This window comes from Labedella phragmitis (assembly GCF_004078635.1).
Lineage (GTDB): Bacteria > Actinomycetota > Actinomycetes > Actinomycetales > Microbacteriaceae > Labedella > Labedella phragmitis.
The window spans coordinates 55875-112072 of record NZ_RZNB01000005.1 but is presented as its reverse complement, the minus strand read 5'-3'; the positions used below and the strand labels follow the sequence as shown (position 1 = coordinate 112072).

56 protein-coding genes, 1 tRNA gene and 1 riboswitch (2 of these 58 cut by a window edge) are annotated in these 56198 nt (G+C 68.9%); of the genes, 16 read left to right on the top strand and 41 right to left on the bottom strand.

Annotated features, from left to right (window positions below; translation table 11 throughout):
• A protein-coding gene (glmU, locus tag ELQ90_RS12645; protein ID WP_279432139.1) for a bifunctional UDP-N-acetylglucosamine diphosphorylase/glucosamine-1-phosphate N-acetyltransferase GlmU crosses the window boundary here: on the bottom strand, positions 1-827 show its 5' portion. The gene continues 619 nt to the left of window position 1, outside the view; only the first 827 of its 1446 coding nucleotides appear in the window; it begins with the start codon at positions 825-827; its stop codon lies beyond the left edge, outside the window.
• Position 828: 1 nt separating this feature from the next.
• A tRNA-Gln gene (locus tag ELQ90_RS12640) sits at positions 829-900 on the bottom strand.
• A 109-nt stretch (positions 901-1009) separates the two neighbouring features.
• Between ELQ90_RS12640 and ELQ90_RS12635 the strand changes: the two genes are divergently transcribed.
• A complete protein-coding gene (locus ELQ90_RS12635) occupies positions 1010-1531 on the top strand; it encodes a MarR family winged helix-turn-helix transcriptional regulator (RefSeq protein ID WP_128495651.1) in 522 nt (173 codons plus the stop codon).
• A gap of 37 nt (positions 1532-1568) precedes the next feature.
• On the opposite strand, the gene ELQ90_RS12630 is transcribed toward ELQ90_RS12635, so the two are convergent.
• The 9 genes from ELQ90_RS12630 to rsmI all read right to left on the bottom strand — a co-directional run bounded on the left by ELQ90_RS12630 (position 1569) and on the right by rsmI (position 11570).
• The gene (locus tag ELQ90_RS12630; protein ID WP_128495650.1) at positions 1569-2228 is read right to left on the bottom strand and encodes a methionine ABC transporter permease; all 660 of its coding nucleotides are present in this window, start codon (positions 2226-2228) and stop codon (positions 1569-1571) included.
• Positions 2228-3256: a methionine ABC transporter ATP-binding protein gene (locus ELQ90_RS12625; RefSeq protein WP_128495649.1), complete on the bottom strand. Its 1029-nt coding sequence runs from the start codon at positions 3254-3256 to the stop codon at positions 2228-2230. Before ELQ90_RS12625 ends, ELQ90_RS12630 begins: the two co-directional genes overlap by 1 nt.
• A gap of 90 nt (positions 3257-3346) precedes the next feature.
• On the bottom strand, positions 3347-4264 hold the full coding sequence (locus ELQ90_RS12620) for a MetQ/NlpA family ABC transporter substrate-binding protein (RefSeq protein WP_128495648.1): 918 nt from the start codon (positions 4262-4264) through the stop codon (positions 3347-3349).
• 180 nt (positions 4265-4444) lie between these two features.
• Entirely contained in the window at positions 4445-6256 is a 1812-nt protein-coding gene (locus tag ELQ90_RS12615; RefSeq protein ID WP_128495647.1) for an ABC-F family ATP-binding cassette domain-containing protein, read from the bottom strand.
• Positions 6257-6346: 90 nt separating this feature from the next.
• Positions 6347-7282 carry a 4-(cytidine 5'-diphospho)-2-C-methyl-D-erythritol kinase gene (locus ELQ90_RS12610; protein WP_128495646.1) on the bottom strand — a complete coding sequence of 312 codons (936 nt, stop codon included), beginning with the start codon at positions 7280-7282 and terminating at the stop codon, positions 6347-6349.
• A 67-nt stretch (positions 7283-7349) separates the two neighbouring features.
• Positions 7350-8198, bottom strand: a complete 849-nt coding sequence (gene rsmA, locus ELQ90_RS12605) for a 16S rRNA (adenine(1518)-N(6)/adenine(1519)-N(6))-dimethyltransferase RsmA (protein ID WP_128495645.1) — start codon at positions 8196-8198, stop codon at positions 7350-7352.
• A complete protein-coding gene (locus ELQ90_RS12600) occupies positions 8191-9084 on the bottom strand; it encodes a TatD family hydrolase (protein ID WP_128495644.1) in 894 nt (297 codons plus the stop codon). The genes rsmA and ELQ90_RS12600 overlap by 8 nt, the downstream gene beginning before the upstream one ends.
• A 5-nt stretch (positions 9085-9089) precedes the next feature.
• A complete protein-coding gene (metG, locus tag ELQ90_RS12595) occupies positions 9090-10670 on the bottom strand; it encodes a methionine--tRNA ligase (RefSeq protein WP_128495643.1) in 1581 nt (526 codons plus the stop codon).
• Between the two features lie 75 nt (positions 10671-10745).
• Positions 10746-11570, bottom strand: coding sequence for a 16S rRNA (cytidine(1402)-2'-O)-methyltransferase (gene rsmI, locus ELQ90_RS12590; RefSeq protein ID WP_128495642.1), 825 nt, complete (start codon positions 11568-11570; stop codon positions 10746-10748).
• Positions 11571-11630: 60 nt separating this feature from the next.
• Between rsmI and ELQ90_RS12585 the strand changes: the two genes are divergently transcribed.
• The 3 genes from ELQ90_RS12585 (at position 11631) to ELQ90_RS12575 (ending at position 15271) form a co-directional block, all read left to right on the top strand.
• Positions 11631-13283: a dolichyl-phosphate-mannose--protein mannosyltransferase gene (locus tag ELQ90_RS12585; protein WP_243696168.1), complete on the top strand. Its 1653-nt coding sequence runs from the start codon at positions 11631-11633 to the stop codon at positions 13281-13283.
• Between the two features lie 182 nt (positions 13284-13465).
• Positions 13466-13708, top strand: coding sequence for a copper homeostasis protein CutC (locus tag ELQ90_RS12580; protein ID WP_128495640.1), 243 nt, complete (start codon positions 13466-13468; stop codon positions 13706-13708).
• Between the two features lie 105 nt (positions 13709-13813).
• A complete protein-coding gene (locus tag ELQ90_RS12575) occupies positions 13814-15271 on the top strand; it encodes an MFS transporter (RefSeq protein WP_128495639.1) in 1458 nt (485 codons plus the stop codon).
• A gap of 51 nt (positions 15272-15322) precedes the next feature.
• On the opposite strand, the gene ELQ90_RS12570 is transcribed toward ELQ90_RS12575, so the two are convergent.
• The gene (locus tag ELQ90_RS12570) at positions 15323-15646 is read right to left on the bottom strand and encodes a DMT family transporter (RefSeq protein ID WP_128495638.1); all 324 of its coding nucleotides are present in this window, start codon (positions 15644-15646) and stop codon (positions 15323-15325) included.
• A gap of 14 nt (positions 15647-15660) precedes the next feature.
• Positions 15661-15727, bottom strand: a riboswitch (guanidine-III (ykkC-III) riboswitch).
• 99 nt (positions 15728-15826) lie between these two features.
• Here ELQ90_RS12570 and ELQ90_RS12565 point away from each other — a divergent pair.
• From ELQ90_RS12565 to ELQ90_RS12555, 3 genes are read left to right on the top strand one after another with little or no spacing between them, the layout of a single operon-like run.
• Positions 15827-17116, top strand: a complete 1290-nt coding sequence (locus tag ELQ90_RS12565) for an O-acetylhomoserine aminocarboxypropyltransferase/cysteine synthase family protein (protein WP_128495637.1) — start codon at positions 15827-15829, stop codon at positions 17114-17116.
• A gap of 2 nt (positions 17117-17118) precedes the next feature.
• A complete protein-coding gene (locus ELQ90_RS12560; RefSeq protein WP_208020656.1) occupies positions 17119-17685 on the top strand; it encodes a CoA-binding protein in 567 nt (188 codons plus the stop codon).
• A 37-nt stretch (positions 17686-17722) separates the two neighbouring features.
• Entirely contained in the window at positions 17723-18163 is a 441-nt protein-coding gene (locus ELQ90_RS12555) for a YdeI/OmpD-associated family protein (protein WP_128495635.1), read from the top strand.
• Between the two features lie 56 nt (positions 18164-18219).
• On the opposite strand, the gene ELQ90_RS12550 is transcribed toward ELQ90_RS12555, so the two are convergent.
• The 9 genes from ELQ90_RS12550 to ELQ90_RS17040 all read right to left on the bottom strand — a co-directional run bounded on the left by ELQ90_RS12550 (position 18220) and on the right by ELQ90_RS17040 (position 26323).
• A complete protein-coding gene (locus tag ELQ90_RS12550; protein WP_128495634.1) occupies positions 18220-19074 on the bottom strand; it encodes an endo alpha-1,4 polygalactosaminidase in 855 nt (284 codons plus the stop codon).
• Positions 19071-19859, bottom strand: a complete 789-nt coding sequence (locus tag ELQ90_RS12545) for a LysR family transcriptional regulator substrate-binding protein (protein WP_128495633.1) — start codon at positions 19857-19859, stop codon at positions 19071-19073. The genes ELQ90_RS12550 and ELQ90_RS12545 overlap by 4 nt, the downstream gene beginning before the upstream one ends.
• Positions 19860-19936: 77 nt before the next feature.
• The gene (locus ELQ90_RS12540; protein ID WP_128495632.1) at positions 19937-21790 is read right to left on the bottom strand and encodes a thioredoxin domain-containing protein; all 1854 of its coding nucleotides are present in this window, start codon (positions 21788-21790) and stop codon (positions 19937-19939) included.
• 2 nt (positions 21791-21792) lie between these two features.
• Positions 21793-22674: a DUF1684 domain-containing protein gene (locus ELQ90_RS12535; protein ID WP_128495631.1), complete on the bottom strand. Its 882-nt coding sequence runs from the start codon at positions 22672-22674 to the stop codon at positions 21793-21795.
• Between the two features lie 46 nt (positions 22675-22720).
• Positions 22721-23548: an aldo/keto reductase gene (locus ELQ90_RS12530; protein WP_128495630.1), complete on the bottom strand. Its 828-nt coding sequence runs from the start codon at positions 23546-23548 to the stop codon at positions 22721-22723.
• Positions 23549-23611: 63 nt separating this feature from the next.
• Positions 23612-24406, bottom strand: a complete 795-nt coding sequence (locus tag ELQ90_RS12525) for an ABC transporter permease (RefSeq protein ID WP_243696167.1) — start codon at positions 24404-24406, stop codon at positions 23612-23614.
• The gene (locus tag ELQ90_RS12520; RefSeq protein WP_128495629.1) at positions 24403-25344 is read right to left on the bottom strand and encodes an ABC transporter ATP-binding protein; all 942 of its coding nucleotides are present in this window, start codon (positions 25342-25344) and stop codon (positions 24403-24405) included. The genes ELQ90_RS12525 and ELQ90_RS12520 overlap by 4 nt, the downstream gene beginning before the upstream one ends.
• Positions 25341-25634 (bottom strand): transcriptional regulator, encoded by a 294-nt coding sequence (locus tag ELQ90_RS12515; RefSeq protein WP_243696166.1) that lies wholly within the window; start codon positions 25632-25634, stop codon positions 25341-25343. Before ELQ90_RS12515 ends, ELQ90_RS12520 begins: the two co-directional genes overlap by 4 nt.
• Positions 25631-26323 carry a hypothetical protein gene (locus ELQ90_RS17040; RefSeq protein ID WP_243696165.1) on the bottom strand — a complete coding sequence of 231 codons (693 nt, stop codon included), beginning with the start codon at positions 26321-26323 and terminating at the stop codon, positions 25631-25633. Before ELQ90_RS17040 ends, ELQ90_RS12515 begins: the two co-directional genes overlap by 4 nt.
• A 113-nt stretch (positions 26324-26436) precedes the next feature.
• On the opposite strand from ELQ90_RS17040, the gene hrpA reads away from it, so the two are divergent.
• Positions 26437-30279, top strand: a complete 3843-nt coding sequence (gene hrpA, locus ELQ90_RS12510) for an ATP-dependent RNA helicase HrpA (RefSeq protein WP_243696182.1) — start codon at positions 26437-26439, stop codon at positions 30277-30279.
• A gap of 90 nt (positions 30280-30369) precedes the next feature.
• Here the strand turns inward: hrpA and ELQ90_RS12505 are convergent, their stop codons facing one another.
• Entirely contained in the window at positions 30370-31218 is an 849-nt protein-coding gene (locus ELQ90_RS12505) for a sulfurtransferase (RefSeq protein WP_208020655.1), read from the bottom strand.
• 139 nt (positions 31219-31357) lie between these two features.
• Between ELQ90_RS12505 and ELQ90_RS12500 the strand changes: the two genes are divergently transcribed.
• The 3 genes from ELQ90_RS12500 (at position 31358) to ELQ90_RS16670 (ending at position 33384) form a co-directional block, all read left to right on the top strand.
• A complete protein-coding gene (locus ELQ90_RS12500) occupies positions 31358-31936 on the top strand; it encodes a flavin reductase family protein (RefSeq protein WP_243696164.1) in 579 nt (192 codons plus the stop codon).
• Between the two features lie 144 nt (positions 31937-32080).
• The gene (locus ELQ90_RS16675) at positions 32081-32224 is read left to right on the top strand and encodes a hypothetical protein (RefSeq protein WP_166409048.1); all 144 of its coding nucleotides are present in this window, start codon (positions 32081-32083) and stop codon (positions 32222-32224) included.
• Between the two features lie 1019 nt (positions 32225-33243).
• Positions 33244-33384 (top strand): hypothetical protein, encoded by a 141-nt coding sequence (locus ELQ90_RS16670; RefSeq protein ID WP_166409046.1) that lies wholly within the window; start codon positions 33244-33246, stop codon positions 33382-33384.
• 386 nt (positions 33385-33770) lie between these two features.
• On the opposite strand, the gene ELQ90_RS12495 is transcribed toward ELQ90_RS16670, so the two are convergent.
• From ELQ90_RS12495 to nrdH, 6 genes are all read right to left on the bottom strand, one after another.
• Positions 33771-34901, bottom strand: coding sequence for an acyltransferase family protein (locus tag ELQ90_RS12495; RefSeq protein ID WP_128495625.1), 1131 nt, complete (start codon positions 34899-34901; stop codon positions 33771-33773).
• Between the two features lie 79 nt (positions 34902-34980).
• Positions 34981-35496, bottom strand: coding sequence for a hypothetical protein (locus ELQ90_RS12490; protein ID WP_128495624.1), 516 nt, complete (start codon positions 35494-35496; stop codon positions 34981-34983).
• 600 nt (positions 35497-36096) lie between these two features.
• On the bottom strand, positions 36097-37071 hold the full coding sequence (nrdF, locus tag ELQ90_RS12485) for a class 1b ribonucleoside-diphosphate reductase subunit beta (RefSeq protein ID WP_128495623.1): 975 nt from the start codon (positions 37069-37071) through the stop codon (positions 36097-36099).
• Positions 37072-37199: 128 nt separating this feature from the next.
• Complete coding sequence (gene nrdE, locus ELQ90_RS12480; protein ID WP_128495782.1) at positions 37200-39305, bottom strand: class 1b ribonucleoside-diphosphate reductase subunit alpha; 2106 nt, start codon at positions 39303-39305, stop codon at positions 37200-37202.
• Between the two features lie 23 nt (positions 39306-39328).
• The gene (nrdI, locus tag ELQ90_RS12475) at positions 39329-39787 is read right to left on the bottom strand and encodes a class Ib ribonucleoside-diphosphate reductase assembly flavoprotein NrdI (RefSeq protein WP_128495783.1); all 459 of its coding nucleotides are present in this window, start codon (positions 39785-39787) and stop codon (positions 39329-39331) included.
• A 159-nt stretch (positions 39788-39946) separates the two neighbouring features.
• Positions 39947-40180 carry a glutaredoxin-like protein NrdH gene (gene nrdH / locus ELQ90_RS12470; protein WP_128495622.1) on the bottom strand — a complete coding sequence of 78 codons (234 nt, stop codon included), beginning with the start codon at positions 40178-40180 and terminating at the stop codon, positions 39947-39949.
• A gap of 434 nt (positions 40181-40614) precedes the next feature.
• On the opposite strand from nrdH, the gene ELQ90_RS12465 reads away from it, so the two are divergent.
• A complete protein-coding gene (locus tag ELQ90_RS12465) occupies positions 40615-41823 on the top strand; it encodes an MFS transporter (protein ID WP_128495621.1) in 1209 nt (402 codons plus the stop codon).
• A gap of 95 nt (positions 41824-41918) precedes the next feature.
• Here the strand turns inward: ELQ90_RS12465 and ELQ90_RS12460 are convergent, their stop codons facing one another.
• Positions 41919-42530: an NADPH-dependent FMN reductase gene (locus ELQ90_RS12460; RefSeq protein ID WP_208020654.1), complete on the bottom strand. Its 612-nt coding sequence runs from the start codon at positions 42528-42530 to the stop codon at positions 41919-41921.
• 394 nt (positions 42531-42924) lie between these two features.
• Between ELQ90_RS12460 and ELQ90_RS12455 the strand changes: the two genes are divergently transcribed.
• Together ELQ90_RS12455 and ELQ90_RS12450 are read left to right on the top strand one after the other, a co-directional pair.
• A complete protein-coding gene (locus ELQ90_RS12455) occupies positions 42925-44295 on the top strand; it encodes a DUF4349 domain-containing protein (protein ID WP_166409044.1) in 1371 nt (456 codons plus the stop codon).
• Complete coding sequence (locus ELQ90_RS12450) at positions 44292-45449, top strand: acyl-CoA dehydrogenase family protein (RefSeq protein WP_128495619.1); 1158 nt, start codon at positions 44292-44294, stop codon at positions 45447-45449. The genes ELQ90_RS12455 and ELQ90_RS12450 overlap by 4 nt, the downstream gene beginning before the upstream one ends.
• On the opposite strand, the gene ELQ90_RS12445 is transcribed toward ELQ90_RS12450, so the two are convergent.
• Genes ELQ90_RS12445 through ELQ90_RS12440 form a run of 3 tightly spaced genes read right to left on the bottom strand, consistent with a single transcriptional unit; the run spans position 45444 to position 46410 of the window.
• Positions 45444-45725, bottom strand: coding sequence for a metal-sensitive transcriptional regulator (locus ELQ90_RS12445; RefSeq protein WP_128495618.1), 282 nt, complete (start codon positions 45723-45725; stop codon positions 45444-45446). The two genes, ELQ90_RS12450 and ELQ90_RS12445, sit on opposite strands and share 6 nt — an antisense overlap.
• A 58-nt stretch (positions 45726-45783) precedes the next feature.
• A complete protein-coding gene (locus ELQ90_RS16665) occupies positions 45784-45942 on the bottom strand; it encodes a hypothetical protein (RefSeq protein ID WP_166409042.1) in 159 nt (52 codons plus the stop codon).
• Positions 45943-45969: 27 nt separating this feature from the next.
• Positions 45970-46410, bottom strand: a complete 441-nt coding sequence (locus ELQ90_RS12440) for a hypothetical protein (RefSeq protein ID WP_128495617.1) — start codon at positions 46408-46410, stop codon at positions 45970-45972.
• A gap of 226 nt (positions 46411-46636) precedes the next feature.
• Between ELQ90_RS12440 and ELQ90_RS12435 the strand changes: the two genes are divergently transcribed.
• On the top strand, positions 46637-47026 hold the full coding sequence (locus ELQ90_RS12435; RefSeq protein ID WP_128495616.1) for a thioredoxin family protein: 390 nt from the start codon (positions 46637-46639) through the stop codon (positions 47024-47026).
• Positions 47027-47089: 63 nt separating this feature from the next.
• Here the strand turns inward: ELQ90_RS12435 and ald are convergent, their stop codons facing one another.
• Positions 47090-48241 (bottom strand): alanine dehydrogenase, encoded by a 1152-nt coding sequence (gene ald, locus ELQ90_RS12430; RefSeq protein ID WP_128495615.1) that lies wholly within the window; start codon positions 48239-48241, stop codon positions 47090-47092.
• Between the two features lie 146 nt (positions 48242-48387).
• On the opposite strand from ald, the gene ELQ90_RS12425 reads away from it, so the two are divergent.
• Complete coding sequence (locus tag ELQ90_RS12425; RefSeq protein ID WP_128495614.1) at positions 48388-48876, top strand: Lrp/AsnC family transcriptional regulator; 489 nt, start codon at positions 48388-48390, stop codon at positions 48874-48876.
• A gap of 32 nt (positions 48877-48908) precedes the next feature.
• On the opposite strand, the gene ELQ90_RS12420 is transcribed toward ELQ90_RS12425, so the two are convergent.
• The 8 genes from ELQ90_RS12420 to hisD form a co-directional block, all read right to left on the bottom strand.
• Positions 48909-49331 carry a transferase gene (locus ELQ90_RS12420; protein WP_166409040.1) on the bottom strand — a complete coding sequence of 141 codons (423 nt, stop codon included), beginning with the start codon at positions 49329-49331 and terminating at the stop codon, positions 48909-48911.
• Between the two features lie 284 nt (positions 49332-49615).
• A complete protein-coding gene (locus tag ELQ90_RS12415; protein WP_128495612.1) occupies positions 49616-50020 on the bottom strand; it encodes a DUF3592 domain-containing protein in 405 nt (134 codons plus the stop codon).
• 38 nt (positions 50021-50058) lie between these two features.
• Positions 50059-51729 carry a glycoside hydrolase family 13 protein gene (locus ELQ90_RS12410; RefSeq protein ID WP_128495611.1) on the bottom strand — a complete coding sequence of 557 codons (1671 nt, stop codon included), beginning with the start codon at positions 51727-51729 and terminating at the stop codon, positions 50059-50061.
• Positions 51726-52568 carry a nitrilase-related carbon-nitrogen hydrolase gene (locus ELQ90_RS12405; protein ID WP_243696163.1) on the bottom strand — a complete coding sequence of 281 codons (843 nt, stop codon included), beginning with the start codon at positions 52566-52568 and terminating at the stop codon, positions 51726-51728. Before ELQ90_RS12405 ends, ELQ90_RS12410 begins: the two co-directional genes overlap by 4 nt.
• Entirely contained in the window at positions 52565-53365 is an 801-nt protein-coding gene (locus ELQ90_RS12400; protein WP_128495610.1) for a carbohydrate ABC transporter permease, read from the bottom strand. The genes ELQ90_RS12405 and ELQ90_RS12400 overlap by 4 nt, the downstream gene beginning before the upstream one ends.
• Complete coding sequence (locus ELQ90_RS12395; RefSeq protein ID WP_128495609.1) at positions 53362-54333, bottom strand: carbohydrate ABC transporter permease; 972 nt, start codon at positions 54331-54333, stop codon at positions 53362-53364. The genes ELQ90_RS12400 and ELQ90_RS12395 overlap by 4 nt, the downstream gene beginning before the upstream one ends.
• Positions 54333-55682: an ABC transporter substrate-binding protein gene (locus tag ELQ90_RS12390; protein ID WP_166409038.1), complete on the bottom strand. Its 1350-nt coding sequence runs from the start codon at positions 55680-55682 to the stop codon at positions 54333-54335. The genes ELQ90_RS12395 and ELQ90_RS12390 overlap by 1 nt, the downstream gene beginning before the upstream one ends.
• A 28-nt stretch (positions 55683-55710) precedes the next feature.
• Positions 55711-56198, bottom strand: partial view of a histidinol dehydrogenase gene (gene hisD, locus ELQ90_RS12385; protein ID WP_128495607.1) — the final stretch only. The gene runs 832 nt beyond the window's last position; only the last 488 of its 1320 coding nucleotides appear in the window; its start codon lies beyond the right edge, outside the window; the stop codon is at positions 55711-55713.

The window sequence follows — 56198 nt, the reverse complement described above, 5'->3', positions numbered from 1 at the left end:
AGGTCGATCCACGTCGTCGACGGGTCCTGCACGGTGACGCCCGCGAGCTGCCACTTCTGGATGATGAGCGCGTTGAGGCGGGCGGCCTGGCGCGAGAGTTGCGCCCGGTCGTTGACGCCCTCGACCACCCAGGACTGGGACACGGGCACGGCGGCGACCTCCTGGCCGCCCTCACGCAGGAGCCCGATGACGTCGGTGATGTACTTCTCGCCCTGGGCGTTCTCCGTCGTCAGTCGCCCGAGCTGCTCGCGCAGCGATCGCACCGAGAACACGTAGACGCCCGCGTTGATCTCGGTGACGGCGAGCTCGTCGGGACCGGCGTCCTTCTGCTCGACGATCCGGTCGAGACCGCCCTCCTCCGAGCGAACGACCCGGCCGTAGCCCGTCGCGTCGTCGAGGACCGCGGAGAGGATCGTCGCGACGGCCTCGCCGGCGCGGTGGCGCGCGAGCAGCTGCGCGAGCGTGTCCGAGTCGAGGAGCGGGACGTCGCCGTTCACGACGAGGACGTCGCCATCGAAACCACCGGGGAGCGCCTCGACGGCCTGCTCGACCGCTCGCCCCGTGCCGGGAACATCGTCCTGGTCGACCACGAGGCTCTCCGGGAGCTCGCGCGACACGACGTCGGCGATGCGGTCGCGTTCGTGCCGTACGACCGTCACGACGTGCTCGGCGCCGAGCGCTCGAGCCGTGGCGAGGACGTGCCCGAGGATCGGGACGCCCGCGAGGGTGTGCAGCAGCTTCGGCGTCGCCGACTTCATGCGCGTCCCTTGCCCGGCGGCGAGGATGACGACGGCGAGGGCTGAGTCACGGGGGGTCTGTTCGCTCACGCTCCGCCTCCAGGATTCGAACCTGGTCCTAACAGCTCCAAAGGCTGTCGTGCTGCCGTTACACCAAGGCGGACCGTGCGGCGGCCGAACCGACGCACCGCTCCAGTCTGCCAGATCGGGAGCACCCATCCGGTGGTCGCTCGCGCGGTGCCGCCCGTCGGGTGGACCGCGATAATGGGTCCATGGCGGAGCAGAGCGACGAGGTCGACCGGATCGTCGAGGCGTGGGAGCGCGAGCGACCGGATCTCAACTTCTCCCCCCTCCAGGTGCTGTCGCGCGTGTCCCGCTTGACGCGCCACCTCGACCGGGCACGTCGACAGGCGTTCGCGCGGTCCAAGCTCGAGTCGTGGGAGTTCGACGTGCTCGCCGCGCTCCGTCGGGCCGGTGAGCCCTACATGCTCAGTCCGAAGCAATTGCTCCAGCAGACCCTCGTCTCGAGCGGCACCATGACGAATCGTATCGACAGGCTCGTCGCCGCCGGACTCGTCGAGCGCCGGACCGATCCACACGACGGACGCGGCATCCTCGTCGTGATGACGCCGACGGGGCTGACGCGAGTCGACGCCGCGATCACGCGTCTCGTCGACGCCGAGGCCGAGCTGCTCGCGAGCCTCACGGCGTCCGACCGGGCGCGCCTCGCCGGCCTCCTCCGGAAGCTCAGCGTGGACTTCGATCAGGTCGGCGAGAACGCCCAGCTCTCCTGAGCGGCGACCGGGACGACGACCGGAACGCCGGCTCGGCTCAGCGGCGCAGCACCTTCCGGGCGAGCCCGTTGCCGAGGAACTGCACGACCTGCACGAGGATGATGACGATCGCGAGCGACGTCCACGTGACGGCCGGTTCGAACTGCCGGAAACCGTACTGGATGGCGAACGCACCGAGTCCGCCTCCGTTGATGACACCGGCGACGGCGGACATGTCCACGATGGCCACGAAGACGAACGTGTAGCCGAGGATGAGCGGGCCGAGCGCCTCGGGGATCACGATCGTGAGGATCGTGCGCAGCGGGCCGGCACCGGCGGCGCGGGCCGCCTCGATGACACCAGGAGACACCGTGAGCAGATTCTGTTCCACGATGCGGCTGATGCCGAAGGTCGACGCGAGAGAGATTGTGAAGATCGCCGCCTCGGTCCCGATGCCGGTTCCGATCACGAGGCGCGCGAGCGGCTGGAACGCCGTCAGGAAGATGATGAACGGGATCGGCCGGAAGATGTTGACGATGACGTTGAGCACGCCGAACACGACACGGTTCGCGAAGAGGTTGCCCGCTCGCGTCACGTAGAGGGCGAGCCCGACGATGAGCCCGCCGATGCCGCCGAACAGCAGGCTCGCGAAGACGAGCCAGAGGGTCTCGAAGGCCGCTTCGGCGAACAGCGGAGCGAGGTCGATGACGGCGTCCATCACACCACCTCCACGATCTCGACGCGCTCGCGCAATCGGTCGATGACGGCGTCGATGCGCTCGTCGGCACCCGTGAGTTCGAGCGTCAGGTTGCCGAACGCCCGCCCCTGGATCTCGTTGACCCCGCCGTAGACGAGCTCGAAGCCGATGCCCTCGCGACCGAACTCGAGGAAGACGTCCGACTGGCTCGCTCCCCCGTCGCGGAAGGTCACCGTGACGAATCGCCCGGAATGCCGGGCGCGCAGTGCCTCGAGATCGATGTCCGACGGGACACCCTTCACGACGGTCGAGACGAAGCGCTGCGATGCTGGCGACTGCGGCCTCGAGAACACGTCGAAGACGTCACCGCTCTCGACGACGCGGCCCTTCTCCATGACCGCCACCTTCGTCGCAAGCGACTGCACGACGTCCATCTCGTGCGTGATGACGATGATCGTGACCCCGAGCTCCCGATTGACGGTGCGGAGCAGGCCGAGGACCTCATGGGTCGTCTCGGGGTCGAGCGCGCTCGTCGCCTCGTCGGCGAGCAGGATGCGTGGGGACGTCGCGAGAGCGCGCGCGATGCCGACGCGCTGCTTCTGTCCTCCCGAGAGCTGGTCGGGGTAGTTGGACGCCTTGTCCGCGAGGCCGACGAAGTCGAGCAGCTCGTCGACGCGCGCCCGGATCTCCGCCTTGGGACGCCCCGCGACCTGCAGCGGGTACGCGATGTTGCCGCGCACGGTCCGCGACGAGAAGAGGTTGAACTGCTGGAAGATCATGCCGATGCCGAGCCGCAGCTTCCGCAGCTCGCGCTCCGAGAGCGTCGTGATGTCGGTGCCGTCGACGATGATGCTGCCGGAGGTCGTCGACTCGAGGGCGTTCACGAGCCGCACGAGCGTGCTCTTGCCCGCGCCGGAGTACCCGATGATGCCGTAGACGTCGCCCTCCTCGATGTCGAGGTCGACGCCGTCGATCGCGCGGACGGGCTCGCCTCCCCGTGTCGAGGCCGGATACACCTTGGTCACGTCTCGGATCTGGACGAGAGGCACGAGTGCTCCTTCTGTGTGGGTCTCGGTGACGTGCGAATGCGGCGACCGGGTCGCGGTCGCCGCATTACGCGGGTGGTTCGTCGGGACGCGTCAGCTCGCCTCGGCGATGTCCGCCTGGACGTCCTCGAGCGACGACTGGAGGTCTTCGACCGGGGTCTTCAGGATCACGGCGGTGTCGCCCGAGTTCTCGACGACGCCGTCCGTCACGGACTTCGTGTCCTGGTAGATCTCCACGAGCTGCGCGTAGGTCTCATTGTCGACGTCGTCGGAGCGCGCCGCGAAGATGTTGACGTAGGGCAGGGCGTTGGGGTCGTTGGGGTCGTCCTCCGCGATGACGTCGTCGGGCGAGAGTCCCGCCTTCGTGGCGAAGTCGTTGTTGATGATCGCACCGGCGACGTCGGGAAGCGAGGTCGCCGTGAGGTCGGCGGCGAGCGGCGTCACCGTGACGCGCGAGTCGGCGGCGACGATCTCGTCGGGCGTCGAGAAGATGCTGCCGCCGCCCTCGAGCTCGATGAGCCCGGCCGACTGCAGCACGAGGAGCGCGCGGGCCTGGTTGCTCTCGTCGTTCGGGATCGCGATCTCGGCGCCGTCGGGGATGTCCTCGACCGAGTCGTACTGCGTCGAGTAGAGCGGGAGCGGGTAGATCGCGGTGGAGCCGATCGGCTGGAGGTCCTCACCGGCCTCCTCGTTGTACTGCGCGAGGTAGACGATGTGCTGGAACTGGTTGATGTCGATCTCGCCGGCCGACAGCGCGGGGTTCGGCTGCGTGTACTCGGCGAAGTCGACGAGCTCGACCGTGATGCCCTCGTCCGCCGCGGCGTCGACGTAGGTCTCCCAATACGGGTCGCTCGCGCCGACGACGCCGATCTTCACGGGGTTCGACTCCGTGCCCTTGTCCTCGGCGCTTCCGGCACCCGAGCCCGCTCCGCACCCGGCGAGCAGTCCGACGACCGCGATCCCCGAGACGGCTGCGGCGATCTTCCTGGTGAGCTTCAAGGCGTTCGGCATGTGGTTCCTCCGTGCTGGTGCGGGTGCTGGTGCTGGATGCTGTGATCCGGGGGGGGCGCACTGCTGCAGCGCCACCGTCATCCAGGGTAGGCACGGCTCGGGGACCGTCCCGACAGACACGTAACACAGCGGAACATGACGCGCCGGCGGAACCCGTCGGGTCGGCGGAGCAACACCGTTCTAGCCCAACTGCTCCTGAAGGTCGAGCCAACGCAGTTCGAGGCCGTCGATCTCCTCGTCGATCTCCTGGAGACGGCGTTGCAGGACGCCGAGGTTCTCGTAGTCGCTCTGGTCGGACTCGGCGAGCTGCATGTGCAGTGCCGCCTTCTCGCTCTCGAGCTTCGCGATGCGGCGCTCGGCGGCCGAGAGCTCCTTTTCGGCCGCGCGCCGCTCGGATCCGCTCAGCCCGGACGCGGTCGGCGCGGCAGCGGCGGACGCCGTCGACGCGGCGAACGACGACTCGTGGAGCGTCCCCGAGCGCGCGTCGTCCTCGAGGGCACGCAAGCGCACGTACTCGTCGACACCGCCGGGCAGGTGCCGCAGCTTCCCCCCGATCACCGCGTACTGCTGATCCGTCACGCGCTCGACGAGGTAGCGGTCGTGGGAAACGACGAGGAGCGTGCCGGGCCACTCGTCGAGAAGATCCTCGATCGCCGCGAGCATGTCGGTGTCCATGTCGTTCGTCGGCTCGTCGAGGATGAGCACGTTGGGCTCCGAGAGCAGGACGAGCAGGAGCTGGAGGCGTCGCCGCTGGCCGCCCGAGAGCTCCCCGATCGCCGTCGACAGTTGCGCGCTCGAGAACCCGAGCCGTTCGAGCAGTTGACCGGGTGAGAGGTCCTTCCCGCCGATCGAGTACGCCGTGCGCAAGCGACCCACGACGTCCCGCACGCGTTCGTGCTCGAGGCCTTCAAGCTCCTCGAGGCGCTGCGACAGCGTCGCGACGTTGACGGTCTTCCCGCGCTTCACGCGGCCCGTCGAGGGCTCCAGGGTGCCGGAGACGAGGGAGAGGAGAGTCGACTTGCCCGCGCCGTTCGCGCCGAGGATCCCCGTGCGCTCGCCCGGGGCGATCCTCCACGTGATGCCGTCGAGGACACGTTTTCCGCCGAACTCGACGCTGATGTCCTCGAGGTCCACGACGTCGCGGCCGAGGCGGGCCGTCGCGAGCCGCGAGAGCGCGATGCTGTTGCGAGCGGGCGGCTCGTCCGCGATGAGTTCGGTCGCGGCGTCGATCCGGAACTTCGGCTTCGACGTGCGCGCGGGCGGGCCGCGCCGCAGCCAGGCGAGCTCCTTGCGCATGAGGTTCTGCCGACGGGACTCGGACGCCGCCGCCATCCGGTCACGCTCCACGCGCTGGAGGACGTACGCGGCATAGCCGCCCTCGAACGCCTCGACGATCCCGTCGTGCACCTCCCACGTCGTGGTGGAGACCTCGTCGAGGAACCACCGGTCGTGGGTCACGACCACGAGACCGCCGGACGAGGCGCTCCAGCGGGACCGGACGTGCTGCGCGAGCCACGCGATGCCCTCGACGTCGAGGTGGTTGGTCGGCTCGTCGAGCATGACGACGTCCCAGTCGCCGACGAGGAGCGCGGCGAGCGCGACGCGGCGCTGCTGGCCGCCGGAGAGGGTCGAGAGTTCCGCGTCCCAGGCGATGTCGGAGACGAGACCCGCGATGACGTCACGGACCCGTGCGTCACCCGCCCACTCGTGCTCGGCCCGGTCGCCGACGATCGCCGCCGACACCGTGAGCGAGGGATCGAGGACGTCGCCCTGGTCGAGCATGCCGATCGTGACGCCCCGACGCGACGTCACGCGGCCGTCGTCGGGCTGCAGCCGTCCGGCGAGGAGCGAGAGGAGGGTCGACTTGCCGTCGCCGTTGCGCCCGACGACGCCGATACGGTCGCCCTCGGAGACACCGACGGTGACGCCGTCGAAGACCACGCGGGTCGGGTACTCGAGGCGGAGCCGTTCAGCCCCGAGAAGATGTGCCACCCTTCGAGACTACCCGCGCTTCGCCGACCTCGACGCCGCCGGATCTCCCGCTCGGTTCCGCCGCGGGTCGACCGTCGAGCAGCGGGGCCGTCAGTCGGAGACGACGCGAGCGCCACCGACCGGACCGGTCACGCGAGCCGCCCGCAGACCCGACGCGCTCAGTGCCACCTGGAGGTCGATCGCCGACTCGACGTCGGAGGCGAGCAACGCGACGGTCGGTCCCGATCCGGACACGATGCCGGCAAGGGCTCCGCTCGTCTCCCCGAGTTCGAGCACGTCCGCGAGCTCCGGACGCAAGCGCAGGGCCGGCGCCTGCAGGTCGTTCGACAGGCAGTCGGCGAGCATCTCGGGGTCGCCCGCGCGCAAGGCGTGCAGGACGTGGGGATCCACCGACGGGGCCGTCGAGGCGGGTCGGATGTCCGCGGCGTACCGCTCACGGTGCGCGTCGAGGGCCGTGTAGACGGCGGGCGTCGACATCCCCTCATCCGAGAAGGCGACCACCCAGTGGAAGGAGCCGCGGGCGAGCGCCGGGGACAGCCGGTCGCCCCGATCCGTCCCGATCGCGGTGCCTCCCATGAGCGCGAACGGCACGTCGGCCCCGAGCCGCGCGGCGAGCTTCAGGAGCTGCTCCTTCGGGAGTCCGGTGCCCCACAGCGCGTCGCACGCGACGAGGGTCGCCGCGGCGTCCGCGGAACCACCGCCCATGCCTCCGGCGATGGGCACGTTCTTCTCGATGTCGAGATGCACGCCTCCGCGATGTCCCGTGCGGCGCGCGAGGGCTCGGGCGGCTCGGATCGCGAGGTTCGACCCGTCGGTGGGCAGGGACGAGACGTCGACCGAGCCCGAGAACTCGACGGAGAAGCCGTCAGCGTCGTGGGCCACGACGTCCTCGTAGAGGGACACGGCCTGGTAGGCGGTCGCGACGTCGTGGTAGCCGTCGTCACGCACCTCACCCACCCGGAGGAAGACGTTGATCTTCCCCGGTGCACGCACCCGTACGGGCTGACGCGCGGCAGTGGCTCCCATGCCTCCAACCTAGACCAGCGGGAAAGCGCTCCACTTCCCCTCTCCGGTAGTCGCGTCGGGCCGACGGTCAGACCGCGAGGAGTTCGCGACCGATCGCGATGAATCGATCGACCTCGAGCTCCTCGCCGCGCGCGGTCGCGGCGACTCCCGCGGCCTCGAGCGCGGCGATCGCGCGTGACGAATCACCGAAGAGGGGGGCGAGCGATTGACGCAACATCTTCCGTCGTTGCCCGAACGCGTTGTCGACGACGTCGAAGGTCGCCCGACGCAGGCTCTCGTCACCGGGCTGCTCGTCGGCGCGCTCGAACGCGACGAGCACCGAGTCGACGTTCGGCACCGGCCAGAAGACCTGCCGGCCGACATTCCCGGCCGTGCGGAACCGGCCGTACCAGGCCGCCTTGACGCTCGGTGACCCGTAGATCTTCGATCCCGGCAGGGCCGCGAGCCGGTGTCCGACCTCCGCCTGCACCATGACGACGCCCGAGCGCAGCGAAGGGAAGCGCTCGAGGAAGTGCAGCAGCACGGGTACGGACACGTTGTACGGCAGGTTCGCGACGAGGCGGACGGGGTCGCCGGGGAGCTCGGCGATCCGGAGGGCGTCCTCGTGCACGACGGTGAGGTCGGCGTCGGGAGCCAGCAGCCCGACCGTCTTCGGGAGCTGTTCCGCGAGCCGACCGTCGATCTCGACGGCGACGACCGCGGCTTCGGCGGCGAGCAGCCCGAGCGTGAGCGACCCGAGCCCCGGACCGATCTCGACGACGGTCTCCCCCGCTCGAACGCCCGCGACCGACACGATCCGACGCACGGTGTTGGCGTCGATCACGAAGTTCTGCCCGAGCTTCTTCGTCGGCTGCAGGTCGAGCACCTCGGCGAGGTCGCGGATCTCCGCGGGCCCGAGCAAGCGCACGTCAGGCATCGAGGCCGTCGTCCCACGAGCCGTACACGCGCTCCGTGTTCGCGGTGATGTCGGCGGCGAGTTCGTCCTCGTGGACGCCGAGCGTCGCGGCCATCGAGCGGAGCGTGTACGGGATGAGGTACGGCGCGTTCGGGCGGCCGCGGAACGGCGTCGGCGTGAGGTAGGGCGCGTCCGTCTCGACGAGCACGAGCTCGCGCGGCGCCACCGCGAGAGCGGCTCGCAGACCCGCGGCGTTCGAGAAGCTCACGGTGCCGGCGAACGAGAGGTACCAGCCGTTCTCGGCGCAGATGCGCGCGAGGTCCTCGTCGCCCGAGAAGCAGTGGAAGACCGTCTTCTCGGGGGCGCCGACGCGCAGGAGGGTCTCGACGACGGCGTCGTGGGCGTCGCGATCGTGGATCTGGAGCGCGGTCCCCGAGCGCTTCGCGATGTCGATGTGCGCTTCGAAGGCTGCGAACTGCGCGTCCCGCCCGTCCTCGCCGGTGCGGAAGAAGTCGAGCCCCGTCTCGCCGACGCCGCGGACCCGGGGCCTCGACGCGAGTGCGGCGATCGTCTCGATCGCCGCGTCGAGCTCGCCGGCGGCCGCGAGCTCCGGAGCATCGTTCGGGTGGATCGCGACGGCCGCGAGCACGCGGGGGTCGACCGCGGCGAGCTCGGCGCTCCAGATCGACGTCGCGACGTCGGTGCCCACCTGGACGACGCCACGGACTCCCGCCGCGACGGCCCGCGCGAGTTGCGTCGAGAGGTCGAGCGGGTCGTCGCCGTCGGCGACTTCGAGGTGGGTGTGGTTGTCGTAGACGGGCACCGCGAGCGGCACCGGCTCGTCCGGCCAACTCCGATCACGCCGTCCCTGGTCGGAACGGGACCTCACGTGCGATGCGTCCGCCATGGCGTTCAGGACGTCGCGAGCTCGATGCGCGGGAAGAGCGGCTCGAGCGGTGCGACCGTCGCGCCCGCCGGCAGCTGACCCCACCGGCCGGCATCACGGATCGGCTGGTCGCGCAACGCGCCGAGCGCCGCCTCGGCGCCGATCGCGCTCCACAGCACGGGCGTGGTCGTCGTGAGCACGGGCGAGAGCAGCACGGCGAGTGCGCGGAGCCCCTCCGTGGCCGTGTAGAGCACCGTCGCGAGCCGGTCGCGCTGTGTCTCGTCCTTCGCCAGCACCCACGGCGCCTGCTCCGTGATGTAGCCGTTGAGGGCGTCGACGATCGTCCAGACCGAACCGATCGCCTCGTGGAGCGCGAGGCGGTCGATAGCCGCATCGGCGTTCGCCGTCGCTTCGGCGACGATGCGCTGGATCTCGTCCTCGGCGGCCGTCGACTCGCCCGGAGCGGGGAGCACGCCGTCGACGTACCGGCCGACCATGGCGATGACCCGTGACGCGAGATTGCCGAAGCCGTTCGCGAGCTCGGCGTGGTAGCGCGCGTGCAGGTCCTCCCAGCTGAAGGAGCCGTCCTGCCCGAACGCGATCGCGCGGAGGAAGTAGTAGCGGAACGCGTCGGACCCGAACGTGTCGGTGATCTCGCGGGGAGCGATGCCCGTGAGCTTCGACTTCGACATCTTCTCGCCGCCGACGAGCAGCCAGCCGTGCGCGAAGACCTGCTTCGGGACCTCGAGGCCCGCGGCCATGAGCATCGCGGGCCAGATGACCGAGTGGAACCGCAGGATGTCCTTCCCGACCACGTGGGTCGCGGGCCAGCGGCGCGCGAACTGCTCGGGATCATCGGAGAGGCCGACCGCCGTCGCGTAGTTGAGGAGCGCGTCGAACCACACGTACACGACGTGGCTCTCGTCCCATGGCACCTTCACGCCCCAGTCGAAGCTCGAGCGCGAGATCGAGAGGTCGTTGAGTCCCTGCTTCACGAACTGGACGATCTCGTTGCGCGCCGAGTCGGGCTGGACGAAGTCGGGCTGCTCCTCGTAGAGCGCGAGCAGACGGTCGGCGAAGGCGCTCATGCGGAAGAAGTAGTTGCGTTCGCGGAGCAGCTCGACGGGCTTCGAGTGGATGGCGCACACGAGCTGACCCTCGTACTCGCCCGTTCCGTCGAGGAGTTCGCTCGACTGCTTGTACTCCTCACAACCGACGCAGTAGTAGCCCTCGTACTCGCCGGCGTAGATGTGGCCGTCGTCGTAGAGCTTCTGCAGGAAGACCTGGACGTTGTGCTCGTGGTGCGGGTCGGTGGTCCTGATGAAGTCGTCGTTCGCGACGTCGATCGTCTCGAGAAGCGGCTTCCACGCCTCGGCGACGAGGCGGTCCGCCCACTCCTTCGGCGTAACGCCGTTCGCGACGGCCGTGCGCATGATCTTCTCGCCGTGCTCGTCCGTGCCCGTGAGGGACCACGTGTCGTCACCGGCCTGGCGGTGCCAGCGGCTGAGCACGTCGGTCGCCGCCTCCGTGTACGCGTGCCCGATGTGCGGGGCGTCGTTCACGTAGAAGATCGGCGTCGTGATGTAGAAGGAACGGCCTGAAGACATGGAGTCAATCCTAGGACGCGGCGGGGCCTCGGGGCGCCGTGTGACGGGAGGGCCGCAGGGCCTTCCGGAGCACGGTCAGGACGGCCGTCGGGCCTCCAAGGCGGCCTGGTAGAGCTCCCGTCGACCGAGTCCCGTCGCCTCGGCGACCTCCGCCGACGCCTCCTTGAGACGGGCACCGGCACCGACGAGCGCGAGGACCTGCTCGGTTCCCGACGCGAGGGAGAGCGTCGCGGGCGCCGCCCCCTCGACGACGAGGCAGATCTCCCCCTTCACCCCATCGGCCGCCCACGAGGCGAGCTCGGCGAGACCTCCGCGGCGGACCTCCTCGAAGTGCTTCGTGAGCTCGCGGCAGACCGCCGCCCTCCGGTCCGCGCCGAAGACCTCCGCGGCGGCGGCGAGACTCTCGGCGAGGCGCTGTGGCGACTCAAAGAACACCATCGTGCGCGGCTCGCCCGCGAGGGCCGTGAACGTCGAGCGCCGCTCCCCGGGCTTCCGCGGGAGGAAGCCCTCGAAGCTGAAGCGGTCGGTCGGCAGCCCGGAGACGGCGAGCGCCGCGATGACGGCGCTCGGTCCGGGGATGACCGTCACGCGGATACCGGCGGCCACGGCGGCCTCCACGAGGTGGTACCCGGGATCCGACACGGTCGGCATCCCCGCGTCGCTCAGGACGAGGACGTCGGTGTCGCGCGCGAGCTCGACGAGGTCGGCGCTCCGCTCGCGCTCGTTGTGGTCGTGCAGGGCGATGAGTCGCGGGCGCTCCTCGATCCCGAGGGCCGAGAGGAGCCGCATCGTCGTGCGGGTGTCCTCGGCGGCCACGACGGGAGCGGAGCGGAGCGCCTCCACGAGTCGGGGCGACGCGTCGCCGAGGTTGCCGATGGGGGTCGCTCCGAGCACGATCATGCCCCCAGTCTGACAGCCGCTCGACGGCCCGGGACCGGCCGAGCACCTAGCATGGTCAGCGTGACGGCAACCGGCCAGGACGGCGAGCGCGCGAGTGCGAGTTTCGACGACGTCCTCCTCGATGGACCCGACGAGGGAGTCGAGCACCGGGAGCCTCCCTCCTCCCCCGGACGACCGGCACTGTCGACTCGCGTCGAGTCCTGGTGGAGCGCCCTCGCCGGTTCCCCCGGGTACCGGCGGCTGTGGTGGTGGGCCGGCCCGGCGGTCGTGACGCTCGTCGCCGCCGTGCTGCGGCTCTGGAATCTCGGCCACCCCCACGCCCTCGTGTTCGACGAGACCTACTACGTCAAGGACGCGTGGACGCTCTGGAACACGGGAGCCGAGCGCTCCTGGCCGGAAGCAGCGGACGACGCGTTCGCGGGCGGTGACGTGAACGCGTGGCTCGACAGCCCGAGCTACGTCGTGCACCCGCCGCTCGGCAAGTGGATCATCGGCCTCGGCATGGCGCTCATGGGCCAGGGCGCCGACAGCGCCGGATGGCGGATCGCGACCGCCGTCATCGGCACTCTCGCCGTGCTCCTTCTCACCCTCATCGCGCGTCGGCTCTTCTCGTCCACCCTGCTGGCCGTCGTCGCGGGCGGACTCTTCGCGATCGACGGTCACGCGATCGTCATGTCGCGCGTCGCGCTGCTCGACACGATGGTGATGTTCTTCGCCCTCCTCGGCGTCGGTGCGGTACTGCTCGACCGGGAGTGGTCCCGGCGGCGGTTCGACGACTGGGTCGTGCGGAGCGGAAGCGATCCGCGGCACTCGTGGGGACCCGTGCTCTGGAACCGACCGTGGGTGCTCGCGGCCGGGTTGGCGTTCGGGCTCGCGACGAGCGTCAAGTGGTCGGGTCTGTATTTCCTGGCGGTCTTCGGCGTCTACCTCGTGGTCGTCGATGCGCTCGCGCGGCGCCGAGCGGGCATCCCGTTCTTCTGGAGCGCGGCGATCCTCCGCCAGGGTCCCGCGACGTTCGTCCTGCTCGTCCCCGTCGCGTTCCTCGTCTACCTCGCGAGCTGGACGGGGTGGCTCCTCGGCGACGACGGCTACGACCGTACGTGGGCGGACCAGCCCGGCAACGCGTGGACGGGGCCGTTCGCTTTCGTGCCGACGGCGCTCCAGAGCCTCTGGCACTACCACCAGTCCATGTATGCGTTCCACGTCGGGCTGATCTCGCCACACCCCTACCAGGCGTCGCCGTACGGGTGGCTGCTCCTCGTCCGGCCGACGTCGATGTGGTACTCAGCGACGCCCGGTGGAGCCGAGGCGATCACCTCGATCGCGAACCCCGTCATCTGGTGGGCGTCGATCGCCGCTCTGCTGTTCCTCGTGTACCGCATGCTCGTGCGTCCGGACTGGCGGATCGGCCTCGTGCTCACCGGGGTCGTCGCGGGGTACGTCCCGTGGCTCCTCTACCCCGACCGCACCGTCTTCCAGTTCTACACGATCACCTTCGAGCCCTACCTCCTCCTCGGCCTGACCTACGCGATCGCCGCGATCGCCGGACGTCGGGGCGACGATCCGGGGAGGCGGACGGCCGGCATGATCGCCGTGGGCGTCTTCCTCGTTGTCGCCGTGCTCCTGAGCGCGTTCTGGTACCCGTTGTGGACGGCGACGTGGTCGACCGACGTCTTCATCCGCCTGCACTACTGGCTGCCCGGGTGGATCTAGAGCAGCTTGTACACGGCGCCGACGTAGCCGTCGGGTCGCGACAGGTCGATCGCGACGACGTGGAGCCCTCCGCGGTCGACGTCGACGCGAGGACACCGGGCTTCCCCCGGCCGCTCGGCGCCTGCGTGCCGTGCTCGACGACGAGCCCCGTCGCGACGAGGTCCCCGACGAGGTCGGATATCGTGACGCCGCGTCGAGCCGACGGGAGCGTTCAGATCATGGCGGGGGCGAGTGTCGACGCCTCGAACGCCGCCCTGATCGCTGCGACGGGTGTCGACGCCGTCCACGCCTCCGCCAAGCGCATCGAATCGGGAGCGTCGGCCCCCGCGCTCTCGCTCGGGTCGGACGCCCGCGCCGGCGGCCCCGATCACGAGACGACGGGCGAGGACGCCTCCATCGCCATCCGGGACGCGCTGCCCTGCTGACCCGGTCGGCCGCCACGGAGGCGGACGGGATCCGACCACGGGTCGGGGAGCGCTCGCGCCGCAAGCCCCGATGAGCACCCCGCCGAACACGTAGTCTGGACGGCGATGTCTGACGAATTGAGCGACCCGGATCGCCGCACCCGGTGGAGGGCTTTCGCCGCGTGCGTCGCCGTCGCCTCCCTGACCATCCTCGACCTGTCGAAGGTCAACGTCGGCCTCCCGTCGATCGAGGAGGCGCTCGGCGCCGGACCGACCGACCTGCAGCTCATCGTCGCGGGGTACGCTCTCGCCTTCGGACTCGTGCTCGTGCCGGCCGGTCGCTACGGCGACCTGCACTCCCGCAAGCGCATGTTCCTCATCGGCCTCGCCGCGTTCGCCGCGGCGAGCCTCGCGTGCGCGATCGCTCCGACGAGCACGGTGCTCATCATCGCCCGCATCCTCCAGGGAGCGGCGGCCGGTCTCCTCATGCCGCAGGTGCTGGGGCTCATCCAGCAGCTCTTCGTCGGTCCCGAGCGCGGGCGGGCGTTCGGCCTCTTCGGGGCGATCATCGGGCTCTCGACGGCATTCGGCCCGACCCTCGGCGGCCTGCTCATCGCGATCGGCGGACCCGAGAGCGGGTGGACGCTCCTCTTCTGGATGAACGTGCCGCTCGCGCTCATCCTGCTTCCGGTCGCGGCGAAACTCCTCCCCCGCACCCAGCCGAAGGCCGCAGGGACGGCTTCGCTCGACCCCGTCGGCATCGTGCTGCTCGGCCTCGCCGTGCTCGGCCTCATGCTGCCGTTCGTGCTGACGACGGGCGGGCCGGACGACGATCCCGCGCGCTGGTGGCTGCTCGTCGCCTTCGCCGTCTTCGGCGGTCTCTTCGCATTGTGGGAGGGACGCTACGCACGCCGGGGACAGACGCCCGTCGTCGACTTCTCTCTCTTCCGCATCGCGGGTTACCGCAACGCGATCCTCATCGGGACGAGCTACTTCGCGGCGATGCCGGCGACGTTCCTGACCCTCACGCTCTTCGTGCAGCAGGGACTCGGTCTCGCTCCCGTCTTCGCCGGAATGATCACGATCCCGTTCGCCCTCGCGTCCGCCGTGAGCTCCTGGTGGAGCGGTCGGCACGTCGAGCGGTACGGCCGATCGCTCGTGATCGCGGGGCTCGTGCTCGTCGTCATCGGCTTCTCCGCCAACTCGGTCCTCGCCGCGATCCTCCCGCCCGACGTCGCACCTTTCGCCATGAGCGCCGCCATGCTCATCGCGGGTATCGGAGGCGGAGCGGTCATCTCCCCCAACCAGACCCTCATGCTCGCCGACGTGCCCGTCTCCTCGGGCGGCGTGGCGGGCTCGATCGGCCAGCTCGGCCAGCGCATCGGCACGGCCGTCGGCCTCGCCGCCGCGACAGCGACGTTCTACGCCACGGTGTACTCCGAGACGGGAGAGGTCTCCGACCTCGCCGTCTATCACGACGCCTACCGCAACGCGACCATCGTCACGATCGCGTTCGTCGCCGCCGCCCTCGTCTTCGCCCTGCTCGACATGCGGTCCCGTCGCGTGCGCGCCGACGCGACCTGAACGGTGGGCGGCGGCGCTGATGCCGTGTGAACAGACGCCCGGTGAGCGAGGTCAGTGCGCGTCGGAGACGAGCTTGAGTCCGACGACGCACGCGACGATGCCGAGGATGAGCACGATCTTGACGAGGCTCGCGGGTTCGTCGCCCGTGATCATCGCGTAGGTCACCGTGATGGTCGCGCCGATGCCGACCCACACGGCGTAGGCCGTGCCGACGGGCAGCTCGCGTAGCGCCCAGGCGAGACCGCCCATGCTGAGCACGAGCCCGACGCCGAACACGATCGACGGGACGAGCTTCGAGAAACCCTCCGACTTGCCGAGGGCCGTGGCCCACACGGCCTCGAGGACTCCGGACAGGATGAGGACGATCCACGACATGACGATGCTCCTTCGAAGCGTCAGTCTTGTCGCTGCCCGGGTACTGCGCCCTCGTCCGGAGCCGCGGTCGAGCGGCTGAAGATAGTGTGACACGGCACCCTGGTCGACGCCTGCGCACGATGTGACCTCGCGTTACGGCGGCCGGTTCCGGGGCCGGGGGTCCGCACTAGCGTTGGACGCATGGCAGATCGCGAGTACGGCTTCCGCACGAGGGCAATCCACGCCGGCAACATCCCGGACGCCGTCACGGGCTCACGGGCCCTGCCGATCTACCAGTCGACGGCCTTCGTGTTCGACGACACGGCCGACGCCGCCGCGCGCTTCGCGCTGCAGAAGTACGGCAACATCTACTCCCGCCTCGCGAACCCGACCGTCGCGAGCTTCGAGGAGCGCGTCGCGAGCCTCGAAGGCGGCCTCGGTGCCGTGGCGACGGCGACGGGACTCGCCGCGCAGTACATCACCTTCGCGAGCCTCGTCGGAGCCGGCGACCACATCGTCGCCTCCGCCAACCTCTACGGCGGCTCCATCACCCAGCTCGACGTGACCCTCCGCCGGTTCGGCGTCGAGACGACCTTCGTACGCAGCTCCGAGCCGGCCGACTACGCGGCGGCCATCACCGAGCGCACGAAGCTCGTCTTCGCCGAGACGGTCGCGAACCCCTCGGGGGAGATCGCCGACATCGAGGGCCTCGCCGACGTGGCGCACGCTCACGGCATTCCCCTCATCATCGACTCGACGATCGCGACGCCCTTCCTCAATCGGCCGATCGAATGGGGGGCCGACGTCGTCACCCACTCCGCCACGAAGTTCCTCGGCGGTCACGGCACGACGCTCGGCGGCGTCGTCGTCGAGTCCGGTCGCTTCGAATGGGACTCCCCGAAGTTCCCGCTCTTCACCGAGCCCGTGCCGTCGTACGGCGGACTCCAGTGGTCCGGCAACTTCGGCGAATACGCCTTCCTCACGCGGCTGCGGGCGGAGCAGTTGCGCGACATCGGGCCGTCGCTCTCGGCGCAGTCCGCCGCGACGCTCGCCCAGGGCATCGAGACGCTGCCCTTCCGGATGCGCGCCCACGTCGAGAACGCGCGCATCGTCGCCGAGTGGCTCGCGGACGACCCCCGCGTCGACGGCGTGTTCTGGGCGGGGCTGCCGGGACACCCGCACCACGATCGGGCGAACAAGTACCTGCCGCTCGGACCGGGTTCCGTCTTCAGCTTCGTCGTGAAGGGCGGTCGAGCGGTCGGCCAGAAGCTCATCGAGTCGGTCAACCTCGCGAGCCACCTCGCAAACATCGGCGACGCCAAGACGCTCATCATCCACCCGGCCTCCACGACGCACGCCCAGCTCTCCGAGCAGCAGCTCGTCGACGCGGGCGTCCTGCCCGGAGTCGTACGCTTGAGCGTGGGGATCGAAGACCCCGAGGACATCATCGACGATCTCGATCAGGCGCTCGCCGCCGCTGTGGAGGTGTGACCATGACCGACCTCGTCGAGACGCGACTGCAGAACGGCCTCACGTGCGAGCTGCCCGCGAGCTCGCCGCTCGCGAAGCTCCTGAAGACCCAGCGCACGTGGTCGGGTCCCGACGCGAAGCAGCGCCTCCGGATCCTCCGCGACGCGAAGTCCGTCGCGATCGTCGGCGCGTCCCCGAATCCCACGCGATCGAGCTACTTCGTCGGCACCTATCTACTGCAGTCCTCGGACTACCGCGTCTACTTCGTCAATCCCAATGCCGACGAGATCCTCGGTCAGAAGGCCTACCCGGACCTGGCCTCGCTTCCCGAGGTCCCCGACATCGTCGACGTGTTCCGGAAGCCGTCCGACATTCCCGCGGTCGTCGACGACGTCGTCGCGATCGGCGCCCAGACGATCTGGGTCCAGCTCGGCATCTGGAACGAGGAGGCCGCTCACGACGCGGAGGCGAAGGGCCTCACCGTTGTCATGGACCGCTGCATCAAGGTCGAGCACGCCCGCTTCCACGGCGGCCTGCACCTGCTCGGCTTCGACACGGGCCAGATCTCGGCGAAGAAGCAGTTGCGCTAGTCTCCAGCACGCTCCCGTCCACGACGAAGGGTCGACGATGACCGTCGCGTTCTCCGCGGTACTCGAACTCGCCGGGAAGACAGCGACGGGTATCGAGGTGCCGCCGCGCGTCCTGGAATCGCTCGGGGGCGGCAAGCGTCCCGCCGTGACGGTCTCCCTCGGCGGGTATACCTACCGGAGCACGATCGGCGTCATGGGCGGCCGTTTCCTCATCCCGGTGTCCGCAGAGCACCGAGAGGCCGCCGGGATGACGACCGGTGACGAGGTGCAGGTGGCGCTCGACCTCGACACGGCGCCGCGCACCGTCGCGGTGCCGGACGACCTCGCGACCGCGCTCGATGCGGCCGGTGTCCGGGCCGCCTTCGACGCGCTCTCGCCGAGTGCACGTAAGGCGCACGTCACCTCGGTCGCGGGGACCACCGTCGCCGAGACGCGAGCACGCCGCGTCGCGAAGGTGGTCTCGGGACTCGGCGGCTGAACGACACCGCGTCAGGACCGAGCCGGGACGTCACCCTCCCGCTCGTCAGACCGCGGTCAGCACCGTTCGAAGACGTAGCCCGGCTCCCCCGCCGGGACGAGGTCGCGATCGCGCAGCACCGTCGACCTCGGCGTCGCCGGGTCGGCGCACACGTCGGCGAACGTCCCCCGCAGGTCGTCGTCGTACTCGATGTCGACGACGGCGTCACCGTACACGTCCGTGTACGACGCACACTCGGCGAACCGATGGCACTCCTCGGCGACGGCGAAATCGAAGCCCACCTCGTCGTGAGCCTCCGGCGAGAGTTCCGCGGCGTTCTTCTGGCCGATCGCGAGACCGCGGTCGTGCGCCCGCTCGACGTAGAGCGCGGCGAGCGCGAAGTTGTCCGCGACGGTGAGCTGGTCGGCGGAACGTGTGAAGCTGTCGAGGTTGTCGATCTCGACGGCATCGAAGCCCGCATCCGCACAGCCGTCGATGATGGGACCGATCACGCCCATGATCGCGAGTCGGTCGGCCGGCGTCGACGTGTCGAGGACGAACTCGTCCGGCCAGTTCGGGTCGACGAGCGGCACGCCGTCCACGTGGACGACGAGTTCCGGGCGATCGGCGAGCCACTCGTCGGCGCCCGGCTGAGACTGGAAGCCGTTGACGTAGCAGATCGACCACAGGCCGTCTGCGGGAGCCTCCGTGCTGTCCCGAGCGACGATGTCGACGCCCTCGGCCGGCGGGTAGGACCCGCCGAGCTGATAGTCGACACCCGCACCGACGGGGAACGCGCTCGCTTCCGCGGTGACATCGGGAGCGTGGGTCGCCCCGAGGTCGTCGACGGGGTCCGTCGTGGTCCCGCACGCCGCGAGCCCCGTCGCGAGCAGGGCCGCGAGAGCGACCGAGGTGAACACCGCTCGCCTCATCGACGACCCGATCGTCCGTTGCGGGACCCTCTCCCCCGGCCCGTCGTCGAGCGGGATCCGGCGCCGCGCACACGTCCGCCCGCCGCGCCCGCCGCGTTCTTGCGCTTGTCCGCCGTTCGCTTCTCCGCTGCCCGCTTCTCTTCCGCCCGCTTCTCGGCCGATCGCTTCTCCTCGCCGGCCTGATCGGTGCGTCCGCGCGAGCTGTTCTCGCCCCGGCCGCGCACGACACCGACGAAGTCCTCGAGGTCGTCGACGAGCGCAGCGTCGGCGCCGTCGACGGGACGCGGCCACGCGAGGGCGATGCGCGACGGAGCCGCACCGACGAGCGGGCGCCATTCGAGCCCCTTGCCGCCCGCGAGACGAGCGACGGACTGCGGCAGGACGAGGAGCCCGACCCCGGCTCTCACGACCTCGATCGTGTCGAGGAGGGAATCGTCTGTCGGGTGCACGAGCTCGTCGGCGATGTCGCCGGCCGAGAGTTCCTCCGCCGCCGCGACGTCGTGGTCGGCGGAGGCGAGTACGACCGTCATCTCCTCGTAGAGCGGGATGACGTGGAGGAGATCGTCATCGATCGCCTCGTCGAGCGGGAGGCGCACGAAAGCCATGTCGGCGCGACCGTCGAGGAGCGGCGCGAGCTGCGCGCCCTGCTCCGTCGGCACGAGCTCGAGAGGGTCCCTCGGGTGACGACCGTTCCAGATCCGCTGCCACTTGCCCGGGAGAACACCGCGGACGAACGCCACCGTGAGCGAGCCGTTCTCGCTCGCGTGTGTGCCGTTCATCGCCATGGTCGCCTCCTCATCGAGCCTACAAGCCGCTCGTCCCCGCTCCGACCCGCGAGCGCGCGCGATGACGACGCTGTCGCTCAGAGTGCCGCCGCCACCTCGTGCGGCTCCGTGAGCGGCAGCCGGCAGACGAAGTCGCGGCAGATGTAGGCCGCCGAGCGGTCCCCACGAGCGGTGCGTGCGGCGAAGAGCTCGGCCCCGTCGTCCGCGAGCCGCCGGGCCGTGGACTCCGATACGGAGACGGCGATACTCGCCGCCGTCGTGGTCGAGACGACGTCCGTGAGCGCGTCGCGCGACCGATCGAGTCCGTCGGGCCGCACCACGACCAGTTGCACGAGATCCGAGGCGAGTCGATGCGCGAGCGCGAGACTCGTGCCGAACGACACGGGAGAGGAGATGGCGAGCGGGGCGACGGCCACGACCGCCCCCTCCGCCGCCTCGCGGTAGCGCCGCTCCCCCGTGAGGACGAAGAGGTCGAACGCGGCCGCTGCACACGCGCTGCGGCCCGACGGGTAGGCGCCCTCCGACGGGTCGCCGGCGAGAGCGAGTCCTCGAGCGACGAGCACGGGATCCCCGCCACCGGGCTCGTGGAACCCGCCATCGGAGTCGAGCACGGCGTCGAGGATGCGTCGCCCTGCGGCCACGAGATCGGCCCGCTCGGCGGCGAGGCCGACCGCGACCAGTCCGGAGGCGAACATGCCGTGATCTTCGAGCGTCGCGACGGCGTCAGAGGAGCGGCCGTCGAGCGTCGCGCGGACGAGGGAGCCATCCGCGCGGACGTGATCAGCGACGAGCGCGTCGCTCGCCGCGAGCGCCGCGTCGACCCACGCCGCGTAACCGAAGGCGACGCCGGCACGCGCGAGTGCGGCGATCGCGAGGCCGTTCCACCCCGTGAGGACCTTGCGGTCGAGCGCCGGTGGTTCCTCGGCCCGGCGCTCCGCCGCCGTCAGGGCGTAGTAGCCGCCCTCCGAGCGCTCGCCCCTGACGGTGCTCTCGGAATCCTGCGCGCTCGCGAAACCGCTCCCGGGGATGCGCATCGTCTCGGTGAGGAACCGGGCGGCGCCTGCTGCAGCCTCCGCGGCCCACGCCCGTGAGCGATCGTGTCGCCAGACGAGCGTGTAGGCGTCGAGGAGCAGGGCGTTGTCGTAGAGCATGCGCTCGTAGTGCGGGACCGACCAGTCGACCTCCGTCGCGTACCGGAAGAAGCCGCCCTCCACGGGGTCGCGGAGGTCGGAGCGCGCCATCGCCTCGAGGGTCCGGGCGGCGACATCGTCTCCGCCCGCCTCGAGGAGGAAGAGCAGCGCCGGTGCGACGGGGAATTTCGGAGCACCGCCGAAACCACCGTTGGCGCGGTCCTCGGCCGAGCGCATGAGGTCGATCGCGCGGTCGAGCTGTTCGCGATCGGGGAGCGCAGACGACGCGTCGCGCACGGGCATGCTCGCCCGCACCGCGTTCGCGACGGCCGCTCCGGTCGCCACGGCCTGATCGCGCCGGTTCGTCCAGGCGTCCACGACGGCGGCGACGACCCGACGGAACGACGGGTGGCCCTGAACGTCCATCGGCGGGAAGTAGGTGCCCGCGAAGAAGACCTCGCCGTCAGGCGTCGTGAAGACCGACAGCGGCCAGCCGAGATTCCTCGTGAAGGCGCTCGCGCTCGCGAGGAAGGCGGCGTCGACGCCCGGGTGCTCTTCCCGGTCGACCTTGATGCTCACGACCGAGTCGCCGAGGAGCTCCGCGATCTCCGGATCCGAGAAGCTCTCCCGGGCCATCACGTGGCACCAGTGACACGTCGCGTAGCCGATGGAGATGAACACGGGTACGTCGCGCCGACGGGCCTCGGCGAACGCCTCCTCGCCCCACGGCCACCAATCGACGGGGTTGTCCGCGTGGGCGCGCAGGTAGGGACTGACGGCGTCCGCGAGCCGGGAGGCCATCGTCAGGCCGCCCCGCCGCTCACCGGCGCCCTCACGGGCATGCTCGCGTCGACCGGCACGAGAGCCGTCTCCCCGGCCCGGACCGGCGTCGCGAAGCGGTTGCCCGGAGGCGGCAGCGGACACACGTACTCGTCGCTGAAGGCGCACGGAGGGAGGTAGGCGCGGTTGAAGTCGACGCGCACGCTTCCATCGGGAGCGGGCGCCGGCATCCCGAGGAACCGGAAGCGATAGCTCTCCGTCCCGCTGGTGCCGTCGGCGATTACGGCGCGGAGCCCGCGCGGACCCCCGGTGACCGTGAGCTCGAGCGGCTCGTCGCCGACGGTCAGCGAGACCGTGCCGGCGAACCGCTCCTCCGCGACGTAGCCGTCGATCGCGGTGACCGACATCGTCGCCGCGTCGTCGGCCGGCGTGAACCGACCGTCCACCACCCAGCGCTCGTCGGGAGGGAAGTGGCCGATGTCCGCCGTACTCCGGCGGACGGGCGCCTCGGGATCGAGGACCCGCAGCGCGAGCGAGCCGTCGCGGTCGAAGAAGCGCAGACGCCGCTCACCCCACACGAGATCCGTTCCCGGGGTCAGCCGTGCCTCGTCGCCCGTGACGACGCCGGCGGGCTCACCGTCGCGGAGGACGGTGAGCCCGTCGAGCTCGGATCCCCGCCCGACGACCGTGTCGATGTCCGCCGACCACTCGCCCGGGATCCCGGGCAGTCGCTGCGGAGTCGTCGTGAGCCAGTGCGTGGCCGTGAGGGCGGCGATGCCGAGCGGCGAGAGCGTCGCACGGAGCCGGGCGCGATGCCACGCGTTCCAGCTCTGCCCGAACGCGTCATCGGCCTGCTCGTCGTCGTCCCATGCCGTCGCAGTGGCGCCAGGGCTCGAGTCGGTCATCTCGGGGATCCGATCTTCGGTGTCGTCGGTCAGCGCAGGACGTCGGTCAGTTGACCTCGTCGGGGTGTGCGCTCACCCGGCCGCCGCGCTCGAGAGCAGAGATCGCCTCGACCTCGTCGGTCGTCAGTTCGAAGCCGAACAGGTCGAGGTTCTCGCGGATGCGCTCGGCCGAGTTGGACTTCGGGAAGACGATGTTGCCGATCTGGAGGTGCCACTTGAGCACGGCCTGCGCCGGGGTGACGCCGTGGGCACGAGCGGCGGCCGCGACGGGCTCCTCGTCGAAGAGGGGGTACTTGCCCTGACCGAGCGGACCCCACGCCTCGATGTGGATGCCGTGCTCACGGCTGAACTCGGTCACGTCGCGTTGCTGGTAGGCGGGGTGCAGCTCGATCTGGTTGACCGCCGGAACGGTGCCACCCTCGCCGATGATGCGCTCGAGGTGCGGCACGAGGAAGTTGGAGACGCCGATCGAGCGGCTCTTGCCGTCGGCTGCGATCTGCTCGAGTGCGTGCCAGGACTCGACGTAGCGGTCCTTCTTCGGGGTCGGCCAGTGGATGAGGTAGAGATCGACGAAGTCGAGCCCGAGCTTCTCGAGGCTGCGGTCGATCGCGGCGAAGGCGGAGTCGGTGCCCTGGTCGTCGTTCCAGAGCTTCGTCGTGATGAAGAGCTCGTCGCGCGGGATGCCGCTCGCGGCGATGGCACGGCCGACGCCCTCCTCGTTGCCGTAGATGGCGGCGGTGTCGATGTGGCGGTAGCCGGCCTCGAGCGCGTCGGTGACGATGCGCTCCGTCTCGGCCGGGTCCACCTTGAAGACGCCGAAGCCGAGCTGCGGGATGGAGTGGCCGGAGTTGAGGTCAAGAGTGGGAACTGTCATGTCCCCTACGGTACTGACCGCGCGCGCCTCTCATCACCGGGTTGCGTCCTGGCGATCGGCGTCTCAACGGAACCGGCGCCCCTCGTCGCGCCGGAACAGGACGAGAGCGACGACGAGCAGCACGACGCTCCACGACGCGATGCCGACCGGCGCCCACCACTCCAGGTCACCGCCCTGCACCGCCCAGACGACGAGCTCGCGGGCCTCACGAGTCGGCAGGAACCTCGAGACGCTGTCGAGCCAGTCGGGAAACAGGAGCGGAGGCAGGAACAGCCCGCCGCCGAAGCCGAACGCGAACATGACGACCTGGACGATCGCGATAGCGGCCTTCGAGGGGAACGTCAGCCCGATGACGATTCCGATCAACATCGTCGGGAGGGCGGTGGTCGCGAGCGCGATGAGACCGAGTGCGATGCGGCCGGGCGTCGCCTGTGCTTCCGTGAGCAGAGCCCCGACGAACACGACGGGAAGGATCGCCAGGATCCCGAGGCCTCCCGTCGCGACGACGAGGCCGGCGATACGGACGATGCCGGGGGCCGGCAGGGTCCGCAGATACGGGTCCCACGGCTTCTCACGGCTCTCCGCGAGGCTGATGCCGAAGCCGAACAACCCGTTCGACATGACCGCGAACACCGAGAGGGAGATGACGGCTTGCGTGGCGAACACGGGGTCGGCGGCCACCCCGCGTTGCGGCACGACGAAGAACACGAGCGCGAGCGCCGGGAAGACGAGCGAGCCGATGATCGCGATGGGGACGCGGACCGTCTCCAAGAGGTTGAAGCGGGCGTGGACGCCCGAGAGACGGACGGCGCGACCGATGCGGTTCGCCGACCCGCGGGTCCATGCCGTGGTGCTCACGCCGCCGTCCTTCCGGTGGAGGGGCGCGTCGCGGCTTCTGCCGCGCCGGTGAGGGTGACGAACGCCTCCTCGAGGGTGGCGCCGCGCACGGCGATTCCCCGGAAGGGCAGGTCCGAGCGGATCAGCTCGCGGACGAACACGTCGGAGTCGCGCACCCAGAAGGTCACGTCGTCGCCGTCGCGCTCGTGGCGCACGACGCCGGGCAGTCGCGCGATGCGCTGAGCCTCGCTCGTCGTGATCGAGACGCGCTGGAGGCCTGCACGGCCGATGATCTCGGCGAGGGTCCCGTCCGCGAGGACCCGCCCGGCACCCACCACGACGACGCGCTCCGCGAGAGCCTCGATCTCCTCGAGGTAGTGGCTCGTCACGACGATCGTGGCGCCGCGATCGTGCTGGCGCCTGAGTGCGTCCCACAGTGTGTGTCGAGCCTCGACGTCCAGACCGGTCGTCGGTTCGTCGAGGAGCACGAGCCGCGGGTTCCCCACGAAGGCGAGCGCGACGGCGAGCCGTCGCCTCTGTCCGCCTGAGAGTGCGCCCGTCTGCTTCTTCAGGATCGGTGCCAGTCCGAACTCCTCGACGAGCGAGGTCGTCTCCGTCGTCTGCTCGAAATGTGCGCCGACGAAGTCGATGACCTCGGAAACACGCAGCGTGTCGGGAAGACCCGTCTCCTGCGGCGTGCACCCGAGCCGTTGACGCGCCACAGGGTCGGAGGGTGATCGCCCGAAGAGCTCGACACGGCCGCTCGTGGGGCGTCGACGACCGTCCAGCAGCGACAGGATCGTGGACTTCCCCGCCCCGTTCGGACCGAGCAGGCCGAGGATGCAGCCGGGGGCGATTTCGAGGGTCACGTCGTCGAGCGCGAGGGTGTCGCCGAATCGGCGGGACACGCCGTCGAGCCGTGCGAGGGGGGTTCCGGCGCGGGGCGTCGATGTCGTCATTTCTCTCCCAGAAGGGCTCGTAGGGCGGTCATGTAGTCCTCGAACGCTCGACGGCCGACCGTGCTGAGCGTCACGTCGGTCACGGGAGTGCGCTCGTTGTGGGATTTCCGCACGGACACGTATCCCGCGTCCTCCAACTTCCGGAGGTGCGTCGAGAGATTGCCGGCGGTCATGTCGAGCAGGTTCTGGAGCCGCGGGAACGTCATGCTCGAGCCGTCACTGAGAGCGGCGAGTGTCGACATGATGCGCAAGCGGGCCTGAGCGTGGATCACGGGGTCGAGCTCGTTCACGACGGCCTCACCACCCGACTGCGCTTGACGCGCGATCGGGCGCCCAGGAGGAGCGCCGCGTAGACGAGGAAGGCGCCGCCGCCCGCGAGTGACATGACGAGGTAGCTCGCGGGTGCACCGAAGTAGGGAGCGACGACGCCCACGAGCAGGATCCATGCGCCGACGACGATCATGGAGCGGTCCTGCCAGAGCGCTGCTCCGACGAGATACAGCGTGCCGATGACGATGCAATACGCCGCGGGGTAGAACAGCGCGGCGACGTCCGTCGTCATACCGGCGCGCTGGAGCGCTCCGCCGAGCACGGGTACGGCGGTGCAGGCGGCACCCCACGAGATCCCGTACACCGCACCCTCGAAGCGCTCGCGACCCTTCACTCCCGCTCCCGTTCGCGATCCCACGACGACCGACGTCACGACGCCCACGATCATGAGGACGGCGAACGCGGTGCCGGCGATGTCGCCCGGGATGGGCAGGACGCTCGCCGGCCTTCCGAGCCAGAGTGCGAGGAAGCCGACGAACCAGGCGACGCCCCACGTCGCGACGATGATGAGGGTCGGGGTCTCGAAGAAGTCGGCGACGCGCTGCTGCTGCGCCCGGCTGAGTTCGAGCATCTGGGCCGCGCTCATGGGAGCGTCGTCCGTCGCCATCACGTCGCGGTCGAGGCGGTCGTCTCCCATGTCATCGCTCATACATACTTTGTAGCACAAAGTACTCTTTCATGGCTATCACTTTGTCTCAGTCCGTGGCCTCTGCGCCCGGGGAGCGGACGGCGACGCTCCTCGCCGTCGTACGATGGAGGGCTATGCTTCCCGCGATCGTGTATCCCCCCGAGCTACCCGTCAGCGCCATGCGCGACGAGATCTCCGCGGCGATCCGCGACAATCAGGTCGTCATCGTCGCGGGCGAGACGGGATCGGGTAAGACGACTCAACTGCCGAAGATCTGCCTCGAGCTCGGTCGCGAGAGCATCGGGCACACGCAGCCCCGGCGGATCGCCGCCCGCACGATCGCCGAGCGCATCTCGGACGAGCTCGGCACGGAGTTGGGCGGCCTCGTCGGCTACCAGGTCCGCTTCACCGACACGGTCTCCTCGGAGACCAAGATCAAGCTCATGACGGACGGCATCCTGCTCGCGGAGATGCAACGCGACCGGCTCCTCCACCGCTACGACACGATCATCATCGACGAGGCCCACGAGCGCAGCCTCACGATCGACTTCCTCCTCGGTTACCTCAAGCAACTCCTTCCCCAGCGCCCCGACCTCAAGATCGTCATCACGTCGGCGACAATCGACCCGCAGAGCTTCTCCAAGCACTTCGGGGACGCCCCGATCGTCGAGGTGTCCGGCCGCACCTACCCCGTGGAGGTCCGCTACCGCCCTCTCGTCGCCGAGCAGCCGACGGACGACGAGGAGGACGACGGCGATGCTCCGAGCGACGACCGCAACTACATCGAGGGGATCTCCGACGCGCTCGACGAGCTGGCGAGGGAGAGCTCTGGCGACGTCCTCGTCTTCCTCTCGGGTGAGGCGGAGATCCGCGACGCCGCCGACGCGCTGCGCGCGAAGTACGCGGGCGAACGCGGCGGCGTCACTGAGGTCCTGCCCCTCTACGGCCGGTTGAGTTCGGAGGAGCAGCACCGCGTGTTCCGGCCCTCGACCGTGGCCGGGGTCCGCCGGCGCGTCGTGCTCGCGACGAACGTCGCGGAGACGAGCCTCACCGTGCCCGGCATCCGCTACGTCATCGACGCGGGCACGGCGCGCATCTCCCGGTACAGCACGCGGTCGAAGGTCCAGCGCCTCCCCATCGAGGCCATCTCGCAGGCGTCGGCGCGGCAACGATCCGGCCGAGCGGGGCGCACGAGCGCCGGCATCGCGATCCGGTTGTACTCGGAGGAGGACTTCGAGCGCCGCCCGGAGTACACCGAACCGGAGATCCTTCGCACGGGACTCGCGGCCGTCATCCTCCAGATGGTCTCCCTCGGCCTCGGCGACATCCAGAACTTCCCGTTCCTTCAGCCGCCCGACACGCGCGGGGTGCGCGACGGGCTCGACCTCCTCGCCGAACTCGGCGCGCTGAAGGACCCTCGGAGCGCGGAACCGAGCCTCACGAGGACCGGGCACGACCTCGCACGGCTGCCGATCGACCCGCGCTTCGCCCGCATGATCGTCGAATCGCGGCGCTGGAACACGACGCGCGAGGTGCTCGCGATCGTCGCGGCCCTCACGATCCAGGACCCGCGTGAGCGACCGATGGAGCAGCGGGGGCGGGCAGACGAGCTCCACGGCCGCTTCTCCGACCCGACGAGCGACTTCCTGACCCTCCTCAACCTCTGGAACTACCTCGAGGAGAAGCAGCGCGAACTCTCGTCGAGCGCCTTCCGCCGGTTGTGCCGCGCCGAGTTCCTCAACTACCTCCGGGTCCGCGAGTGGCAGGACGTCTACCGCCAATTGAAGCGGCTCGCGAAGCCTCTCCGCCTCACGGTCGGAGAACCCGCCGTGAACCCGGACGGCATCCACCGTTCCCTCCTCTCCGGTCTGCTCTCCCACATCGGCGTCAAGGACCAGGCGGCCGCCGCAGCGTCGAAACCGTCGGGCGGCCGCGACCGGAAGACTCCGGGGCCGCCGAAGAAGGGCGACTACGTCGGCGCGCGCGGCATGCGATTCGTGATCTTCCCCGGTTCCGCCCTGGCGAAGAAGCAGCCGAACGCGGTCATGAGCGCGGAACTCGTCGAGACGTCGCGGCTCTTCGCACGCAACAACGCCTCGATCGACCCCGCGTGGGCCGAGCAGGTCGCGGGAGACCTCTGCAAGCGCAGCTTCTCGGAGCCGCACTGGGAGAAGAAGCAGGGAGCGGTCGTCGCGTTCGAGAAGGTCACCCTCTACGGCGTGCCGATCGTGCCGCGCCGGCGCGTCCAGTACAAGCGCATCGACCCGGAGCTGAGTCGCGAACTGTTCATCCGGCACGCCCTCGTCGAGGGCGAGTGGGATTCGCCCCAGCCGTTCGACCGGGCGAACAAGGCGCTGCGCCGCGAGCTCGAGCAGCTCGAGGAGCGCACCCGGCGCCGCGACATCCTGGTCGACGACGAGGCGGTCTTCGACTTCTACGACGCGCGTATCCCCTCGGACGTCGCGACGACGCGCGACTTCGAGGGCTGGTGGCGGCAAACGCGGGCGAAGAACCCCGACCTCCTCACCATGACGCGCGCCGACCTCCTGCCGGAGGAAGAGGCCGCGGAGGTCGACGAATCGCTCTTCCCTCCGACGTGGCGTCAGGGCGACCAGAAGCTCCGATTGCGCTACCGCTTCGACCCGGGTTCGGAGGACGACGGCGTGACCGTGCAGGTCCCACTGGCACTGCTCCCGCGCCTCTCCCCCGCGGGTTTCGACTGGCAGGTGCCCGGGTTCCGGAAGGATCTCGTCACGGCGATGATCAAGTCGCTCCCGAAGTCGATCCGCAGGAACGTCGTCCCGGCTGCCGATTGGGCCGAGAAGCTACTCGCCGACCTGCCCGATCAGCCGGACGCGGCTCCGACGACGAACGCCGACACCCTCGCCGCTCGCCTCGCGATGTCGATCAAACGACTGTCGTACATGGCGATCGAGGCGAGCGACTTCGACGTCGCCAGGGTCCCCGACCACCTGAAGATGAATTTCCGCGTCGTCGACGAGCGCGGGCGCGAAATCGCGAGCGGACGCGACCTCGTCCGGCTGCAGGAGCGCCTCGCATCGAGATCGGCGCAGAGCGTCGCGACCGTCGCGGAGGCGAGCCCGCACGCGATCGAGCGTCGCGGACTGACGACGTGGGATCTCGACGAGCTTCCGCGCTTCATCGACGTGAAGCAAGGCGGTGGGGTCGTGCGCGGCTACCCCACCCTCATCGACGACGGCGATTCCGTGTCCATCAGCATCGTCGCGACCCCCGAGGAGCAGGCACGGACACTACCCGCCGGCGTGCGGCGCCTCCTCCGCCTCGCCGTGCCATCGCCCGCGTCTTACGTGCAGTCGCACCTCACCCAGAACGAGAAGCTCGCGCTCGCGACGAGCCGATACCCGTCCACGAACGCCCTGTTCGACGATTGCCTGCTCGCGTGCATCGACGACGTGCTCTACCGGGTGAGCCCTGACGGGACCGTGTTCCTCCGCGGTCAGTACGAGGCGATCCGCGACCGCGTCTCGGGGGCCGTCATGAACACGATGTTCGACACGGTCTCGCTCGTCGCCCGCATCCTTCAGGCGGCGCGCGGAGCGGACAAGGCCCTCAAGGATGCGACGGGGATGGCCGTCATCGCGCAAGTCGCGGATGCTCGGGCGCAGCTCGAGGCGCTCATCGGCTCCGGCTTCGTGGGGCAGACGGGACTCGCGCGCCTGCAGCATCTCCCCCGGTACATCTCGGGCGTGCGGTTGCGCGCCGAGAAGCTCGCGGACAATCCGCACCGCGATCGCGCGTGGATGAACGAGTTCCAGGCGGCGTTCGACCGCTACACCGCCGCTGGCGGCGCCATCCCGATCGACCCGCACGGTCCGCCGGCGCTCGTCCACGCGCGCTGGATGCTCGAGGAGTACCGCGTGAGCCTCTTCGCGACGCAGCTCGGCACCTCGGAGTCCGTCTCCCTGCAACGCATCACGAAGGTCCTCGCGGGCTGACCTCGCGACCCACCTGCGGGCTCCTGCGTACGCGGCAGACGTCCGCCCGTGATCTTCCGCCCGCAGCTGCCCGTTTCGTGCGCGGACGCGTCACCGGGAGGCGCCGGGAGCGTCTCCCGTCGCGACGGGGCGGTCGGGGTGGTTCGACCAGGCGCTCCAGGATCCCGGGAAGAGGGCCGCATCGATTCCGGCGACGGCGAGCGCCGCGATCGTGTGCGCCGCTGTCACGCCCGAGCCGCAGTAGACCGCGACCTCGTCGCCGTCCGTGATCCCCGCCGTCGCGAAGCGGTCACGCAGTTCCGACGGCGAGCGGAAGCGGCCGTCCTCGGTCAGGTTGTCGGCGGTCGGCGCGCTCACGGCGCCGGGGATATGACCCGCTCGCGGATCGATCGGTTCGACGTCGCCTGCATAGCGCTCGGCGGCTCGAGCGTCGACGAGGACACCACGGTCCGCGATCGCCGCGACGTCGTCGACGCCCACGACCGGCGCACGGCCGTCGACCAGGGTGATCGTTCCGAGCGGAGGCACGACGACTCCCTCCTCCACCGGGAGGCCGGCGTTCCGCCACGCGGAGAACGCCCCGTCGAGGATGCGGACGTCCTGCACTCCGTGGTGTCGCAGGAGCCACCAGGCGCGAGCGGCCGACATGCCTCCGAGGTCGTCGTACACGACGACGGTGTCGCCGTCGTCGAGACCCCACGAGCGCGCGGCCCCCTCGAGGTCGTCGCGCGCGGGCAGCGGGTGCCGCCCGTCCCTCGCATCCCCATGCCCGGCGAGCTGCGACTCGAGGTCGACGTAGACGGCGCCGGGGATGTGGCCGGCAGCGACGTCCTCTCGGCCGTCGGGCCGATCGAGACGCCAGCGCACGTCGAGGATCCGGACCCGCTCGCCTCTCTCCTGGAGAGCGGACAGATCGTCGACCGAGATGAGCACCGTCACGGATCCAGACTAGGCGGACGTATCAGGCCCGTCACAGTCGGTAACCCGCCTTGCCGTCCTGCTCGGAAGCGACGAAGTTGGAATGCGACGGAACGCCGACGCGTTCCCTCCCATGACGGCAAGAAATCGAGGACCCCCGGTGAGCGTTACGAACTCCGCAGCATCCTTCTCCGACGAGTCGACCCCTCGGCTCGGCTTCGAGGGCGTCGGACCCGACGAGTTCAAGGCGATCTTCCGGCACCACGCCGCCGGTGTCTCGCTCATCACCGCGGACAACGGGTCAGGCCCGGCCGCCCTCACCGCGACGTCGGTCTTCTCGGTGAGCGCCGAACCGCCCATCTTCGTGTTCTCCATCTCCTCGTCCTCTTCCGCCGCTCCCGTCATCACGACGACCGAGACGCTCGTCGTCCACATCCTCGATGCCGACCGGCTCGACCTCGCGAAGCTCGGCGCCACGAGCGGTGTCGACCGCTTCGCCGATGCCGCGTCGTGGACACGCCTACCGACGGGTGAGCCGGTGTTCACGGGTGTGAGCACGTGGATCCGTGGCCGCGTCATCAATCGCATGGAAGCCGGCAACTCGACGATCATCGCCGTGCACGCGCTCGAGACGAGCCAGACGGCGACGGACGGTGGCACCCGCGAGCACGGTGCACCGCTCGTCTACCACAACCGCACGTGGCACTCGCTCGGCGAGCACTCCGCTCTCGACTCCTGACGGGATCCGGCTACTCCCGAGATTCCTCCACGACCCGCGTCATGATCCCGGTGACTTCGCATCTCCTCCAGTGAGAGAACGTCCGACGTGGACGTCCGAGGAGCGGGGAACGGCATGGAACGCATTCGCGAGTGGACTCGATTGGTGGTAACGCGCTCGGGATTCCCGCGCGTGAACGGCGCCGTCTACGTCCCCGACCGGATGGCTTCCGCCGCCGAGCGCCGCTACTTCGATTCGCTCATCGGCGCCGGATCGGTGCGCCACGACCCGAAGGTGGCCATGCACTGATCCGGTGCGCGAACCCCGTGCGGGCCTCGGTCGTCTGAGGGGGGACGACCGCGGCCCGCACCACTCGTCGCTTCACCCATCCGGTATCGGCACCGCTCCGAACGACCTCTAACGAGGCGGGGGCGTCCGTCGATGCCGCCGCCTCATCCATACTGCGCGCTCCCGCTGCGCCGGTATGGAAAGAAGCGCGCGAGACACGGGCTCTGGTCCGCCTTCCGGGGGGAAGGCCGATGTCGGGCCCGTGTCTCGGTGCGCCGCACTCGCACTCGCACTTCGCACACGCGCGCGGCCGACGCCCGAACTACAGCGCCCGAACTACGGCGAGAGATCAGCAGCGGGGCTGAGCAGGCCTCGAGCGACCGGCGGATCAGCGACCCGAACCGCCGACCCGCCGGTCCTCCCGTGGATGGTGGGGCGGTCGCCTGCAGAGAGTCACGGGTGCTAGGAGTCGGCCACGACATGGGAAAACCATCCCTTGTGACAATACCCGGATCGTGCTGACGGCGAGGAGACGGTTGACAGCGACGGCGGCCTGCGGCGTCGCCATCCCCGCTCAGTCTCCGCCGACTCCCCGGCGGGCTCGCTCGGCTCCATGATGCGGACGAGCCCCCGACGCGTGATGCGTCGGGGGCTCGTCCGGTCGTCCGCGGATCGGTGTCGGACTAGAAGTCCCAGTCCTCGTCCTCCGTGTTGACGGCCTTGCCGATGACATACGACGAGCCCGACCCCGAGAAGAAGTCGTGGTTCTACGCACGCCCCCGGAACGACGATCTCCGGGTTCGGGATCCGCTAATTTGCGCGGGCGTTCGGTTCCCCACGATTCCTTCTGGTTCGCTGTGGTTCGCTTCAAGTGTGGGCAGAAGGTGGGCAGGCGGCCGACCAAGCGGCTCGTCGTCGAGCCGCAGCGAGCTCACGGGTGCGAGTGTCCGGCAGAGGCGGCCAGGGGGTAGCGAGGCCGACCCCTGCCGGACAACGCCCACCGTACGACGCTGTCGGCCGCCGTGGCTACCCTGGAACGCATGAAAGTCATCGCCCACATCCGCCCCACCGAAGTCCGCGAAATCGAAGCGGAAGGCGACGACTACAACGCGGCGCGAGCTGCAGCGATCGAGCAGATTCCGGAGGGCTCGCAGCTTCTCTCTGTCACCACCGTCAGGTAACGTCTCTGCTGCACGGGCCGGCGCGCTCCCCCAGAGAGGAGCACCCGTGACCGTCGTACCGAAACCCATCCGCATCTCCCGCGTCGAATGGGTGTGCATGCGCAACGACCCCGTCCTGCCGAAGGCGATCATCCGCCTCGTGAAGCTCACACCCCCGAACGGTGGAGACGAAGTCCTGAAGTACCGCGTCGTCGCATGGGCACTCGAGTCTCAGGACCGGAAGCTGCTCGGGTACTTCGACGAACTCCACCTCGCGAATCAGTCCGTCCTCTACGAGGTGCCCGACCCCGACTCGATCGTCAGGGGACAGGATGCGTTTCGGGATGTACAAGGCAGCAGATGGGCCGCGACCGCAACGCGTCGAGATTCCCAGGTGACCGAGCAACTCAGGCGGAACTCGCGCCCAGTCGGGATTTCGCGCCGATGCGCCTCGAAAGCGAGTGTGTCGGTGCCTCGATCCATCGGAAAAAAAGCCATGCGGCTGCCAGGGACACGGCGATGGAGATCGCGGGCACAAGCGGGGGGACCTGCCGGCCGAAGATGAACGTGGTAGCGATGACTATGGGCTCGTGGGTGAGGTAAAGGCTGAACGACACCTTTCCGAGCCACTGAGACACCGGATGCTCGAGCGGCCGCATCGCTGGCGGCCAGAAAGCGGCAACGAAAACGAGCACTGCGCACCCGAAGAAGGCCGGTAGGACCGTCAGCGCTTCTGACCTCACCAAGGGCTCAAGCGTCCAGCGCGCGGTCGTGAGTAGGACACCTACGCCGAGGACCAACACCCATGTGATGTTGTTGATCCTCGCCGCGGCAGTTCTCAGATCCTCAAGGTGAACTGCGGCCAAAGCACCGAACGCAAACATGGCCAGGTAGAAGACGTAGCCCGAATCGATCAGGACGCCACCGATCATCAGCGCCGTGAGGAGACCCAACTTCGCCCAGGCGAACTTCCGCCATTTCACTGCCGCCCACACATACAGGGGCAAGAGGAGCGAGAACAGAACCTCCCACCGAAGGGACCACAGGGGGCTGATAACCCCCGATACACCGAACACCAGAAGTAAGTCACGGGCCACGCCCGTGGGAGTGAGGGTAGCCGGACGATCATCGATCCATGGGCCGAGACCCTCAGCACCGACCCGCGGCACCAGGAGAACAAGCAGGACGCCGAACAACACCGCAGCTACGACCGGCCCGTACAACCGCACGATGCGGCGCGGGTAGTAGCGCATCCAGGCCGACCTATCCCGAAAGCGGAGCGCGGGCATCGTCAGAACGATGCCGCTGAGGACGAAAAAGAGGAACACCGCTTCGTGGCCAGCCCACAATAGATGCGCAGGCGTGTAGCTGAGCACATATTCGACTGGGGAAAGATCGGACGGCGACACCTCGTTGTAGACGACTTCCGCGAACACCGGGATGGTCAGCATCACATGGCTGATGAGAACAATGAGAGCCGCCCACCCCCTCAACCCGTCCAATGAGCGGATGCGGGCTGAGGAGGTGGGCGGCGTCATGCTGCGACAATACTGGAGAGCGGGCGCGTGCTGGTTGGTCCTCTAGTGCGTCTCACGCGTCCCCCGCGCTTTCCCTGCTCTACTTCGTGATGACGGCCGCCGGAATTGGCTCTTTCTGAAGCTCGGCCGACTGGGCGTCGGCGCGGGCTACGCGGGCGAGCGCCATCATGATGCCGAACGACGCCCAGAAGAGCAGGAAAGGTGTCTTCCCGATGATGGAAGAGTTCACGAACGACGCGACACCGAACTGGTAGACGATAAATACGATCAGGGCCAGTGCGAGGAATCGGTGAACTGGCGCCATACGAGGACGTACGTAGAGCGCGGTGACGGCGGCGGTGAGTATCAGCATCATCCACGGGATGAATAGTGCGAGGCCACCTTCGACAGCAACCGCGAGGTGTGCCCCGTCCGTGATCTGAACGGCGGTGGTGCCGACGACGCTCTGGCTGCCAATGCCGACACCCGTCCACGGGTTGTCGCCGAACGAACGCAGAGCGAAGTCAGTGAAGGCGAGCTCTTCGACGACGACCTGGACGCCGTCGCGATGGCAGTCGACGAGGCGCGATCGCGCGCGACAGCTGTGTAGTGACACGCCCGGGACGCTCAAAGTCCTTGCGGCGCCGGGCATAAATGAACGATGCTAGGTGTTGTTCCGATCGTGCGTCGACCGCGAGGATCGCATCCCTTAAATGACAAAGACCCCCGACCGAAGTCGGGGGCCCTTGCTCAATCAGCTGATCGAATTACGCTGCTGCAACAGCTTCGACCAGATAGCGAAATGCGCATTCTCCCTTGCGGTCGATGCACGGCGGGAACGTCGCTCCACGTTCGTGGAAGCTGACGATCCCGTACTGGTCAGCCCAAGTTCCGTCGAACGGAACGCGCTGACCCGTCTTCCAAGACCCGTCGGGCCCCTGAGGGAAGTGCTTCGTCATGGCGGGGTACCTCCTTTCGTCGCCATCAACCCCGATGCGGACGCCGGGGACAACGGGAGGAGGGCCCCCGCGGATACACGCGAGAGCCCTCCAAATAGGGGTGCCGAGGAGCGCGACTTAGGCGTCGCGCGGTATCGGTGTCGATGGACTGTGGGCAATACGTGGGCACGAGCCTCGCTCAGTCCGCGACGCTCACCTTCGGTGCTGCGAATATCCATCTTCACCTCCTCGGCTAAATAGCGGTTCATCAGGGGACTCTAGAAGTCCCAGTCCTCGTCCTCCGTGTTGACGGCCTTGCCGATGACATACGACGAGCCGGACCCGGAGAAGAAGTCGTGGTTCTCGTCCGCGTTCGGCGAGAGCGCCGACAGGATCGCCGGGTTCACGTCGGTGACGGTCTTCGGGAACATCGGCTCGTAGCCGAGGTTCATGAGGGCCTTGTTCGCGTTGTAGTGCAGGAACTTCTTGACGTCCTCGGTGAGACCGACCTCGTCGTACAGGTCCTGCGTGTACTGCACCTCGTTGTCGTAGAGCTCGTACAGGAGGCTGAACGTGTAGTCCTTGATGTCCTGGCGCTCCGACTCCGTGAGCTTCTCGAGCCCCTTCTGGAACTTGTAGCCGATGTAGTACCCGTGAACGGCCTCGTCGCGGATGATGAGGCGGATCATGTCGGCCGTGTTCGTGAGCTTCGCGCGGCTCGACCAGTACATCGGCAGGTAGAAGCCCGAGTAGAAGAGGAACGACTCGAGGAGGGTCGACGCGGCCTTCCGCTTGAGCGGCTCGTCGCCACGGTAGTACTCCATGACGATCGCGGCCTTCTTCTGCAGGTTCGGGTTCTCGACCGACCAGCGGAAGGCGTCATCGATCTCACGCGTCGACGCGAGCGTCGAGAAGATGGACGAGTAGCTCTTCGCGTGCACCGACTCCATGAACGCGATGTTCGTGTAGACGGCCTCCTCGTGCGGGGTGAGCGCGTCGGGGATGAGCGACACGGCTCCGACGGTGCCCTGGATGGTGTCGAGGAGCGTGAGGCCCGTGAACACACGCATCGTCAGCTGCTGCTCGTTCGGCGTGAGCGTGTTCCACGACTGGACGTCGTTCGACAGCGGCACCTTCTCGGGCAGCCAGAAGTTGTTGACGAGGCGGTTCCAGACCTCGACGTCCTTCTCGTCCTCGATCCGGTTCCAGTTGATGGCCTGGACCGAGTCGATGAGCTTGAGCTTCTCAGACACTGGGTGACTTCTTTCGGGGAGTTCGGGGAGGTGCGGTGGTGATACGGGGATGGTCCCTGAGCCTGTCGCCCGTCGACCCTCTGACAGGCTCGGGGCGGTCGGGCTCAGGGACCGGAGGGGTCGAGCCTCTACAGCATGCAGCTGACGCAGCCCTCGACCTCGGTGCCCTCGAGCGCGAGCTGGCGCAGGCGGATGTAGTAGATCGTCTTGATGCCCTTGCGCCATGCGTAGATCTGCGCCTTGTTGATGTCACGCGTCGTCGCGGTGTCCTTGAAGAACAGCGTGAGCGACAGGCCCTGGTCGACGTGCTGCGTCGCCGCGGCGTACGTGTCGATGATCTTCTCCGGGCCGATCTCGTACGCATCGGTGTAGTACTCGAGGTTGTCGTTCGTCATGAACGGCGCCGGGTAGTACACGCGACCGAGCTTGCCTTCCTTGCGGATCTCGATCTTCGACGCGATCGGGTGGATCGACGACGTCGAGTTGTTGATGTACGAGATCGAGCCCGTCGGCGGCACGGCCTGGAGGTTCTGGTTGTAGATGCCGTGCTGCTGGATCGATGCCTTGAGGGCTGCCCAGTCCTGCTGCGTCGGGATGGCGACACCTGCGGAGGCGAAGAGCTCCCGCACGCGCGGCGTCTCGGGCTCCCACACACGCTCGACGTATTTGTCGAAGAAGGCGCCAGACGCGTAGGTCGAGTCCTCGAAGCCCTCGAAGGTCGTGCCGCGCTCGATCGCGATCCGGTTCGACGCCCGCAAGGCGTGGAACAGCACCGTGTAGAAGTAGATGTTGGTGAAGTCGATGCCTTCTTCGCTGCCGTAGTGGATGCGCTCACGAGCGAGGAATCCGTGCAGGTTCATCTGGCCGAGGCCGATGGCGTGCGACTTGTCGTTGCCGTCCTCGATCGAGCGGACCGACGTGATGTGGCTCTGGTCGGACACGGACGTGAGACCACGGATCGCCGTCTCGACCGTGCGGCCGAAATCGGGAGAGTCCATCGTGAGCGCGATGTTGAGCGAGCCGAGGTTGCAGGAGATGTCCTTGCCGATCTCCTTGTACGAGAGGTCCTCGTTGTAGGTCGTCGGAGTGTTGACCTGCAGGATCTCGGAGCAGAGGTTCGACATGTTGATGCGGCCCTTGATGGGGTTCGCACCGTTCACGGTGTCCTCGTACACGATGTACGGGTAGCCCGACTCGAACTGGATCTCGGCGATCGTCTGGAAGAAATCGCGAGCCTTGATCTTGGTCTTCTTGATGCGGGCGTCGTCCACCATCTCCTGGTACCTCTCCGTGATGGAGATGTCGCCGAAGGGCACACCGTAGACGCGCTCGACGTCGTACGGGGAGAAGAGGTACATGTCCTCCCCGTTCTTCGCGAGTTCGAACGTGATGTCGGGGATGACCACACCGAGGGAGAGGGTCTTGATGCGGATCTTCTCGTCGGCGTTCTCGCGCTTGGTGTCGAGGAAGCGCAGGATGTCGGGGTGGTGCGCCGAGAGGTACACGGCGCCGGCGCCCTGACGCGCACCGAGCTGGTTCGCGTAGCTGAACGAGTCCTCGAGCAGCTTCATGACGGGGATGATGCCCGACGACTGGTTCTCGATCTGCTTGATCGGCGCACCCGACTCGCGGATGTTCGACAGCGAGAGGGCGACGCCGCCGCCGCGCTTCGAGAGCTGCAGGGCGGAGTTGATGCCGCGGGCGATCGACTCCATGTTGTCCTCGATGCGGAGGAGGAAGCAGCTCACGAGTTCGCCGCGCTGCGCCTTGCCCGAGTTGAGGAAGGTCGGCGTGGCAGGCTGGAAGCGACCGGAGATGATCTCCTCGACGAGGTTCGTGGCGAGCTGCTGGTCGCCGTCGGCGAGGCCGAGCGCCGTCATGACCACGCGGTCCTCGAAGCGCTCGAGGTAGCGCTTTCCGTCGAACGTCTTGAGCGTGTACGACGTGTAGTACTTGAACGCGCCGAGGAAGGTCTGGAAGCGGAACTTCTTCGAGTAGGCGAGGTCGTTGAGCTGCGAGATGAACTCGAAGGGGTACTTGTCGAGCACGTCCTTCTCGTAGTACTGCTTCTCGACGAGGTAGTCGAGGCGCTCCTTGAGCGTGTGGAAAAACACCGTGTTCTGGTTGACGTGCTGCAGGAAGTACTCGCGCGCCGCCTCACGATCCTTGTCGAACTGGATCTCGCCGTTCGGGCCGTAGAGATTGAGCATCGCGTTGAGGGAGTGGTAATCCATACCCTGAACGGCGGGGATCTCCGTCACTGTCTGTTCCAAAACTGTTCCAATCCGTCATGAACCTGCTCGACGTCGTCGGGGGTCCCGAAGAGTTCGAAGCGATAGAGGTTCGGCACGTGGCACTTGGCCGAGATGATGTCGCCGGCGATGCCGTAGGCCTCGCCGAAGTTGGTGTTCCCCGCCGCGATGACTCCGCGGATGAGGGAACGGTTGTGAGGGTCGTTGAGAAAGCGGATGACCTGCTTGGGCACGGCTCCGCCCTCGGTCCCGCCGCCATAGGTGGGCAGGATGAGCACGTAGGGCTCGTCGACCGTGAGCGCCGGGTCCTTCGCGAAGAGCGGGATGCGCTTCGCCGGAACACCGAGCTTGTCGATGAAGCGTTTGGTGTTGCCGGAGACGCTCGAGAAATAGACGATCCGGGCCGGATCCGCCGAGCGGGCGGAATCCGCCGAGCGGGCGGATGAGGCCGTACTGGCGACCATGCTGCTCGTCTCCACGCAGCGCCTCCCGAACGATTCCCGACGTCGAGTGATGAACGAGGGACCGGATGGTCCCGGGGTGAGGACGCCGCCGTCAGACGGCGCCCTCCCCTGGCAAGCAGCTGAAGCCCCCTGGCAAGCAGCTAAGGGCTGAGCGGTCGCCTAGGCGAGGCGCTGAGCGAGCTCCTCGATCTTGTCGGGACGGAAGCCCGACCAGTGGTCCTCGTCGGCGATGACGACGGGCGCCTGGAGGTACCCGAGCGACTTGACCGCTTCGAGCGCCTTCTCGTCGGCGGAGAGGTCGAAGACCTCGTATTCGATGCCCTTGCTGTCGAGTGCGCGGTACGTGGCCGTGCACTGTACGCAAGAGGGCTTCGTGTAAACGGTGATCGCCATGGTTGGGGACCTTTCTCCTCGAGTGCGGTTCGTTCTAGAAGTTGATGCCGGCGGGTGTTCTGGACGAGCCGTTCCGGAGGTCTACGAGCCGTTCGACAGAACCGTCTCCACCGGCGGACCGGCGTGGACCTCCGGTGTTTCCCACCGGGCTTCCGATACTACATCTAGTGAGCCCGCCGAGTCTGCACCCCAAGGGGTAGTAGTTACACGGATGTAGTTTTCCACGGGGTTATCCACGGGAATCCTGAGTTATCCACCCTTTTCTCCACCGGCCGCGGGTCGTCCCCCGAACGAGGAAAAACGCCGATTCCGCCGGAAATCGTGCTGCCGTCGCCCGCGATCCCTCCACAGATGTCAACGTATTCGGGGCCACCCACATTCCGCCGATCGGCCACGCGACACCGGCGTGTCGCACCCCAATACACTGTTGTCCTGTGTCCAGCTACCGAAACCTCCTCGCGGCCCCCGGGGTCGCCCGGATCATCGGCGCGCAGCTCCTCGCCCGCTTCCCCTTCGGGATGCTCTCCCTCGCGTTCCTCCTCCACATCGAGCAGGTGACGGGGTCGTACGGCGCCGCCGGTCTCGTGCTCGCCGCCACGAGCATCGGCCAGGCCATCGCCGGTCCCCTCACGAGCCGCTGGATGGGCTCATGGGGCATGCGGAAGGTCCTCGTGACGACGCTCGTCGTCTCCGTCATCGTCGTGAGCACGATCGCCCTCGTCGTCATGCCCGTGCCGCTCTACATGGTCCTCGGCTTCCTCGCGGGCATCAGCACCCCGCCGATCCAGCCGGCCGTCCGCACCATCTACCCGAAGATGGTGACGTCGCAACAGCTCACCCCGCTCTTCTCCCTCGACGCGTCGGCCCAGGAGATCATCTGGGTCCTCGGTCCCGTCATCACGACGTTCGTCTCCACCCAGGTCGGCACGGTGTGGGGAATCATGCTCGCCGTCGTCATCATGGTCGCGGGCGGCATCTGGTTCATCGCCTCCCCCGAGGTCGGCCGCGTCCGGATCCCGCGCAGCCGGCGCAAGCTCGGCCAGGTGCTCGCCAAGCCGCCCGTCCTCCTCGCGACGGTCGTGGGATTCCTCCTGATCGGCGCGTGCTCGGCGATCGAGGCCGGCGTCGTCGCGACCTTCGGTCACGACGGCCTCGAGGCCGGCATCGTGCTCGCCGTGTTCTCCATCGGCAGCCTTGCAGGCGGGCTCGCCCTCGGGCACGTCCCGATCGGGCCATGGGCGCTCGCGCGACGCATGTTCGTGGTCTTCGCGGGAGTGGCTCTCGCCGCCGTCTTCCTCAACGCGTGGTGGCTCGCCGCGACCCTCTTCATCGCCGGCATCGGCATCGCACCGGCCCTCGCGGTGCTCTTCGCGATCGTCTCGTCGAGCGTCAAGTTCAGCGACACGGCCGAAGCCTACGGCTGGGTCGGAACGGGACAGCTCATCGGGGCGGCCCTGGGCTCCGCCGCCGCGGGATTCCTCATCGACGAGAGCGGCCCGAGCGGGGCGTTCTGGGCCGCGATCGCGCTCGCTTTCGTCGGCTTCCTCGTCCCCGCCGCCGGCAAGCGGTGGCACCCCGACCTCCGGGGTCGCGATGCGAGCCCCCTCGCGGACACCGAGCCGGTTCCCGTCCAGCCGTCCTGACGTCCGACCACCGCCGGCTCCGAGCGGCTCAACAACAACGACGACGACAGCGGGGCCGCCCGAAGGCGACGCCGCTGCCGACGCGTCCGGTCGTGTCAGCGAACCGCGAGAGCCTCGCGGCGGACGACCGAGAGCGACTCCTGAAGCTCCTTGATCTCGATGAGCATCGTGTCGAGATCGGCCGACTGACGATCCGTCGGGATGAAGAAGCCGTCGTCGATCTGGTGCCTCACGAAGGGCACGTCGACTGTGGCGACCGTGGGCACGAGGCCAAGGCTGTGGAGCACGGGGAGGAGCGCAGCGACCCCGCGGGTCCCGCCCGCCACTCCCCCGTAGCTCACGAACCCGACGGGCTTCCTCGACCACTCGTGGAAGAGGTAGTCGATCGAGTTCTTGAGCGCCGGCGAGTAGGAGTGGTTGTACTCCGGCGAGACGAACACGAAGGCATCGGCTGCGGCGACGCGCCGGCTCCAAGCCAGCGTGTGGCGGTAGGAGTAGCGGCCGAGCTTGGGATCGAGCGGCTCGTTCATGAAGGGAAGCTCGAGCTCCGCGAGGTCGACGAAGTCGATCTCGAAGCCGCCGACCTCGGCGACACGGTCGTGGACCCACAGCGACACGGGGAGTCCCGCGCGACCGGGGCGGACGCTTCCGACGATCACCATGAGCCTCATGGGTTCTCCGGGGGCGCGATCAAGGGAAATGGGCATGCACAAGCCTCCTGATAGGCATCTGTCGTTTCGGGTTCAACAGGTGCGGAGGGTGCGACTCCACAACTGGGACGGTGCGTCGGTGCCCGGGGGAACACCCACTCCGTCGGATCACGTCGCGGCCGCCGTGACGGCTCCCGGCGCGATGGCCACCAGAGATTTCGGGCCTCCGGTGCGGTTACGTGACCATACTCCCGAACAGGGGTCATACGGTAGGGGGCGCGCACGATAATCGAAGAATCTGCTGTCGCATCGTAGGATCGCCGAATGTTCGGTGAACATCGGCCACCGCGGTATTCGTGAGCAATCCGTGACGATACCCGTCGGCGGGCGCTCGTAAGGTGAAGACATGCCCCGGTCGACGCGAACCCCTACCGTCCTGATCGTCTCCGCCGTGACCGCTTTCCTCCTGGCGTCGTGCTCCTCCTCCGGCGGCTCCGCGACGGACGAGTCGGGAGGCGGCCCGGTGCCGGAGCCCGGTCGGGTCCTCCCGGGTGAACCGTTCCCGAACGATTCGGAGCCCGACGTCGGTGCGGGGGGCTCCGACGACGGGACGGATGCCGATCGCGAGGTCGTCGTGACGGCCTGGGTGTCACTCAGTCACGCCGATCCGATCGAGGTCGCGGACGAGATCGAGGAGATCGCCGATGCCGCCGACGGCCGCGTCGATCAGCGCACCGACTCCCCCGCCGGAGCCGCCGATCCCGCCTCCGCCTCCCTCGTGCTGCGCATTCCGACCAACGATCTCGATGGAGTGATGGACGAGATCGCCGAGGCCGCCACGGTCGTGTCGTCCGCTCTCGATCGGCGCGACGTGACGTCGAGCGTCACCGACATCACGGCGAGGATCGGCGCGCTGGAGGCGTCGATCGACCGGTTGCTCGAACTCCTCGACGGGGCGACGTCGACGAGCGACCTCATCTCCATCGAGTCCGAGCTCACGACCCGCCAGGCCGAGCGCGACAGTCTCGTGGCCCAACAGCAGTCGCTCGTCGAGCAGGTCGCGTTCTCGACCGTGTCCGTCGACATCGGTGTTCCCGAGGAGGTCGGCGGCGCCGGCCCCGGCGACTTCTGGGGCGGGCTCGTGCTCGGATTCCGTTCGCTCGGCGCATTCCTCGGCGGCGCCCTCGTCGTCGTGGGAGTGCTCGTCCCCTGGCTCCTCCTCGCGGCCGCCGTCTCCGCGCTCGTGTGGTGGCTGCGCCGGCGGCGTCGAGGACACGGTCCGCGACCGTCGCCTCGAAGCGGGCGACCCGTCCCCCCGTCGGATCCCGACACGGCGGCCTCGTCCCGCCCGGGGGCGGCAGTCGGATTCGATGCGTCATGGCCAACGGATGCCCAGCAGACGGTCCCGCCGCGACCACCCCTTCCGGCGACGGCACCCGGCGAAGCGGCGTCGTCGCATCAGTCGCCGGCTTCGACTCCCTCCGCCGCCCCCGCCGGCACGGGCGCGTCCAACGCCGCTCCCCCGTTCGGCGAGTCCGCTCCAGCTTCAGCGCCGGCCACGGCCGTCACACCCCAGGCCGAGGCCGATGCCGACGCCGGCATCGGCCTCGGCATCGACGCCGGCATCGACTCCGGGGTCGACGCCTCTGCCCCTCCTGCGACGCAGACGAGCTCGAAGCCACCTCGAGCGAAGACACCCCGAGCCACGACCTCCCGCACGTCGGCCGCGAAACCGCGGACGACGAAGAGCACCGCCTCACGATCGACCGCGTCGAAGGCGACGGCAGCAGAAAATCCCCCCACCCCGAAGGACGAGACATGACCGACCTCCTGAGTGACCACCTGCTCGCACGTATCCACTCGCGCGCCGCGGGCTACGACCGGGACAACGCGTTCTTCGCGGACGATCTCGAGGACCTCGCCGCGGCCGGATACCTGCGGGCCTTCCTCCCCGAGGACCTCGGCGGCCGCGACGCCTCCCTCGCGGACGTCGCGGAGGCGCAGTCGCGACTCTCGGCGGCCGCCCCGGCGACCGCTCTTGCCATCAACATGCACCTCGTCTGGACCGGGGTGGCCCGGCTGCTCCGGCGCCGCGGCGATGCGGCTCTCGCTGAGGTCGAGCGACTCGCCGGTGCCGGCGAGATCCTGGCGTTCGGGATCAGCGAAGCGGGCAACGACCTCGTCCTCTTCGGTTCCGACACCGTCGCGACACCGGACGGCTCGGGCGGCTACACGTTCAGCGGCACGAAGATCTTCACGTCCCTCGCGCCGGCGTGGACGACCCTCGGCGTGACGGGACTCGACTCGACCTCCCCCGACGCCCCGAAGATCGTCTACGGGCTCGTCTCACGCGACGGCGTCACGACGAAGGACGATTGGGACACGCTCGGCATGCGGGCGAGCCAGAGCCGGACGACGGTGCTCGACGGAGCGCACGCTCCAGCCGATCGCGTCCTCCGACGGCTCGATCCCGGCCCGAACGCCGATCCGCTCGTCTTCGGAATCTTCGCCGTCTTCGAGTCCCTCATCGCCTCCGTCTACACGGGCATCGGCGGTCGCGCACTCCAGCTCGCCGTCGAGGCCGTCTCGCGCCGCCGGTCGAAACGGACGGGGGCCCCGCTCTCCGACGACCCGGATCTGCGGTGGCGCATCGCCGAGGCCGCCATCGCTCACGACGCGATCTGGCCTCAGATCGCCGCAGTCACGGCCGACATCGAGAACGGGGTCGACCACGGCTCACAGTGGTTCCGAGCCCTCGTCGGCCTCAAGACCCGGGCGACCGAGACGGCTCGAGCCGTCGTCGATCAAGCCATCCGCACCGCCGGAGGGTCGAGCTACTTCGCCGGGAACGAGCTCAGCCGGCTGTACCGGGACGTCCTCGCCGGAATGTTCCACCCTTCCGACCCGGAGTCGGCACACTCGACCGTCGCGACGGCTTTGCTCGGCCCGATCGGAGGGTCGGGCAGGTCGTCATGAACCGCGGTTGTTGGAGAGCTCGAAGACCTTGAGCAGCTCCTCGACCGCGGCCTCGCGCTCGTCTCCGCCCGCCTCGAACATCGACGTCACGTGCGTGCGGAGATGGTTCTCGACGATGAGCTTGTTGAGGGAGCCGAGGGACTTCTGGATGGCGAGGGACTGCGTGATGATGTCCATGCAGTAGTCCTCGTTCTCCACCATCTTCTCGAGGCCGCGCATCTGGCCTTCGAGGATGCGGATGCGGTGGAGGGAGCGCTTCTTGATGTCTTCGATCACGCGCTCAGGATACCTCCCCGGGGTGTCGCCGGGTCGAGGATGCGCGTCGGTGACGGCGCTAGTTCTTGCGGAGGATGTGCACCGGGATGAAGATCGACAGGCTCACGACGAGGACGCCCGCGATGAAGATGGCACCCTCGAATCCGGGCACGAGGAACGCGAGCGCGAAGAGGTACATTCCGGCGAGGAACAGCAGGATCGAGATCGCGAAAGCCATGGCTCCATCTTAGCCCGACGATGCGCGTCAGACGATGCGCGCACCCGTCGCGTCCCAGAAGGTGAGTTCGGGGCGGCGCTGGGCGAGCTGACGAAGGGCGACGGACCCTTCGGGTGTCGTGGGCGGCCAGGTCCACCACGCGATGTCGGGGACCGCGGAGATGCCTGCCTCGAAGAGCTCGAGCTCGACACCGGTGCCGCGATGCCGGTTCGGCACCTCGACGCTCACGATGCGTCCTTGTCCCTGGACGGTGAGGAACTGCAGGAGCGAGCCCGTCTTGTCGTCGCGAACGATGAACTCGCGACTGCCGGGGAGATCGGCAGGGATCTCGGTGATGTCGAAGCGAGCGGACGCGCCGCTCGAGAAGCTCCGCCAGAGACTGCGACCGAAGAGGGCGAGGAGGATGACGAGCATGAGGGCGATGAAGAAGAACCACATGGTCTGGCCGCCGGGGAGCAGGTCGTACACCGTGTGATCGCCTCCTTCGCGAACTCGTCGGGATGGTGCCTCCGCTCGTCAGCACCAACGACAAGCCTACGTCGGCATCCGGCGGATAGCCTGTGAACACCGCGCCGCCCGGGCCCGGGAATCTCCCGTGCCGATCGACTGTTAGGACATCTGGGACGACGGGAGACCGCCGCTCACCACCGACGGGCCGGCCGGCCACGTCGGTCGACGGACGAAGAGGAGAACCATGGCGACCATCGAACTCACCGAGGAGACCTTCGGGGCCACCGTCGAGGAGAACGGCATCGTTCTCGTCGACTTCTGGGCGGAGTGGTGCGGCCCCTGTCGCCAGTTCGCTCCCACGTTCACCGCCGCATCGGAGAAGCACCCGGGCGTCGTTTTCGGCAAGGTCGACACCGAAACTGAGCAGCGCCTCTCGAGCGCGGCGGGCATCTCGTCGATCCCGACGCTCATGGGGTTCCGCGACGGGATCCTCGTGTTCTCACAGCCCGGAGCCCTGCCCCCGGCAGCGCTCGAGCAGCTCGTGACGGCGATCGAGGACCTCGACATGGACGACGTACGTCGTCGCCTCGCCGAGTCGGAGGAGGCACAGTCGGAGAACGCTTCGGCCGAGTAGGACGACCCCGAGCGGACGGCGACGCCCCCGACCGATCCGGCCGGGGGCGTCGTGGCGTCACGATCAGGCGTGAACGGGGTGCGGCCGCGAGGCGGCCGCTCCCGCGAGGACCGAGTCGACGGAGACGTGCTCGTAGCCGAGTGCGGCGGCCACCCCGGCGTTCGTGACGACGCCGTCGTGCGCGTTGAGACCTCGACGGAGGGCCTCGTCCTCCGCGAGCGCTCGCTGCCAGCCCTTGTCGGCGAGGGCGACGGCATAAGGCAACGTCGCGTTCGTCAGTGCACGCGTCGACGTCTCGGGCACCGCACCGGGCATGTTCGCGACGCAGTAGTAGATGGAATCGTGCACCGGGAAGGTCGGTGCGTCGTGCGTCGTCGGACGGGAGCCCTCGAAGCAACCGCCCTGGTCGATCGCGATGTCGACGAGCACGGCTCCCGGCTTCATGGAGGCGACCATGTCGTCCGTCACGAGCTTCGGAGCCTGAGCACCGGGGATGAGCACCGACCCGACCACGAGGTCGGCGTCCCTGACGAGCTGGGCGATCTCGTAGTGCGAGGACACGGCCGTCCGGATCGTCCCCTGGAAGCGACGTTCGAGCTCACGCAAACGCGGGATCGACAGGTCGACGATCGTGACGTCCGCACCCATCCCGAGAGCGTTCGCGGCGGCGTGCTCCCCCGCGACGCCGCCGCCGATCACGACGACCTTGGCCTTCGGGGTACCCGGTACGCCGCCGAGGAGCGTTCCGCGTCCCCCGGCCGAGCGCATGAGGTGGTACGCACCGACGAGCGCCGACAACCGACCGGCCACCTCGCTCATCGGGGACAGCAGCGGCAGCGAGCGATCGGCGAGCTGCACCGTCTCGTACGCGATGGCCGTCGTGCGCGACGCGAGGATCGCGTCGGTGCACTGCCGCGAGGCCGCGAGGTGGAGGTACGTGAAGAGGACCTGGTCCGCGCGGAGACGCTCGTATTCCGACTCGACGGGCTCCTTCACCTTGAGGAGGAGGTCGGCTGCGCTCCACACGGCGTCGGCGTCGGCGACGATCGTGGCGCCGGCGTCGGCGAAATCGGCGTCGGTGAGTGACGAACCGATGCCGGCGCCCGACTGCACGACCACGTCGTGACCGCGACGCACGAACTCGTGCACCCCCGCCGGGGTCACCGCGACGCGGTTCTCGTTGTTCTTGATCTCCGTCGGCACTCCGACCAGCATGGCGTCCTCCTCGTCCGTCGCACGGCGCGTCGTGCGCGTGCTGTCATTCTGGCGAGTGATTCGTTGCGACGGCATAAACTCAGAACATCACGCTGTCGGTTCGACTATCGACCGAACATCGTGCGGCGAGAGGGCGGTGATCGGACGTGGCACAGAACAATGTTCGCGACCGCGCGGGCGGCGCGATCGACGACGTCGACGCGGCGATCATCGAGCAGCTCCAGCGCGACGCCCGGATCCCCAACAATCAGCTGGCCGAGCGCGTCGGCATCGCGCCGTCCACGTGCATCGCCCGCGTGCGTTCGCTCGTGGACCGCGGTGTCGTCACAGGGTTCGAGGCGCGCGTCGACCCGGCAGCACTCGGGCTCGGGCTGCAGGCCCTCATCAGCGTGAGCGTCCGATCCGGCGCTCGCCACCGCATGGCCGAGTTCAGCGCGGAGATGCGTCGCATGCCCGACGTCCTCCAGCTGTTCTTCCTGGGCGGCTCGGAAGACTTCATCCTCCACATCGCCGCGCGCGACAGCGCACACGTCCGCGACTTCGTCCTCGAACACCTCTCGGCGCACCCGTTCGTCGCCTCGACGCGCACGAGCATGGTGTTCGAACACGTCAGCAGGGCCGTCACGATTCCGTGACGGCCCTGCTGAGGACGAGCTCTCGATCCGCGTCAGGCGGCCGTACGCGCCCGCGGGAGGACCCGCGGGATGCGGCCGGCGGGGACGTCGCCGCCCTCCGGTACCTTCGTGTCGTTCGCCAGTCGTGCGAAGTCTCCGACCGTCGCCCCCGCGCCGATGCGTGAGAAGCTGCCGATCTCGGCGCCGCGGCCGATGACCGCACCCTCGCCGACGTGGACGCCCGCCCCGATGACGGCGTGGTCGAGGACGATCGCGTCGCGATCGATCCAGCTGCCGCCGCTCACGATCGCGCTACGGCCGACGCGGGCACCCGACTCGACATAGGCGGTCGGTTCGACGAGCGTCGAGGGGTCGACGCGAGCGGAGGTCGCGACATTGCCGCGTCCGTTCTCGTGGCGACGGTACCGAGTGACGACTCCGTGCTCGTCTTCGAATTCGATGATGGTCCTACCCATGGCGCACTCCTCTCCCGGTTCAGCGATGTGCATCGGGCGGCGCTGCCCGGCGAGACCTCGGGTCCTGTGCCGTGTGCTGCCTCGACTCCTCGTCTGAGGCTCGATCGACCCGTTCGGACGGTCGTCGCTCGTTCGGCCGTCAATGATCTCAACCGAGGACTCCCCTCCGGTATTCCCGCTCGGTGGTTCCAGCCCAGAGCGATGTCACCCCAGGGCGATGTCACCCCGGAGCGATGCCACCCCGGAGCGATGCCACCCCGGAGCGACGTCACCCCAGAGCGATGTCACCCCAGGGCGATGACGACGACGATCTGCGCGACGGCCGCGACGATCCCGACGCCCGTGAGGATCAACCCGAGGAGGACCAGCACACGGGAACCGTGGGTGCGCTTGTCGAGGTGCGCCCGGAGCGGTCGATCGTGCCGGTAGTGCACCGTGACCCGGTCGAGGTCGCCAACGGTGTGCCGCTCCTCGGGATCGAGGAACCGACGGTAGACCTGGCCGTCGTCGGCGACCCACGCGAGCTGGACATCGCCGTCGATCTCGGCGACGTCGGCCTCGGCCGTGAGCCAGGTCCCCTCCAGAAGGCGGACGACGAGACCGGCCAGCAGGACGATGACTCCCGTGAGCAGCCCCAGCCAGGTGAACAGCTCGGCGATCTCACCGATCCGCGCGAGCATGTCTTCCACCCCCTCACGCTATCGCGAGTCGGGGCGTCGTCCCGACGTCACTCCACGACCTCGAGCCAGACCGTCGTGTCCGCCGGGAGGACGCCCGGCTCCAACGGACCGCTCGCGACGAGCACGCGCCCATCGGGCAGCGCAACCGACGACGCCGTCACGTTCGCGATCACACGTACGCCGGGACGTCGAATCACGAGCACGCCGTCGCTCGACGGCTCCCAGCCGAGGTCGCCGGCACCCAGGCGGTGTTCGCGCCGGAGCGCGAGCAATCGACGGTACAGCGCGAGGGTCGATCCCTCGTCGGCCTCCTGCGCCTCGACGGAGAACTCCCCGAAGTACGCCGGTTGCGGCAACCACGTCGACTCGCTCGACCCGAAACCGAAGGACGGGCCCTCCGCCGTCCACGGCAGGGGGACGCGACAGCCGTCGCGACCGCGGATCGTGCGACCGGAGCGCTCCCACACCGGGTCCTGACGAGCGGCATCCGGCAGGTCGGTCACTTCGGGCAGGCCGAGTTCCTCCCCCTGGTAGAGATAGGCGGAACCCGGCAGGGCGAGCATGAGAGTCGTCGCCGCTCGTGCCCGCCGGAGCCCGAGCGTACGGTCGGGCTGCGGGTCGTCGACGCCCACGCCCGACTCGAGTTCGACGGGACCGTCGTAGCCGTAGCGGCTCGCGTGACGCATGACGTCGTGGTTCGACAGGACCCACGTCGTGGGCGCCCCGACCGCGTCGTTGGCCGCGAGCGACTCGTCGATCGTCCGGCGGAGATCGCCGGCGTCCCACAATTGCTCGAGGTACCGGAAGTTGAACGCCTGATGCATCTCCCCGGGTCGCACGATGCGGGCGGCCCGCTCGGGTGCGAGCCACGCCTCGGCGCAGAGGATCCGCTCACCCTCGTACTCGTCGAGCACCGAGCGCCAGGATGTGAACACCTCGTGGATGCCGTCCTGATCCCACATGGGCGGCATGACCCCGTCGACGGGTTCGACCACTCCCTTCGTGCGGTGGGGCCAGTCGGGCAGGCCGGGAGCCTTGATGATGGCGTCGCACACGTCGACGCGGAATCCGTCGACGCCGCGATCGAGCCAGAAGCGGAGCGTCTGCTCGAAATCGGCGCGAACGGAGGGCTCGTCCCAGTTCCAGTCCGGCTGCGAGGAGTCGAACAGGTGCAGGTACCACTGGCCGGGCCGCCCGTCCGGCTCGACGACGCGCGTCCATGCCGGCCCCTCGAACATCGACGTCCAGTCGTTCGGCGGAGCGACGCCGTCGTCACCGCGCCCGTCGCGGAAGTGGAACCTCGCCCGTTCGGGCGACCCCGGCGCGGCCGCGAGAGCCGCCTGGAAGTCCGCGTGGTCCGAGCTGCAGTGGTTCGGGACGAGGTCGACGATGATGCGGAGACCGAGGTCGTGAGCCGTCCGGATGAGGTCGTCGGCGTCCGAGAGCGTGCCGAACCGCGGGTCGACGTCACGGTAGTCCGCGACGTCGTAACCGCCGTCGCGCTGCGGCGACGGGTAGAACGGCGACAGCCAGACGGCGTCGACTCCGAGCCGGGCCACGTGGTCGAGCCGGGCCGTGATACCCGCGAGGTCGCCCGTCCCGTCACCGTCGGCGTCGGCGAACGAGCGCGGGTACACCTGGTAGATGACGGCGGAGCGCCACCACTCGTCTTTCGCCCCGGAACGGGTGGTCGTGAGGGAATCGGGTCGAGCGGTCATCGTGCCGCTCCCTTCGGGTAGACGTCGGGTCGACGGTCGGCGAGCAGGTCGTTGTGCGGCGAGATGGACTTGTCGCGTGCGAGGTGCAGGAAGACGTCGGCCGTCGCTCGCGCGACCCCCGAGGCCCGGTCGATCGGCCAGCCGAACTGGTCGACGATGACGGTGCCCTCCGTCCAGTGCTGGCCGCGCTCGATCCCGGCGCGATCACAACATGCGATGAAGACGCCGTTCGCCCTCGCCGAGGACTGGGCGTGGATCACTTCGGGCGCCCGCTCCCCCGCCGGGACGTCCGTGAACGGCCAGTTCGTCGGCACGGCGATGAGGTCGGCGCCCGCGAGGGCGACCGATCGTGGCATCTCGGGGAACTCGAGGTCGTAGCAGACCATGACCCCGACACGACCGTGGGCCGTGTCGACGACGGGCGGCGCCGCCGATCCGGGGGTGAACACGAGGGTCTCCCGGTCCCACAGGTGAACCTTGCGGTACACCTCGACGACGCCGGTCGCGGTCACGACGGCCGCGCTGTTGTAGAGCTCGTCACCGTCGGACTGCTCGCAGAACCCGAAGATCGCGACCGCGTCGGTCCCCGTGAGGAGTTCCGCGACACGGGCGAAGAACGGGTCATCGCGCCGGAGGGCGACGGACCGGGCCTCCTCGGCCGACTCGAACACGTAGCCCGACGTCGCGAGCTCCGGCAGGACGACGATGTCGGCGCCGTCGGCGACGTCCCGCGCGATCGTCTCCAGCACGAGGCGCTGGTTGCCCGCGAGGTCCGCGATCGTCGGTGCGAGCTGTTCGCACACGACGCGAGTGGCCGTGGGGATCGGGGATGCCGTCACTTCACCGCTCCTTCCGTGAGTCCGGAGATGAGGCGTCGCTGGAGGATGACGTACGCGATGACGATCGGCGCGGCGACGATGACCGCGGCGGCCGCCGTGACGCTCGGGTCGATCGTCCGGCCCGCGCCGGCGAAGAACGACAGCGCGAGAGGAGCGGTCTGCACGAGCGGGTCCTGCGGGACGAGCACGAGGGCGAGCAGGAACTCGTTCCACGTGAAGAGGAACAGGATCGTCGCGAGCGTGGCGATCGCCGGTCCGGCGACGGGCAGGAGGACGAGCCGGAACGTCTCGAAACGACCAGCGCCGTCGATGCGCGCCGCCTCGAGGAGTTCACCCGGGACGGAGGCGAAGAAGGACCGCATCCAGAACACGCCGAGCGGGACGGACAGGCCGATCTGCGGGAGGATGAGCGCCCACCAGGTGTCGAGCAGTCCCCAATCGGTCATGAGCTGGTAGAGCGGGAGGACGGTGACCTCGTAGGGCAGGACGAGGCCGAGGAGGAGGATCGGCAGCATGAGCCGCCCGCCCGGCACGCGCATCGTCGCAAGGGCGAAGCCCGCGAGGCTCACGACGGCGACCGTGACCACGACGACCGTGATGGAGATGAACGCGCTCGAGAGCAAGGCCGTGCCGAAGCCGCCACGCTCCCACGCGAGCTCGAAGCTCCCGAGACCGATCGACCCGTCGCCGCCGCGCAGGGCCGACAGGACGATCGAGATGAGCGGATAGACCGCGATGATCGCGGCGACGACGAGGAGGGCGTGGGTGAGCGTCGTCTCCGTACGCGAGACCTTCATCGGAGTCCTCCCGATCGGCGGAGCGAACGCGGACGGATCTCGCTGCGCTCGCGCAGCGCGAGCTGCACGAGGCCGACGATCACGAGAATGAGCAGGGTGAGGACGACGGCGAGCGCCGACGCCTGTCCGAGCGCCCGGTTCTGGAACGCGTCCTGGTAGATGTAGACGCTCGGAACGGCGGTCGAGGTACCGGGGCCGCCGCGCGTCGTGTTCCAGATGATGTCGAAGTTTCGCAGCGCGAACGTGATGCAGAGGATGAGAGCGATCGAGATCTGCGGACGGAGCGCCGGCAGGGTGATGGCGCGGAATTCGCGCACCGCCCCGGCCCCGTCCAGCCGGGCCGCCTCGTAGAGAGATCGATCGATGCCGACGATTCCGCCGAGGAACAGCACCATGCAGAGTCCGTACTGGACCCACGTCCCGATGGCGCCGACCGCGGGCAGCGCCGTGTCGAAGTCACCCAGCCAGCTCGTCGCGACCGATCCGAGGCCGACGGCGCGCAAGGTGTCGTTGACCGGGCCGTCGGCCGCGAGCAGGCCGCGCCACGCGACCGCGACGACGACGCTCGAGAGCACTTGCGGGATGAAGAGGGCCGCACGGAAGAACGTCAATCCGTAGATCCGGATACGCGAGAGGGCGCCGGCGAGCACGAGACCGATGAGGACCGGGAGGGCGGCGTAGAAGACGAGGAGCACGAGCGAGTGCAGGAGAGCCTCGCGCAACGACGGGTCGGTGAAGACCGCGACGTAGTTCGCGGCACCGACCGGCGTCGCGAGCGTGAGTCCGTCGTATTCGTAGAAGGACGTCTGCACCGAGATGCAGATCGGGTAGATCACGAAGACGGCGAAGAACAGCAGGGCAGGCGCGACGTAGAGCAGGGAGCTCCAGCTGTACCCGGCGACCGGCGACCGCCGCCGCCGACCCGAGGGGCCGGCGACGACGGCGCGCGTCGCGGAGGTGACGGCCATCAGGCGCCGCCGTGTTCCTTCGACCAGGCGCTCTGCACGGCGTCGACGAAGTCCTCCGCCGTGGTCCGGCCGGCCATGACCTCCTGCAGCCCGCCGCCCATGACGGAGAGCATGTCGGTCGTGGTCCAGTCGTAGTAGCCCACCTGGGTGCCGGCCTCGATCGTGGCGGTGAGCGCGTCGAGGGTCTGCTCCTGCAGGGCGCCCGACGCGGTGACGCCGTCCGTCACGACCGGGAGCCGTCCCTCGTCGAGGATCCACTGAGCGGTCTCCGGCGAGCGGAGCATGTCGAGGAAGGCGATCGAGGCGATGGCCTCGTCGCTCGACGAGCTGATGTGCCACGGCGACGCCGTCGCACCGACTCCACCGGAGGCGAGGGCGCCGAAGCCGAACGCGTCCGCGTCGAGGTAGGCCCCGTTCCAGGAGCCTCCCACGAAGAAGACACCGTCGCCGTCCGCGAAGCGCGCGATCGCGTCCTGGTTGCCGAGGCCGTCGTAGCCCTCGCCGAAGTAGCCGTTCGACGCCCACTCCGCCATGGTCTCGGCCGCCTCGATGTTGCCGTCGGTCGCGAACGTCTGGTCGGGGTCGCCGCCGATCCAGGCCCGGATGTCGGCGGGGTCCTGCGTCGTCGCGGCGATGTCGGAGAAGATGTGCGTCGCGGCGTACTGGTCGGAGTTGCCGAGCATGATCGGCGTCTCACCGGCCGCCGCTGCGATCGGGAGCGCCGCCTCGAGGTCCTCGACGGACTCCGGAGCCTCGAGTCCGAGCTCGGTGAGCTTCGACTCGTTGTAGTAGATGCCCTGGACCTCGCTGATCGGGGACATCCCGTAGAGCGTCCCGTCGCCGAACGTCGAGCCGTCCTCCGTCCAGCGCGAGGGTGCGAGAGTGCTCGCGCCGGCGCCGTCCTCCCAGCCGTACACGCTCGCGACGTCGTCGAGCGGACGGACGAGTCCAGCCTTCACGAGCGCCCCGTCGACCGCGTAGCCGATGTTGCCCTGGAAGAGGTCGGGGGCGTCGGCGCTGTTGGCCGCGTTCACGACCGTCGCGATGAGGTCGTCGAAGCTCTTGTAGGTGACGTCGACCGTCACGTTCGGGTAGGCCTCCTCGTACACCGGGACGAGGAGGTCCATGAGGGGCTCCTCCGCCTGGTCGGCCCAGAGGGTGAGGGTGACGTCGCCGAGGTCGGCGATCTGGTCGGCGGTCACCTCCGCGGTGATCTCGTCCTGCCGGGCGGCGGTCGATCCGGAGCCGGAGCCGGGGGCTGCGCAGCCCACGAGCGCGACGGCGGAGACGCCGAGCAGACCGCCGAGGAGGACGCGTCGAGCGGGGAACGTTCGGGATGTGATTCTCATGATGTCTTTCGCAGGGTCGATGGTGCGATCACTGAGCATAGGTGGCGAGACGCATCGTGGCCGTCGCCTGGTGGGCGGTCATCCCCTCGCTCGCGGAGATGACGTCGACCGCGGCCGCGAGAGCCGGTGTGGCCTCGCGGGCGATGCGCTGGTAGGTGAGGGGCTTGAGGTAGCGCGAGACGGAGAGGCCGGCGCTGTGCTTCGCGCCTCCGGCCGTCGGGAGCGTGTGATTGGTTCCCGCCATGCCCTTGTCCGAGTAGGCCACGGTGCTCCAGTGCCCGAGGAAGAGTGAGCCGTAGTTGGTGAGCGTGTCGTGGTACCACACGTCGTCGGACGTCTGGACCTCGAGGTGCTCCGGCGCGTACTCGTCCATGACGGCGACGGCGTCCTCGCGGGAGCCGACGAGCACGACGGAACCGAAGTCGCGCCACGCCGGACCGCAGATCTCACGCGTCGAGAGGGTCTCGAGCTGGCGGTCGACCGCCTCGATGACGGCCAGGCCGAGGGTCTCGGAGG

Excerpts from the sequence above, each read along its gene's own strand:
- ELQ90_RS12635 (WP_128495651.1), top strand. The coding sequence starts at position 1,010 with ATGGCGGAGCAGAGCGACGAGGTCGACCGGATCGTCGAGGCGTGGGAG.
- ELQ90_RS12630 (WP_128495650.1), bottom strand. The coding sequence starts at position 2,228 with ATGGACGCCGTCATCGACCTCGCTCCGCTGTTCGCCGAAGCGGCCTTC.
- ELQ90_RS12620 (WP_128495648.1), bottom strand. The coding sequence starts at position 4,264 with ATGCCGAACGCCTTGAAGCTCACCAGGAAGATCGCCGCAGCCGTCTCG.
- ELQ90_RS12610 (WP_128495646.1), bottom strand. The coding sequence starts at position 7,282 with ATGGGAGCCACTGCCGCGCGTCAGCCCGTACGGGTGCGTGCACCGGGG.
- rsmA (WP_128495645.1), bottom strand. The coding sequence starts at position 8,198 with ATGCCTGACGTGCGCTTGCTCGGGCCCGCGGAGATCCGCGACCTCGCC.
- ELQ90_RS12600 (WP_128495644.1), bottom strand. The coding sequence starts at position 9,084 with ATGGCGGACGCATCGCACGTGAGGTCCCGTTCCGACCAGGGACGGCGT.
- metG (WP_128495643.1), bottom strand. The coding sequence starts at position 10,670 with ATGTCTTCAGGCCGTTCCTTCTACATCACGACGCCGATCTTCTACGTG.
- rsmI (WP_128495642.1), bottom strand. The coding sequence starts at position 11,570 with ATGATCGTGCTCGGAGCGACCCCCATCGGCAACCTCGGCGACGCGTCG.
- ELQ90_RS12575 (WP_128495639.1), top strand. The coding sequence starts at position 13,814 with ATGTCTGACGAATTGAGCGACCCGGATCGCCGCACCCGGTGGAGGGCT.
- ELQ90_RS12570 (WP_128495638.1), bottom strand. The coding sequence starts at position 15,646 with ATGTCGTGGATCGTCCTCATCCTGTCCGGAGTCCTCGAGGCCGTGTGG.
- ELQ90_RS12565 (WP_128495637.1), top strand. The coding sequence starts at position 15,827 with ATGGCAGATCGCGAGTACGGCTTCCGCACGAGGGCAATCCACGCCGGC.
- ELQ90_RS12560 (WP_208020656.1), top strand. The coding sequence starts at position 17,119 with ATGACCGACCTCGTCGAGACGCGACTGCAGAACGGCCTCACGTGCGAG.
- ELQ90_RS12555 (WP_128495635.1), top strand. The coding sequence starts at position 17,723 with ATGACCGTCGCGTTCTCCGCGGTACTCGAACTCGCCGGGAAGACAGCG.
- ELQ90_RS12550 (WP_128495634.1), bottom strand. The coding sequence starts at position 19,074 with ATGAGGCGAGCGGTGTTCACCTCGGTCGCTCTCGCGGCCCTGCTCGCG.
- ELQ90_RS12545 (WP_128495633.1), bottom strand. The coding sequence starts at position 19,859 with ATGGCGATGAACGGCACACACGCGAGCGAGAACGGCTCGCTCACGGTG.
- ELQ90_RS12540 (WP_128495632.1), bottom strand. The coding sequence starts at position 21,790 with ATGGCCTCCCGGCTCGCGGACGCCGTCAGTCCCTACCTGCGCGCCCAC.
- ELQ90_RS12535 (WP_128495631.1), bottom strand. The coding sequence starts at position 22,674 with ATGACCGACTCGAGCCCTGGCGCCACTGCGACGGCATGGGACGACGAC.
- ELQ90_RS12530 (WP_128495630.1), bottom strand. The coding sequence starts at position 23,548 with ATGACAGTTCCCACTCTTGACCTCAACTCCGGCCACTCCATCCCGCAG.
- ELQ90_RS12520 (WP_128495629.1), bottom strand. The coding sequence starts at position 25,344 with ATGACGACATCGACGCCCCGCGCCGGAACCCCCCTCGCACGGCTCGAC.
- ELQ90_RS17040 (WP_243696165.1), bottom strand. The coding sequence starts at position 26,323 with ATGAGCGATGACATGGGAGACGACCGCCTCGACCGCGACGTGATGGCG.
- hrpA (WP_243696182.1), top strand. The coding sequence starts at position 26,437 with ATGCTTCCCGCGATCGTGTATCCCCCCGAGCTACCCGTCAGCGCCATG.
- ELQ90_RS16670 (WP_166409046.1), top strand. The coding sequence starts at position 33,244 with ATGAAAGTCATCGCCCACATCCGCCCCACCGAAGTCCGCGAAATCGAA.
- ELQ90_RS12495 (WP_128495625.1), bottom strand. The coding sequence starts at position 34,901 with ATGACGCCGCCCACCTCCTCAGCCCGCATCCGCTCATTGGACGGGTTG.
- nrdE (WP_128495782.1), bottom strand. The coding sequence starts at position 39,305 with ATGGATTACCACTCCCTCAACGCGATGCTCAATCTCTACGGCCCGAAC.
- nrdI (WP_128495783.1), bottom strand. The coding sequence starts at position 39,787 with ATGGTCGCCAGTACGGCCTCATCCGCCCGCTCGGCGGATTCCGCCCGC.
- nrdH (WP_128495622.1), bottom strand. The coding sequence starts at position 40,180 with ATGGCGATCACCGTTTACACGAAGCCCTCTTGCGTACAGTGCACGGCC.
- ELQ90_RS12460 (WP_208020654.1), bottom strand. The coding sequence starts at position 42,530 with ATGCCCATTTCCCTTGATCGCGCCCCCGGAGAACCCATGAGGCTCATG.
- ELQ90_RS12450 (WP_128495619.1), top strand. The coding sequence starts at position 44,292 with ATGACCGACCTCCTGAGTGACCACCTGCTCGCACGTATCCACTCGCGC.
- ELQ90_RS16665 (WP_166409042.1), bottom strand. The coding sequence starts at position 45,942 with ATGGCTTTCGCGATCTCGATCCTGCTGTTCCTCGCCGGAATGTACCTC.
- ELQ90_RS12435 (WP_128495616.1), top strand. The coding sequence starts at position 46,637 with ATGGCGACCATCGAACTCACCGAGGAGACCTTCGGGGCCACCGTCGAG.
- ald (WP_128495615.1), bottom strand. The coding sequence starts at position 48,241 with ATGCTGGTCGGAGTGCCGACGGAGATCAAGAACAACGAGAACCGCGTC.
- ELQ90_RS12420 (WP_166409040.1), bottom strand. The coding sequence starts at position 49,331 with ATGGGTAGGACCATCATCGAATTCGAAGACGAGCACGGAGTCGTCACT.
- ELQ90_RS12410 (WP_128495611.1), bottom strand. The coding sequence starts at position 51,729 with ATGACCGCTCGACCCGATTCCCTCACGACCACCCGTTCCGGGGCGAAA.
- ELQ90_RS12400 (WP_128495610.1), bottom strand. The coding sequence starts at position 53,365 with ATGAAGGTCTCGCGTACGGAGACGACGCTCACCCACGCCCTCCTCGTC.
- ELQ90_RS12395 (WP_128495609.1), bottom strand. The coding sequence starts at position 54,333 with ATGGCCGTCACCTCCGCGACGCGCGCCGTCGTCGCCGGCCCCTCGGGT.
- ELQ90_RS12390 (WP_166409038.1), bottom strand. The coding sequence starts at position 55,682 with ATGAGAATCACATCCCGAACGTTCCCCGCTCGACGCGTCCTCCTCGGC.